Raw genomic sequence first — 57671 nt, 5'->3', positions numbered from 1 at the left:
TTGTGTACAGGCTAAAATTCTTTGCTGAAAGAAAGTGGTAATGTCGTCAATTAAATTGTCGTAGTGCGGATCATACTGCATAGTTCGAGGTAAACCTTGCATATGCATTAAACAAATACCAACACTTTGATCTTGTGCTAATACCGGTAAACAACCTTCATTTTGCAGAGCTCGAACATCATTGATGATACCTGCCCCATAAGTGATGCCCTCAGACATTACCGTGGCTTTGCTGGTATCAATAGAGACAATGATATTAAAACGCGAATTAATGGCTTTTAATACCGGAATAACACGCGCTAACTCATCGTTAACAGAAACTTCTTTAGCGCCTGGGCGCGTTGATTCGCCCCCGATATCAATAATGGTGGCGCCATCGGCTATCATCTGTTCAGCTTGTCTTAATGCAGAGTCAATACGAGCGAATTGTCCGCCATCAGAAAATGAGTCAGGGGTTACATTTAAAATCCCCATCACCTGCGGGGTTTCAAGATTAAGGAAATGTGTACCGCAAGGTAGATTTTTCAACAAAACTAATGCTCTTTGTGATTATTCTGTGTAGAAATTTATTTTATAAAAATCAACTTACTGTTACTAAAGCAAATTAGTTTTTATAAAATAAAGCCTCGTTAATCGAGGCTATATTTAAAGGTTATTACTCAGCAGGAACGTCACTAGGTTTATCTAGATCTGGTGCTACTTCTTTTTTCTCAGCTTTATCTTCTTTAGTATCAGAAGAAGCGTCGTTATCAGCTTTAGGTGGCTTCTTTGAGTCAGAGTGATTATCCCACTCAGCCATTGGTGGACGAACTTCTCTGCGTTCCATCAAGTCATCGATTTGCCTAGCATCAATAGTTTCATAATGCATTAACGCATCTTTCATTGTCTCTAAAATATCACGGTTCTCGTTCAATATTTTTTCTGCACGTTGATAGTTACGGTCAACAAAGGCTTTGATTTCAATATCAATCGCTTGTGCAGTTTCGTCAGACATGTTCAACGATTTAGATGATGAACGACCTAAAAACACTTCACCTTCTTCTTCAGCAAATAACATTGGACCCAATTTTTGTGAGAAACCCCACTGAGTAACCATTTTACGAGCAAGTTGAGTAGCACGTTCAATATCGTTAGATGCACCGGTAGAAACTTTTTCAAAACCGTAAATCATTTCTTCAGCAATACGACCACCGTAAAGTGACGAAATATTACTTTCTAGATGCTGTTTACTATGACTAAACCTGTCTTGTTCTGGTAAATACATAGTGACACCTAAAGCGCGGCCACGAGGAATAATACTCACCTTGTAAACGGGGTCATGATCTGGCACTAAACGACCAACAATCGCGTGCCCTGCTTCATGATAAGCTGTCATGGCTTTTTCTTCTTCGCTCATAACCATCGAACGACGTTCAGCACCCATTAATATTTTGTCTTTCGCTTTTTCAAATTCATCCATCGATACAGTGCGGCGAGCCGAACGTGCAGCGAATAATGCGGCTTCATTAACTAAGTTAGCTAAATCTGCACCTGACATACCCGGTGTACCACGTGCAATAACTGATGCTTTAACATCGTCACCCAATGGTACTTTGCGCATATGCACTTTAAGAATTTGTTCGCGACCACGAATATCAGGTAGACCAACCGTTACTTGGCGGTCAAAACGACCAGGACGAAGTAGTGCTGGATCTAAAACGTCGGGACGGTTAGTTGCGGCAATAACAATAACGCCTTCATTACCTTCAAAACCATCCATTTCAACCAACATTTGGTTAAGTGTTTGTTCACGTTCGTCGTGTCCGCCACCCATACCTGCGCCACGTTGGCGACCTACCGCATCGATTTCATCGATGAAGATGATACAAGGGGCTGATTTTTTAGCTTGCTCAAACATGTCACGCACACGAGATGCGCCAACACCAACAAACATTTCAACAAAGTCAGAACCTGAGATAGTGAAAAATGGTACTTTAGCTTCACCAGCAATAGCTTTTGCCAGTAAGGTTTTACCAGTACCCGGCTGTCCTACTAATAAGACACCTGAAGGAATACGGCCACCAAGCTTCTGGAATTTAGTCGGCTCTTTTAAATAATCAACAAGCTCAGATACTTCTTCTTTTGCTTCATCGCAACCAGCGACATCGGCAAAAGTTGTTTTTATCTGATCTTCACTTAAAAGTTTCGCTTTAGATTTACCAAAAGACATCGCCCCTTTTCCGCCACCGCCTTGCATCTGACGCATGAAGAATATCCACACACCTATCAGCAAAATCATTGGGAACCAAGAGATAAAAATAGTAGTTAGAAAGCTAGTTTCTTCTGGTAGTTCACCAGAAGCATTAACGCCTTGTTTAACTAAGTCGTTAATTAAATCACGATCGAAACCACCAGGAATAACAGTAACAAAGGCTTCACCACTACGTTTTGTGCCTTTGATAACACCATTACGATCAACATTTGCGTCACGAATCTGTCCTTGACGAACATCTTTAATGAAACGAGTGTAATCAACTTGTTGTTCAGTATTGGTGCTTGGAGTGAACCCTTGGAATACCGACATTAAAACAACCGCTATTACCAACCATAAAATAAGATTTTTTGCCATATCGCTCAACTTAATGACCTCTTGTACTTGAATGAACTTTTACTTAACCGTCAACTAGCACAGATAAACGGCTAGTTCTGAAATCAACCTAAACCTTTAAGCTGATGTGTCGTAATTTACTATAATTTAACGCTCGGAGCTATTTAAATCCGGTAGCAACCAAATATACTTCGCGTGACCGTGCACGTGACGAATCTGGTTTACGGCTTTTTACTGTTTTGAATGCTCCTCTTAAGTCTTGCATAAACTGCTCAAATCCTGCCCCTTGGAAGACTTTAACAACAAATGCGCCATTTTTCTTTAATACCTGATTACACATGTCTAATGCTAACTCAACAAGATACATACTTCTTGCGGCATCGGCACCATCATTACCGGTAAAATTAGCGGCCATGTCAGACATAACAACATCAATATCTTTACCGCCAATACGGGTTAGCAATGCATTAAGTACCGGTTCTTCTCTAAAGTCGCCTTGTAAAAAGTCAACACCAGCAATAGGGTCCATTGCCAGGATGTCACAAGCAATAATTTGCCCACTAGCTCCAACAGCTTTAACCCCATACTCTGACCAACCTCCCGGTGCAGCACCTAAGTCGACTACTTTCATGCCTTTTTTAATTAGCTTATCTTTAGCGTTTATTTCTTCAATTTTAAAATATGCTCTAGAACGAACACCCAGTTTCTGAGCTTTTTTTACATACTCATCATCAAAGTGTTCTTGCATCCAACGGGTACTACTATTGCTTAATTTTTTTTTACTCATTAATTTAACTTAATTAATTTGTTAATAATGCAAAACGATTTAACGTTTTATTAGTATTACAGAGTAGATGGAGGTAAAATAGTATTAATTCAAGCTAACTTGTAACGAAAATTGTTAATGAGCCTAAATAAAAAACAAATACAGTATTTAAAAGGTCTTGCACACCCATTGAAACCAGTGGTTTTATTGGGTAACAACGGCTTAACAGAGGCAGTAGTTGCCGAAATTGATTATTCATTAAATCATCATGAATTAATCAAAATTAAAATCCCAACTGATGATCGTGACAGTAAAGCATTAATTGTTGAAGCTATTTGCCGTGAAACAGCGTCAATAAAAGTTCAAGTAATTGGTAAAACATTAATTATTTACCGTCAGTCACCAGAAAAGAAAATAAGAATTCCAAAAATTTAATTTTTTTACATTCTTATCTAAAAGAGCTTCGGCTCTTTTTTTATGTCTAAAATTTATGACACCCCCGACTGACATTTAAATGTTACATTATTGACACCTACATTAGAACAATCTAATATAATTATTAACAGAAAAATAATAATGACACTTTTTAGTCATTAAATATTAAGGCCTATTTAAATGTTAAAAACGATACCAACACTGATAGCTGAAATTAGAAAAAATATTCAAACTACATCGGCTCAAGCTGCTTATCTATTTGCACAAACAGAAAAAAGCTTATTTATTGATGTGCGTGAAGCACAAGAAGTCGCATCAAGCCCAGTGGTGAACTCAGTTAATATTCCACGTGGTGTTTTAGAGATGAATATTGCTAACTGCACTTCGGATGAAAACCAGCGCATATATCTTCATTGTGCAACCGGTGGTCGTGCAAGTCTTGCTGCTGAACAATTAATCCGTTTAGGTTATAAAAATGTTTGGGCTATTATATGTCAGCATAATGATGTTTGTTCTGCACAAGAAAAAAATTAGCCACACAGCAATAATCATAATTTTTACCCGTAAGTAAAATTGAAAAGGCTAGATAACTTGGTTATCTAGCCTTTTTTGTGTTCTTAAATGATAACTATATCGTCAATTTTGATTTATTTAATGCCAAAATTTGCTCACCAATACCTGTAACATTCAACAAGTCTTCGACCGAGATAAACTTACCATTTTCATTTCGATATTTGACAATGGCTGCAGCTTTTTTCATGCCTATGCCTTTTAATAAAGATAAGGTCTTAATATCAGCATGGTTTATGTCAATACGCTCGTCAACTTGGTTAACATTGGCATTGGGATCATTACCACCCGCACTTTCAGCAAAGCTTAATGAAGCAAAAGTAAAGGTTAGGCAAACAAGTAAAATTTTTGAAAACTTAATCATGATTATATCCTTTTATTGTAAATTCCATTACGTCTCATCAAACAACAAATTGTTAATTTATTATTAATGGGACGTTAATAGGTTTAGGATAAAATCTTAACATTGTCAATTTACAGCGCTTATTAATATTATTTTGATTGACGTTAATTAAGCGATAAATTAATCGATTGCAAAACTTGCTGCGGGTTTTCAGCTTGAGTAATAGGTCTGCCAATCACTAAATAATCGACGCCAACAGCTATGGCCTGCTCTGGTGTCATGATGCGTTTTTGATCATCACTGGCAGCACCCACGGGTCTAATACCTGGCGTGATAAGTTTAAAGTCTTTACCTAAGGATTTTTTCAGGCTTTGCGCTTCCTGTGCTGAACAAACAACACCATCGAGGCCAGCTTCTTTGGTTAACCTTGCTAGTAACATCACCTGCTCGGCAGGCGTTCGAGTAATACCTAAGCCCAGTAAATCGTCTTCACTCATACTGGTTAAAACAGTAACGGCAATAAGTAACGGGGCTTTATCTCCATACTTTTCTAATGCTTGTTTAGCCTTAACCATCATCTCACGCCCCCCACTCGCATGGACATTAACCATCCATACCCCCATTTCTGCAGCAGCGCTTACCGCTTTTGCTACGGTATTGGGAATATCATGAAACTTTAAATCTAAAAAAACATCAAAACCACGACGGGTTAACTCTTTAACAAATTCAGGCCCAAAATGAGTAAACATCTCTTTGCCCACTTTTAAGCGACAATCCTTTGGTTGAATCTTGTCAACAAATGCAAGTGCATCTGCTTTTTTATCAAAATCTAGGGCAACAACTACTTTTGCATCATTCATGCTAAATCCTCAATCCTCAATTCTTAATTCTTAATTCTTTGATAATATTCTCATTCGACGTTCTATGATTCTAAAGCAAAGAAAAAGCACGCTGCGAGTCTAGTCAGTGAGTACTTTAGCTACAGCTATTGAAATTTAGAACAAAGAAGTTGGATATTATTCGCCTTCTAGGCCACGCACTGGTTTCAATTGTTCCCAATCATGGCATGAAGGACACGCCCAATAATGCTTACTGCTATTAAAGCCACAGGTTCGACAACTGTACCTTGGTTTTAAATTTAAATAAGCGCCAATCAACTCTTTGATCATATCTAAATTTTCGGTGTTGTCATGCTCAGTAGAGTTAACCATTTGCATCTTAATAAAATGCTTAAATCCTTTAATGGTCGGACGCTTTTTCAAGGCAAGTAGAATAAACTCTTTCGCTTTTTCGTTGCCATATTTAGCTTCAAGATGACTTAAATATTTTATTAGCGCGCTCGAACCACCGGTTTCATCGTAAACTTTTCTAATAAATTTAAAGTACTCATCGTCAGCATCTAACTGATGATAACAATTTTGCATTTCATCAATAACGTCAGGGAAGAATTCTTTATCTTGCTGATAGATATCTTGATAGCATCGGCAAGCTTCATTGTACTGCTGATGCTTTTCATAAATTTGAGCTAATAACCAATTAGCACGACAAGAATTAGCATCATAAATTAATGCCAACTCTAATAACTCGATGACTTCAATAAAGTTATCTTCTGCCAAGGCTGTTGTCGCTAATTCACAATAAAAATTAGCTAAGTTATGAAGAAGTTTTTTATCTTTAGTTTTAACAATGGCCTTTTTATGACTGATGCCTTTCGACCAATCTTTAGTAGACTGGTAAATTCGCATTAAATAATCAAGGGATTTTAAGCCATAGTGTTTTGATTTAAGGAGTTTTTCAAACATGGTTTCAGCGCGATCGTATAAGCCGGCACTGAAAAAATCTTTACCTAGCTCATAAGCGGCTTGTTGCTTGTCTTTGGCCGGTAAATGTTTTTGTCTGACTAAGTGCTCATGCACTTTTAAAGCGCGGTCGAGCTCACCACGGCGACGAAATAAATTGGCCATGGCAAAATGTGCTTCTACGGTATCGTCTTCAACTTTAAGCGCTTCGAGTAAATAGTCGATAGCTTTATCTTGTTGATTTGATAACAGGTAGTTTAAACCTGTTGAATATTTTATCGATAAAGCTTGTTTAGCTGAATGATCATTTTGCTTAACACTATTACGGCCCATGAACCAGCCATAGCCCATTGCAACAGGGAGTAATAAGAACAATAGTTCTAACATATAATTTACACTGATTCTTTAGAGGATGACTTTTTAGGTTTTATCATTCGAACAAACTTCCATAATAGGCAGAAGAGTAAGCCGAGTAGAAAGCCTAAAGTGGTAAATAAACTTACCGCCGCGGCAACTGATAATTCGGTTCGGGCGATGAGATAATTCAACGTTAAGGTCTGCTCATTTTGACTACCAAAAATAAAAGCGATGACTAATAAGCTAAAAAGTAAAAACGCTGTAATATAAATACGCAAAATAAGTTACCTATGATGAAAATTAAGTTAAAAAAAACGGCATACCATTATAGCATGCCGTTTTATTGATAATTTATCAATTACGCTATTGAAAGATTTACTCTTTCACGTAACTCTTTTCCAGGTTTAAAATGAGGAACGTATTTACCTGCCAACTCAACGGATTCGCCAGTTTTAGGGTTACGTCCAACACGAGGAGCACGAAAATGTAATGAAAAACTACCAAAACCACGAATTTCAATACGCTCACCTTTTGATAAGGTTTGTGCCATCATTTCTAAGATTTCTTTAATAGATTGTTCAACATCTCTCGCTGATAAATGACTTAATTTATCGGCTAATCTTTCAATAAGTTCAGATTTGGTCATTTGACCTCCTGTGTTCACTAGTTTGAAGTTAATAGTACCTTCTCGCCAATGGATTTTAAACGAAGAGAAGTGTTATATTTCAAACACTTCTCACCTTCAAGTGTCTAAATTAGTTTTTAGCGTTTTTAAACGCTGCAGCCATTGCACTTAAACCAGTTTCTTCAACTTGGTTTAGGTTATCCATAGCTTCACGTTCTTCTGCTTGGTCTTTAGCTTTGATTGATAAGCTAATAGCACGGTTCTTACGATCCACACCCATAAACTTAGTTTCAACACTATCACCAACAGATAATTCAGTTGACGCATCTTCGATACGCTCACTAGAAATATCAGATACGCGTAGGTATCCTTCAACGCCTTCGGCTAATTCAATTTTAGCGCCTTTAGCATCTACTTCGATAACCTTACCTGTAACAATAGCACCTTTCTTAGTATCTGCAAGGTACTGATTAAACGGATCATCTTCAGTTTGCTTAACACCTAAAGAAATACGTTCGCGCTCAGGGTCAACTTGTAATACTACAGCTGATATTTCATCACCTTTCTTGTATTCACGAACAGCTTCTTCGCCGCCAGCCCATGAAATATCAGATAAGTGAACAAGACCATCAATGCCGCCGTCAAGACCAATAAAGATACCAAAGTCAGTAATTGACTTGATCTTACCAGATACTTTGTCGCCTTTGTTGAAGTTCTTAGCGAACTCTTCCCAAGGGTTAGCAATACACTGTTTAAGGCCTAAAGAAATACGACGACGTTCTTCGTCAATTTCTAATACCATAACTTCAACCGTGTCACCTAAGTTAACAACTTTAGATGGGTGGATGTTTTTGTTAGTCCAATCCATTTCAGAAACGTGAACTAAACCTTCAACGCCTTCTTGGATTTCAACAAAACAACCGTAGTCAGTTAAGTTAGTTACACGACCAGTAAGTTTAGCGCCTTCAGGGTAACGCTTAGCAATTGCTACCCATGGATCTTCACCTAACTGCTTCATGCCTAGAGATACACGAGTGCGCTCACGGTCAAATTTCAATACTTTAACTTGTATTTCGTCACCAACATTTACGATTTCACTTGGGTGCTTAACACGCTTCCAAGCCATATCTGTAATGTGTAGTAAGCCGTCAATGCCGCCTAAGTCTACGAATGCGCCGTAGTCAGTAAGGTTCTTAACGATACCTTTAACTTCTAGGCCTTCTGCTAATGACTCTAACAATGCATCACGTTCTACGCTGCTTTCAGATTCGATAACGGCACGACGAGAAACAACAACGTTATTACGCTTTTGATCAAGCTTAATAACTTTAAATTCTAATTCTTTGCCTTCAAGGTGAGTTGTATCGCGAATTGGGCGAACATCTACTAATGAACCCGGTAAGAAAGCACGAATATCGCTAACTTCAACCGTGAAACCACCTTTAACTTTACCGTTGATAACACCGATAACAGTTTCTTTTTCTTCATATGCTTTTTCAAGCACTTGCCACGCTTCATGACGTTTAGCGTCATCACGTGAAAGAATAGTTTCACCAAAACCGTCATCTGTAGCTTTAAGAGATACGTCAACTTCATCGCCAACGCTTACATCAACTTCACCAGCGTTGTTTTTAAACTGGTTGATGTCAATAACACTTTCAGATTTAAGGCCAGCATCAACGATAACATTGTCTTTAGTAATAGCGACAATCGTACCTTTGATAATTGAACCAGGGCGTGTTTCGATTTCTTTTAAACTTTCTTCAAATAGTTGTGCGAAATTTTCAGTCATAACTTGCATATAAACTCAGTTATTAATCCAGTCAACATCAATGTTTCATGGGGTTATTAAATAGTGCCCAGTGCATCCATACAGTAGGCTATAGGTTGATTTTTGAAGCTATATAGCTTCGTTTACGCTAATTTGCCATTGGCAAACGTTAAAATTTTAGCAACCACTTCATCAATAGAAAGGTCAGTAGAATCAACAATTAACGCACCTTCTGCTGGGATAAGTGGAGCGACCGTACGGGTCTGATCTCGCTCATCTCGCTGACGTATGTCATCCAAAAGGCGCCCGATTTTAACATCAAAACCTTTCTCTTTCAACTGATTAAATCGACGTTGTGCACGTTCTTCTGCAGAAGCGGTTAAAAATACTTTAACCGGCGCGTTGCTAAAAACGATTGTGCCCATGTCTCTGCCATCAGCGACAAGCCCTGGAGCGACTTTAAAAGCACGTTGGCGACGTAAAAGCGCTTCACGCACTCGAGGGAAAGCGGCTATTTTAGAAGCAATAGCACCAACTTCTTCGGTGCGTATGCTATTACTAACATCTTCGCCTTCTAAAATAACTTTTCCTTCACCTTGACTGGTTATTTCAAATTGCACGTCTAAATGAGCAGCAATGGGGATCAAGGATTCTTCATCTTCGATAGTTAAATGATGATGCAGTGTTGCCACTGCAAGCACACGATAAATAGCTCCGCTGTCAAGTAAGTGCCAGCCAAGTTGCTCTGCAACTAAACGTGCGGCTGTGCCCTTACCTGCTCCACTAGGTCCATCTATAGTTATTACCGGTATTTGTTCAATCATATTTTTATCTACACTAAAGCCAGTTAAATTAAGTCAGAAACCTAATTTAGCTTTGATTGAGTGTTAGTCCCACTTGGTTTGCTAAGGTGACAAAATTAGGGAACGAAGTCGCTACGTTGTCACACTCTAAAATTTGAATTTCGCCAGTAGCTCTTAATGAACTAATCGCAAAAGACATGGCAATACGGTGGTCATCATGACTATGAATAGTCCCTGATGTTAATTGCCCACCAACAATATCTATACCGTCGTCAAAAACGGTACAATTAATATCTAATTCTTTTAAGCCATCAGCCATTGCTTGAATACGATCGCTTTCTTTCACTCTTAATTCTTCTGCGCCACGTAAACGTGTTGTTCCTTTAGCACAAGCCGCAGCAATAAATATCGCTGGAAACTCATCAATGGCAAGCGGTACATCGCGTTCGTTAATATCAATACCTTTCAATGGTGATGACTTAACCACAACATCGGCAACGGGCTCTCCACCCGCCATGCGTTCGTTGATGATGCTTAAATCGCCATTCATCTGCTGTAAAATATTAATAGCGCCAATACGCGTCGGGTTCATACCGACATTACGAATAGTCAGCTGACCTTCTTTAGCAATCAAACCCGCAACCATAAAAAATGTTGCTGATGAAATATCGCCCGGTACTTGAATATCGCAAGCCGTTAATTGATGGCCGCCTTCAATAGAAACCTTTTTACCCTTTGAGGTATCTTCAACCTTCACCGGATAACCAAAAGCGGTCAACATGCGTTCAGTGTGATCGCGTGTAATACCGGGTTCGGTTACCGAGGTAACGCCGTCGGCATAAATGCCGGCAAGTAACACACAAGACTTCACTTGTGCACTGGCCATTGGTAAGTCGTAATGAATCGCGGTTAAGGTTTGACCTTCATCAATACCTTGTGAAATAACTGGTGGTGTACCGTTTTCGGCCGCGGAGATATTTGCCCCCATTAATTTTAATGGCTCGACAACACGTGCCATAGGACGTTTATTTAAAGAACTGTCACCAGCCATTTGCCAAGCAAAATTTTGTCCGGCGAGTAATCCCGACATTAATCGGATAGTTGTCCCTGAATTACCAATATTTAAAGCTTCTTGAGGCGCAGTTAAACCACGCAAACCTTTACCATGTATAACAACATTTTGTTGCTCGTCAGGACCTTCTATTTTTATGCCCATCGCTTTAAACGCATTCATTGTCGCTAAACAATCATCTCCCGGTAAAAAACCAGAAACATGCGTGGTGCCCTCGGCTAAAGAGCCAAACATAATAGAGCGATGCGAACATGACTTGTCACCCGGTACAATGATATCTCCGGATACTTTTCCGGCAAGGCCTGTGGTGATAGTTAATGTTTTATTTACTTGAGACATTTTTTTTCCATTAAATTAATATTGTTTTATGGTAATTTCCAATCACTATTACTAAATATAATTATTCATGTTGATTGTCGCACTATAAACAAGCGATGAAACAAACATAAAGTGATTGCTTTACCTGTTATGACTTGCTGTTTTTAGCGGAAAATTCTTTCATAAAAGCAACTAATGCCGTTATACCCGCTAACGGCATCGCATTATAAATGCTAGCACGCATACCACCGACCATGCGATGACCCTGCAAAGCCATTAGACCTTGTGCCTCAGCTTGTTTTAAAAACTCATCATTGAAGCTATCATCGGTTAACCAAAAGGGCACATTCATTAGACTACGATACTTTGCTTCTATATGATTTTTATAAAACGCGCTTTCATCAATATAACCATATAAAAGTTCAGCTTTTTGTTTGTTTATCTTTGAGATTTCTTTAACACCGCCGCGCTCTTTTAACCATTCAAACACTAAGCCGGCTAAGTACCACGCATAAGTTGGTGGCGTATTATACATTGAATCACTCTTAGCTAAAACCTGATAATTCATAATTGCTGGAGTTGTTAATTGAGCATTACCTAATAAATCATTGCGAACAATAACGATGGTTAGGCCCGATGGGCCAATATTCTTTTGTGCTCCCGCATAAATAAGTCCAAATTTTGCCACATCTATTTCGCGAGACAAAATAGTCGATGACATATCAGCAACCAGCGGTACCCCATGAGTTTCTGGGATATCAAAAATTTCAATACCATCGACTGTTTCATTAGGACAATAATGAACAAAAGCAGCATTTGGGTTCAAGCGCCATTCTTCACTAGGTAATACCTGTATTTGACCGTTAACTTTATCTGTAACATCAATAGCGTTAACTTGACCATAGTGTTCAGCTTCTATTGCTGCTAATTTCGACCAAGAGCCAGAAATAATATAATCAGCTGATTTACCCGCAGGTAAAAAGTTAAGTGGTACAGCAGAAAATTGACCACGGCCGCCGCCATGGCAAAACAAAACACTGTAATTTTCTGGTATTGCCATTAAATCGCGTAAATCAGCTTCGGCTTTTGCCGCTACTACCAAAAATTCTTTACTGCGATGGCTTAATTCCATCACTGAACTACCCGTATCTTGCCAGTTAACAAATTCAGCTTGTGCTTTTTTCATTACCTCGACAGGTAACATCGCAGGACCGGCACAAAAGTTAAATACTTGAGACATATAACACAACACCTTCTATAAAGTTTTAAATACGTTTGTCGATGCACTTGGTCAAACTGTTTTAATTATTTTTATTGGTAACATCAATTTGGTCAGCATTCTCTTTAGTAAAATAAGAACGCTCATCAAATGGAAATAGACTTATGTGTTTGCTTAATAACGTTCTTCCTGAACATCGTCACTCTTTCACAGCCATGTGAACGTGACATACCGTTCTTCCTGAACATAAAAAGGGCGGTGATTAGCCGCCCTTTAAACTTAGTTTACTAGCGGTAACTATTCGTTATCACTGTCAATGAGTTGTTCTTCATCACTGTCATCTTCTGGCGGTACCTCGGTTGAAGTACTATCAGCTGTTGTTCCTTCTATTTCTGCTGATGCATCGGTTAACTGTTCAGCAGCGCCCTCTTCACCTTCAGGAATATCCTCTTCAGCTATTTCATCAATGCGTTGCAATGCTACAACATGTTCACCTTCAACGGTTCTAATAATACGAACACCTTGAGTATTACGGCCAATAACACTGACTTCATTAACACGGGTACGAACTAGAGTACCGTTGTCAGTGATAATCATTATTTCATCTAAATCTTCAACCTGTACAGCGCCAACTACTGGGCCATTTCGGTCACTGACTTTGATAGAAACAACGCCTTTAGTTGCACGACTCTTCGCTGGGTATTCAGTTAACGCAGTACGTTTACCAAAGCCATTTTCGGTTATCGTTAATATTGGCCCGTCATTAACTGGCACAATCAGTGATACAACTTTTTGATCACCTTCTAACTTAATACCACGAACACCAGTACCCGTTCGGCCGATAGGTTTTAATGCCCAACGTTCTTCACCTGTTTCAGCGTCTAACTTGATTGCACCGGTTTCACTGTCACGAAGTTTTTCGTTAAAACGAACAACTTTACCCGCATCCGAGAACAACATAATATCATTGTAACCGTCAGTAATAGCAACACCAATTAAGGTGTCATCATCGCGTAAGTTAAGGGCAATAATACCGTTAGCACGTTGGTTTTTATAAGCGGTAAGTGCTGTTTTCTTGACAGTACCTGAAGCCGTAGCCATGATAATAAACTTGTCTTCTGCGTATTCACGAACCGGTAAGATTGCGGTAATACGTTCACCGGTATCAAGTGGTAAAATATTAACAATAGGTCGACCACGCGCAGTACGACTCGCTAATGGTAACTGGAATACTTTCAACCAGTAGAGTTTTCCGCGATCTGAAAAACACAAAATAGTATCGTGGGTATTAGCAATTAATAACCGTTCGATGAAATCTTCTTCTTTCATCTTAGTTGCTGCTTTACCTTTACCGCCACGACGCTGTGCTTGATAGTCGCTTAACACTTGATATTTAACATAACCTTCATGCGATAACGTAACCACAACATCTTCTTCTGTGATCAAGTCTTCCATCGATAAATCATGCGAAGCATTGGTAATTTCAGTACGACGTTCATCACCAAAATCATCACGGATAGTTTCTAATTCTTCACGAATAATTTCCATTAAACGTTCAGGCGAACCTAAAATATGTAATAACTCAGCAATAATATCGAGTAATGCTTTGTATTCAGATAAGATTTTTTCGTGTTCTAAGCCAGTCAATTTGTGCAAACGAAGATCTAATATCGCTTGTGCTTGTTGCATGGTTAAAAAGTATTGACCGTCTTGGATGCCGAAGCCTTCTTCAACCCATTCAGGACGTGCCGCATCATCACCAGCAGCACTGAGCATTTCAGCAACATTACCCAAGTCCCAACCACGGGCCAGCAATTTATCTTTTGCTTCGCTTGGCGTTGGTGAGTTTTTAATTAACTCGATAATCGGGTCAATATTCGCTAAAGCAATCGATAAACCTTCAAGTAAATGCGCGCGTTCACGCGCTTTACGTAATTCAAAGATAGTACGACGAGTGACGACTTCACGGCGATGAAGAATAAACTCTTCAAGCATTTCTTTGATATTGAATAACTTAGGTTGACCGTTTGTTAGCGCCACCATATTCAAACCAAAAGAAACCTGCATTTGGGTAAGTTTGTACAAGTTATTTAAAACAACTTCACCCACTTCACCGCGTTTGATTTCAATAACCATACGCATACCGTCTTTATCAGACTCATCGCGTAGTGCGGAGATACCTTCAAGGCGTTTTTCTTTTACCAGCTCGGCCATTTTTTCAATAAGACGCGCTTTGTTCACTTGATAAGGCAGTTCATGAACAACAATGGTTTCTTTACCGGTTGTTTCATGCACTTCGATATCAGCACGGGCGCGAATTTTAATTTTGCCACGACCCGTACGGTAAGCTTCTTCAATACCGGCACGGCCACTGATAATGCCGGCTGTCGGAAAATCAGGACCCGGTATATGTTCCAAAATTTCTTCGAAGGTCAAATCACTATTTTCAATCAGTGCTAAACAACCGTTTATCACTTCTGTTAAATTGTGAGGTGGTATATTGGTTGCCATACCCACCGCGATACCTGATGTACCATTCACTAATAAATTAGGAATACGCGTTGGCATAACAACGGGTATATGTTCAGTACCGTCATAGTTAGGTACAAAATCTACCGTTTCTTTATCAAGATCGGCCAAAATAGAATGTGCTATTTTTGACATTCTGATTTCGGTATAACGCATTGCTGCTGCAGAATCACCGTCCACTGAACCAAAGTTACCTTGGCCATCTACTAGCATGTAGCGCAATGAAAATGGTTGCGCCATACGTACTATTGTATCGTAGACAGCAGTGTCACCATGTGGGTGGTATTTACCTATTACATCACCAACAACACGTGCTGATTTTTTGTAAGGTTTATTGAAGTCGTTACCGAGTACATTCATCGCGAATAATACGCGACGATGAACAGGTTTTAAGCCGTCTCGTACATCTGGTAATGCACGACCTACAATTACGCTCATGGCGTAATCTAGATAAGAATTTTTTAGCTCATCTTCAATATTGACGGGTACAACATTGTTTGACAAATCGGTCATAAGTCGATGGTATCCCTTAACTTAGCAAGAATTTTGAAAGTTTTTTCGAAATTATAATTATTAATTAACACAGCATACTAGCATAGTTTTAATGAGATGCCATACCGCTTTATCATCTAAGAAGTAGTTAAAATGGTAGTGTAGAAAGGTCATAAATAGCCAAGTGGTTATTTATTGTTCACCATTTTAACTGCACAGATATTATTGCGCTTTTTGTTGTTCAAAAACACGGCGCTTTGCAACGGCTTTTTCGGTAATGGATTTATCCAAAATTTTACCAAGACCGAGTAAAAAGTAAATTTCAGCGATAACAAATAATGGCCCAATGAATAATTGATTAATATCATCGAGAAAAGCGGGTTTGGCTTTTTCATAATAGTGACCAATAAATTGGATAATCCAACCAATAACGAAAACACTGATGGCGATTATAATATGGTGTTCCATGTTAACAACTTCATGAACACTCCACATTAACGGCCCGAACAAAATAAACGCGAATAGTGCCAGCGGCACTGATAACAATAAGTAATAAAACAGTACAGTAACCGACAATATAGCCGCTAAAGTAAAGTTGACTTGTTCAACGCCCAAGTAATTATTAATAAATAACGCATCTATTTCAAAGGACACACTGGCCAGCAATAAGGCAATAGACCAAATAATCATTGGCACACCGATAAAGTGGCTATTAATATTTTTTCTATTTAAATGGACACTTTTATAAGTGGATAGTTGTTCTACTACAGATTTCATCATGACCTCTTAGAATTTATCTCATCGTACTTGTTAAGCAATAATTTATCGCTATAGCTGCTCAACATCAAGATGCAATTGCATCGTATTTTACGTCAAGTCGCTATATTGTTCTATGTATTCAGTAGCCAATAACAAAAACCCTGCCGAAGCAGGGTTTTATTTATCAACATAAAGTGAACGGGTTGCCCCTTTCTTTAGGTTATTTGGGCGTAGCTTGTAGATTTAAGGTTACGCCTGAAGCTGCTGAGTAGCCATAGATGTCAACATACCATACGCCTGTAGCTGGGTCGGTAAAGTTACACGTTTCATTGTTGCCATTTTTATAAGGACGACAATCATAAGCAGACGTTGTTGACTGTTTACCCTGGGTTACATATAAATCTGCATCACCAGAACCGCCAGAAAGTGTTACCGTTAAATCCGCATAACCATCGGCTAAGTCAAGGGTATAACGCTTCCATGATCTTCTGGCAACACTAACGTTATCCACTGTGGTATCAATCGGATTAACCGTTATGCCACCACCCGTAGAAGGTTCAGTATAACTACCTGTTAAACTAACACCGGAAAAATCACTATAGGCTTTAACTCTCACGTAGTAAGTGCCGCCTTCTTGCGTACTTGCACATGATTCAACATTACCTGATTTATAAGGACGACAATCGTAAACACTGTCGGTTGGCTCAGCGCCAAACTTCACATATAAATCGGCATCACCGCTACCACCTGTCATAGTAAAATTAATCTCTGTTGCGCCAGCAGGTACTTCCATAGTAAAGACTAAATCATTACCCGTTGCAGCTGTTAGCTCAGTTTTAACCTGACCATTTTCAAGGACAGTATCAGGTGTTGTACCGCCACCGCCGCCAGTGTCACCACCAGAGCCATCACAACCATTAGTGGTAATGTAATCAATCGCATCTTTAGTTTGAGCTAAACCGTAACCAAATTTAACATCGCGACCTGCCGCACCTAGATCTTGTGCACTGCTATTTAATACGTTACGAATTTCAACGTTAGTACAGCTCGGGTGATGACTCCACACCAAGGCAGCAACACCAGCAACATGAGGAGATGCCATTGAAGTACCGCTCATTTTACCGTAATTACCCGCGCCAATATTTATACTGGCGCTTAAGCCAGTATTATTTTTCATCGCGGCGCCATCTGTATCAGATACAGTAACACTTGGGATAGAAGTTGCGTTTGCGTCACCTAACGTGCCGCCAAAGCTTCCCGGTGCATTGTTATAAAGAATTGCGCCTACGCCTCCGCTGTCTTGACAAGCTTTAACTTTATCGTAAAACGAAATATTGCCACGTTGAATTAAACAAACACTACCCGCGGCGCCTGTATCTATGGATTCGCCCGTAGCAAAGTCATAGAGAGCACCCGTTGCTTGACCTTGGTTTTCCATCGCATTAGCGGTATAAGCCACATTAGCGACAGATACTTCAACCACTGAACCTAAACCTTCAGGGTAAGTAGAATAAACATCAACACCAGGGCCAGATATTTCTACCTGACTATTTTTTTGTGAAAAATCAGCTAAGGCTTTATTACTGTCAACTGCTGCAACTGACATCACTGCATCGTAAGAAGCCGGAAAGCTTTCGACATCGGTCGTTGCACTAGCAACACCATCATTACCGGCAGCAGCTATAAGTAAAACGCCTGCATCGTAGGCCGCTTGAATACCATTTTGTTCGCTGGTACTTGAACCCGTACCACCTAAACTCATGTTAATAACATCTGCACCGTTACTGACACAATCGTTAATAGCACTGACGAGTGTTGAGGAATATCCCCAGCCAGCTGCATTAAATACTTTTATGATGTGCAGGTTAGGATCAGTACCAATAACACCACGAACGCCAATACCATTATTAAGCGCGGCAATCGTTCCAGCTACGTGAGTACCATGTGGACCACCTTGATCGAACCAGTTGCCAGTACCACTATTGTTTGTTCCCGTTATTGTGCCACCTTGTGCTCCCATATCTTCATGTGGAAGGTCTAAACCTGAATCAATGATACATATTTTTTTACCACCAGCGTTCGCTGAAGCAATCATATCATCGACTTGATCGGCTTGAACCATGCCAATACCATAAGGAACCGTTTGTGCCATAAAGCGACGTGGTAGATCTTCTTCTACATATTCAACATTGTCATCCATCGCTAAATTCATCGCCTCTGATGAAGAAAGCTCAGCACTGATCATATTGATATCTGGGAATTCGGCTTTAACTTTAACACCCAATTTTTTTAATTTTTGCTTAACAGCGGCAAGACGAACGAAAGCGTTTTGGCTACCGATGAAACTGACGGCTTGATCACTGACTGCTTGATTACTCGCGGCTTGATTACTGGTTGCTTGGTTACTAGCTGTTTGCTTGTATTTGATAATAAAGCGTTTGGGTAAAGGTGAACTCGCCACTTCAGATAATACATTATCTGCGTTTTGCATGCCAAGCGGTTGTGCAGCGTAAAGTGCTGTCGATATTGATACCGACAATATGCTAGCAGTGGTCAATATTAATGATTTTTTTGTTATCTTATTCGACATCTATATTCCTACCTATTAAGTTAATTATAATTATTATTATTTTGCTGGGGGAATTTCAAATGAGAGTTATTCATCATTATCGAAGCAGCAATAACCATAACATTAAGGTTTTATATATTACAAGGATGTTATTTAAATGTTAAATATAAAAGACAAAAATAAAAGCGCGAATGGCTTATAAAACAATAACGTACGATAATAAATTTTATTTACTTTGCTTAACTTCAGTGAGAAATTGGTAAATCAAGGGGGGGGGTTAGCTGATAAAATCAGCAATGAGTCAGGTAATAGTTATTGAAAAAAATCTGAATATGCCCTGTTTTTTTCAATGTAGGGTTATTTGTAACAGCATATAACTTAACCGCTTTTGACTAGGATAACAAACTCAACGTTCAGTACTAGGCGAAGCATTTACTTTAGTTTAGAATTACTGACAATAATTGATTAAAATAATGAAAATGTAATGTCGACAACGAACAAGGCTAAAGCTGTTAACGTAAATGAAGAAGAAATCGCGAAATTTGAAAAAGTTGCCAGCCAGTGGTGGGACCTTGATGGTGATTTCAAACCATTACATCAAATAAACCCTATTCGCCGACAGTTTATTTGTCAGCATGTCGGCGACATTTTTGGTAAAAAAATTATTGATGTCGGTTGTGGTGGCGGTATTTTAGCGGAGAGTTTAGCCAAACTTGGCGGCGATGTTACCGGCATTGATCTTGGCGAAGAGCCATTGAATGTAGCGAGATTGCATGCGTTGGAGAGTGGTTTAACGGTTGATTATCAAAAAATTCCCGCCGAAGACAAAGCTAGCCTACAACCCGAAACATTTGACCTAGTCACTTGTATGGAAATGCTTGAACATGTCCCCGACCCCGCTTCAATTATAGAAGCTTGCGCTCAACTGGTAAAACCCGGTGGTTATGTTTTCTTTTCAACTTTAAACAAATCGATAAAGTCATATTTATTGGCTATTGTGGCCGCCGAAAAAGTCCTTAAAATAGTCCCAGATGGTACACACGACCATAACAGCTTTATTCGCCCGTCGACCTTAATTGGCTGGGCTGAATCATTTGATCTCAAATGCATTGACGCCGCTGGTATTCATTACAATCCATTAACAGAGAATCATAAACTTATCTCTTCACTTGATGTGAATTATATTCTTTGTTGTCAAAAAATTTAAATAAGGTCAGTACATTGATAAATAATAAAATTTCAGGGGTCTTATTTGATCTTGACGGCACCTTATTAGATACCGCCAATGATTTAGGTGCAGCACTTAACTACGTTTTACGAAAATATAACTTAGCGGAAGTGGCGCGTGAAACTTACCGTCCAATAGCATCTGATGGAGCATTAGGGCTATTAACGCTGGGTTTTGCCGATACTTTAAAAGCGTATGATTACGAACAGTTACGCGCAGAGTTTCTCGCTTATTACCAAGAAAATATTGCGGTACATACCTGTCTTTATCCTGGCGTAGCTCAATTGCTCTTGACCTTGGATGAACAGAATATTCCTTGGGGCATTGTAACGAATAAACCAGAAGGTTTAACACGACAATTATTACCTCATTATGCTGAGTTCGAAAAATGTTTATCACTGGTTGGTGGTGATACTTTCGCCAACCGAAAACCACACCCAGAGCCTATCCTCAAAGCTTGTGAAGAAATATCAATTCCAAGTGAGCAGTGTTTGTATGTCGGAGACGCTTTACGTGATATTGCAGCCGGCAATAGTGCCAAGGCAAGCACTGTTGTCGCAAAGTGGGGCTATATATTAGCCGGTGAAGATTGTAAAAGCTGGCAAGCTGACTATCACGCTGAAACACCATTAGAGGTTTTATCTTTCATCAGGTAGTGGTCTTTTTCAAAAAAATTACCGTTTGCAGCCCTAACTACGGCTAGGTTGTTACCAAGCGATAAAGCGCTAGGCGATTAACGTTGCCTTTATCAATAAGAGTCATCGCGTGTTAACTTTTAACACGCGATTAGCTCTATTTATATTACAATGCTTGCGTTAATATTTCACGGCTTATTGCTAAAGTAATATCACTGTTTTCGCCCAGTGCTGTCATGCCATGTTGCTCTAATCGTGCGACAAGGGAATCAATATCAGCACTACCAAGATCAACGTGAGATAAGCGCGTTGGTACCTGCATTGTTTGAAAAAACTCTTCTGTTAGACGAATAGCTTGGTCGATACGAGCATTATCATCACCTTCAGTTATCTGCCAAACACGTGTTGCATATTGCAGTAGTTTTTCACGTTTTTGCTCACGACGTACTTTCATCACGGCAGGTAAAACAATCGATAAGGTGCGAGCGTGGTCAATACCAAAGGCACCTGTTAATTCATGGCCTATCATATGTGTTGACCAATCTTGTGGTACACCAGCGCCAATAAGGCCGTTTAGTGCCATAGTCGCCGACCACATAATATTTGCTCTAACATCTAAGTCATCTTTAGTTGCTGGGGCTAAGGCTTTGGGTCCTTCTTCAATTAAAGTTTGTAATAAACCTTCACTGAACCTGTCTTGTACTTTGCCATTAACGCTGTAAGTTAAATACTGTTCAATGGTATGAATAAAAGCATCAACAACACCATTACCAATTTGACGGTCTGATAATGAGAAGGTCACACTTGGGTCTAACACCGCAAATAATGGACGCACTAAAGGGCTAGAAAACGGCAGTTTATTACCGTCTCGTGTTACCACAGAATTACCATTACTTTCTGAGCCTGTGGCCGGCAAGGTTAATACCGCGCCAATCGGTAATGCTTGAGTGAACGCTTGCTGTTTAGCAAGAATATCCCAAGGGTCATCACCTTCAAATAATGCCGCTGCGGCAATAAATTTCGCGCCATCGACAACAGAGCCACCACCAACGGCAAGTAAATAATCAATCTTTTCAGCTTTAATGATCGTTTGCGCTTTCATTAAAGTGTCGTAAGTTGGATTGGGTTCAATGCCCGAAAATTCAAAGTAAGTATGTTCTTTAAGCGCATCAATAACTTGCTGATAAACACCATTACCTTTGATTGAACCACCACCGTAAACAACCAGTACTCTTGCATCTACTGGTATTTCTTTTGAAATGGTTTGAATTTCTCCCGGGCCAAAATTAATTTTAGTTGGGTTTTGAAAATTAAAATTTAACATTTATATGTCCTTAAAGGTAAAGCGTTAAATCGATTAGCTAAACAGGTTAGCTAATCGAATTGTCTGTTCTAAGTACCTATGCTGAAAGGTGAGTTAATAATTTTTCAGCGGCTAATGCCGAACTAGCAGGGTTTTGACCAGTAATAATAAGACCATCTTGGACTGCAAATGCATGCCAATCTTGAGCCTTTTGGTATTCGCCACCACGTTTGATCAGTTCATCTTCTACTAAAAATGGCACAACTTCTGTTAATTGCACAGCTTCTTCTTCACTGTTAGTAAAACCGGTTACGGCTTTGCCTTTAACAGCAAATTCACCAGATGGTTGTTTAACATTTAACAAAGCCGCACTCGCATGACAAACTGTTGCAACAGCTTTTCCGGCGTTTAGAAAGTTTTCAATTAAGGTAATTGAGTCAGTATTGTCGGTAAGGTCCCATAATGGGCCGTGACCACCAGGATAAAATACTGCATCAAAATCAGCTTCATTAACAGTAGCTAATATTAGTGTATTAGCGATTTTAGCTTGTGCTTCGCTGTCTGCATCGTAACGGTCTGTCGCAGCTGTTTGAAAGTCTTCAAGTGTGCTGGTTGGGTCTATTGGTGCTTGTCCACCTTTAGGTGTTGCTAAAGTAACTTCGACACCCGCATCGATAAAGGCATAATAAGGGGCGGCAAATTCTTCAACCCAAAAACCGGTCTTTTGGCCGGTGTTACCAAGCTCATCATGTGAAGTAAGTACCATTAATATTTGTTTAGTCATTATCATTCATCCATTTGGTTATATAAGTGAGTTTAGGTGTTTGTTTATTCTATGGTGCTAGTATATGCCTAAGAAAGAACATGAACAATGCAGATAAAACTGACATCATTGTATCAATAATTGATACAATGATTAACAAAGTAAATTATTAGCGGGTTATTACCTCAATAGGTGCTGTTATGGATATCTCATTTGAACAACTCAAAAGTATGGTTGTTTTCGCTCAAGTCATTGAACAAGGTAGCTTAAGTGCAGCCGCTAAACATTTAGGGCTCTCTAGAGCAGTAGTAAGCTACCATTTGAAGAAGCTTGAAGCGCAGCTCGAAGTAAAGTTACTTAATCGTTCAACACGTGCTATTAATCTTACCGAAGCCGGTCAAGCCTATTATGAACGCTGTCGAATTATTGCTGAGCAAGCCAGTGCCGCTAATCAGCAAATTGAAAATTTCAAAAATGAACCTATTGGCTTACTGAAAATAACCTGCCCGGTAAATGTTGGCTTACAGACGGTTGTGCCCGCGCTCAACGAATTTAAAAAGATCTACCCCAAAATAGCACTCGATGTCATGTTAACTGACGAGGTGGTTAATATCATGAAAGAGGGTATCGATTTAGCGATTCGCGGTGCCCCCTTACCTGACTCTGGTTTACAAGCCACTAAACTGGCGACCTTACAAACATGCCTGTGTGGCGCACCTGAATATTTTCTGCAATTTGGTCGCCCGACTAAACCGGCTGATTTAAGCGATCACCAATGGGTTATCTATAAATTAACCTCAGGGGTGTTAACCCTGACTAAGGGCAGTCGATCGTTCAGTGTCACCACAAAAGGTAGTATTAGTACCAATAACGCGGCTGCACGTACCGCCTTTGTTGAGGCAGGACATGGTCTGGGCCGTATTCCTATTTACGATGCTTGGCCAAAAATAAAAGCAGGTACCTTAGAAACAGTGCTAGATGATTATACCTTTAGCGATATTAATGTCTTTGGGGTTTTCCCGCCAGGTACGGCCAATTCTAAAAAGCTACGCTTATTACTTAACTTTTTGAAAGAGTATTTCACCAGCCAAAGTATAATAAAAAAACAATAACCCAGTTTATTAGCTAATATATTGCTTAACGAACTTAGCGTTATTAATACCTAGGCATGACTGGTGAATAAAGTTTAGACAAGTTGTCATATTTCCGCTAAAGCAAACAGTCATATCAGCATTATCGTTCAATTAGTGCTCGCCCTGCTCAAAAAAAAGCAAGATGTTGTTTTTATTAGAAATTAAATTTTAGCTAACAAAAACAGCCGATAAACAGGTAATTTTATTTTAAAATAAATTATCCGCTAAAATTAGTTAAAATAAACGTTGCGTTTTTGTAATATCAAAAATAAAAAGCACTACTAAGTTAGTCGTTACTAACTGAACTTTTACTCTAAAGAAAGTTATTAAAAACTGTGTAGTTTATCACTTGCAAAAACAACCAAACCTCATTATCTTGTGATCAGTTTTTAGAAAACCCCTACATATAGTGTATTTGTTGTTCAGACGATTTTTTGTGCTGTTCTAAGTTTTAGGGGAGATATAATACTGATAAGTGTTCACTTAACGTGTTTTTAATGAACAACGTTAGGTAAATAAAGCGACCAGCATAATTAATAAATGACAGGCTTTTCATGACTAATAATCTTTTTGTAAGTAAGCGTAATGGCAAAAAAGAACTCATCGATTTAGAAAAAATTCATAAAGTTATCACTTGGGCTGCAAAAGACCTTGATAACGTTTCGGTGTCACAAGTTGAGTTGAAATCTCATATTCAATTCTACGACGGGATCAAGACTGCTGATATTCATGAAACTATCATTAAAGCTGCCGCTGACCTTATTTCAGAAGAGACACCTGATTATCAGTATTTATCAGCACGCTTAGCTATTTTTCACTTACGTAAAAAAGCCTACGGCCAATTTGAGCCACCTAAACTATTTTCTCACGTTGTTAGTATGGTAGAAAATGGTAAATACGATGAGCACCTTTTAGCTGATTATAGCGAAGCCGAGTTTGAACAAATGGAAAAATTCCTTGTTCACTCTCGCGATTTAGACTTTAGTTACGCCGCAGTAAAACAATTAGAAGGTAAATACCTTGTTCAAAATCGGGTAACGGGTGAGATTTACGAAAGTGCTCAGTTTTTATATATTTTAGTCGCCGCTTGTTTATTTGCTAAATACCCTGTTGAAACGCGCTTAAAATATGTTGAAGGTTTTTATAACGCTATTTCAACCTTCAAAATATCGTTACCTACACCGATTATGGCAGGGGTACGTACACCTACTCGTCAGTTTTCATCGTGTGTATTAATTGAATGTGGTGACAGCTTAGATTCAATAAACGCCGCTTCTAGCTCTATTGTTAAATATGTTTCACAACGAGCAGGTATTGGCATCAATGCTGGCCGTATTCGCGCTTTAGGTAGTTCAATACGTAATGGTGAAGCCTTTCATACCGGTTGTATTCCGTTTTTTAAGCATTTTCAAACGGCTGTTAAAAGTTGTTCACAAGGTGGTGTTCGAGGCGGCGCAGCGACATTATTCTATCCACTTTGGCATTTAGAAGTTGAAAGCTTACTGGTCCTTAAAAATAACCGAGGCGTTGAAGAAAACCGTGTCCGTCATTTAGATTACGGTGTGCAATTCAATAAGCTTATGTACACACGTTTAATTAAAGGCGAGTCTATTACTCTCTTTAGTCCAAGCGATGTACCTGGCCTTTACGATGCATTTTTTGAAGACCAAGAGAAATTTGAAGCTTTGTATGTGAAATATGAAGCTGATGACTCAATTCGTAAAAAATGTATTAAAGCTATTGAGTTATTTACTTTATTTGCTCAAGAGCGTGCCAGCACAGGTCGAATTTATTTACAAAATGTCGATCACTGTAATACACATAGCCCATTTGATCCTCAACAAGCACCGATACGCCAAAGTAATTTGTGTTTAGAGATTGCGCTACCGACCCAGCCAATGAATGATATTAATGATCCAAATGGCGAAATAGCCCTTTGTACCTTGTCAGCCTTTAACTTAGGCGCAATAGAAAGCTTAGATGAATTAGAAGGTTTATCAGATCTTGCTGTTCGAGCGCTTGATAGTTTACTCGATTACCAAAACTACCCAATGCCAGCGGCTTATAATGCCACTATAGGCAGAAGAACATTGGGTATAGGCGTAATAAACTACGCTTATTACTTAGCTAAAAACGGCGTATATTATTCAAACGGAAGTGCCAATAATTTAACTCACCGTACTTTTGAAGCCATTCAATTTAATTTATTAAAAGCATCAAATGAATTAGCAAAAGAAAAAGGCGCTTGTCCGAAATTTAATGAGACACGTTTATCGCAAGGTATTTTACCGATTGATACTTATAAAAAGACCATTGACGACATTACCGGCGAACCCCTGCATCTTGACTGGGAAGGTTTGCGCGAAAGTATTAAGAAGCATGGCGTAAGAAATTCAACGGTTTCAGCGTTAATGCCATCTGAAACTTCATCACAAATTTCAAATGCCACCAATGGAATTGAACCACCACGAGGTTTAATCAGTATAAAGGCTAGTAAAGATGGTGTTTTAAAGCAGGTTGTCCCTGAGTATCAAAGATTAAAGGATAACTACGAGTTACTTTGGAATATTCCAAATAATGAAGGCTACTTGCAACTAGTGGGTATCATGCAGAAGTTTATCGACCAAACGATTTCTGCAAATACTAACTACGATCCTGCCCGCTTTGACGGCGGAAAAGTACCCGTAAAGCAAATTTTGAAAGATATTTTAACCGCTTATAAATTAGGCGTTAAAACCATGTATTACCATAACACCCGTGATGGTGCGTCTGAGAATATGCTCGGATTAGAAGAAGAAGACTGTGAAGGCGGCGCATGTAAAATTTAATTGTGCGCACAAACAAAGCTTCATTGTTTTTTTAGCAATGGAGCTTCTAGCATACCGGTCATAAATATAATTTTAAAAAAATTTCGATAACAGGCACTGACCATCATGCGTGTTATCAAGGAGAAATAGATGTCCTACACCACGTTTAATCAAGTTCCTAATAATGCGTTACTCGAGCCAATGTTTCTAGGTAACAGTGTCAATGTCTCGCGATATGATCAACAACGTTTTATTGCTTTTGAAAAACTCATTGAAAAACAGTTATCGTTTTTCTGGCGTCCTGAAGAAGTTGATGTCTCTAAAGATAGATCTGACTGGCAGAGTTTAACGCCTTCAGAAAAACATATCTTTATTTCCAACCTAAAATATCAAACCTTACTTGATTCGATGGCGGCTCGCTCGGTAAATGCTGTGTTTTTACCTCTTGTTTCATTGCCAGAAGTAGAAACATGGGTCGAGACATGGGCTTTTAGTGAAACCATTCATTCTCGCTCTTACACGCATATTTTGAGAAATTTGTTTTCAGATCCGAGTGAGATTTTTGATGATATCGTAGTTAATCCAGCTATTTTAAAACGCGCCTCAAGTATCGCTAAATACTTTGATTCTGTGATCATCACCACACAACTGCTTCAGTCTCAGGGAGAAGGCTCATACGAAGTAGACGGCGAGATGATTGAAGTATCAACACGCAAGCTCAAAGAACGTTTATATCTTGCTGTTTGTTCAGTTAACGCCTTAGAAGCTATTCGATTTTATGTCAGCTTTGCCTGTTCATTTGCTTTTGCCGAGCGTGAATTATTAGAAGGTAATGCTAAGATTATTAAGCTTATTGCCCGTGATGAAGCTTTGCATTTAACCGGTACTCAACATATTTTAAATAACTGGTTATCTGGCAGAGATGATCCTGAAATGAAAATCATTGCTCAAGAAATGAAAGAGCAAGGCTTACAGATATTTCTTGATGTTGTTGAACAAGAAAAAGAATGGGCCCAGTACCTATTCAAAGACGGCTCTATGATTGGCTTAAATGCGGCAATATTAAATCAATATATTGAGTACATCAGTAATCAACGCTTAACCGCTATTGGTTTTGATGCCCCCTTTGATATAAAAAGTAATCCTCTGCCATGGATGAATGCTTACTTAGTATCAGACAATGTTCAAGTCGCGCCACAAGAAACTGAAATATCAAGTTACTTAGTTGGTCAAGTTGACTCCTCTGTATCAAGTGATGACTTTGATGGCTTCGACCTTTAATGGTTTTAACCTTTAAATAAAGAACCTATTATCATGCTTTCTTATCACATCATTAGCACATTTTGCCAGTAAGCCTTTTTAAATGAAAAGTGCTAATGATATGGCTATTCGCCAGCAAAAATTGCCTGAGGATAATCAACCTCACCGTATTTGTGTTGATAATAAGACCATTACTTTTCAAGCCAATGATAAAAACTTGCTTGACTGTTTAGAGAAGGCTAATGTAGAAGTGCATTATCATTGTCGTGATGGTTTTTGTGGGGCGTGTCGAGTCACCTTAGTTGAGGGTGAAATTTACTACCCTCAAGGAGAGCCCCTGGCTTTTATTGGCGATGGTGAAATACTCTCTTGCTGTTGTGTACCTAGGAGTGACATTACACTTATTGTTGAGTGACTTGCTGTTAAGATTCTTACTGGCTTTTAAACATCCCTAAATAGCGCAGATTAGATTTTGAGCGACAAATACACCGGTCTCTCAACACCAATAACACTTATAATTGTGCGCTTAATCTAACTTCAATACCGCCTAAAACCTTAACTAACTCCGCAGCAACCGGTTGATACAATTGCTGATAGCGCGCTTTGTCTTCAAGACTTACTGCATCATCTAATGCTTTGGTCAATTCAAACAGCTGCATGGCACCGACAGAGCAAGAAACGCCCTTTAAGGTATGTACTAAGTGCTTACAGGCCGGTTGATCATCACTACTGATCGCTTGTTGAATCTTTTCGCTGTCTTTTGAATGGTCTTCATAAAACATCACCAATATTTCAGCGAAAAGGTCTTCATCGCCGAGCACATTACCGATACCAATATCAGCATCAATACCTGGGTATTCATCTTCACTGATTTCGGGTGATTCATCGACAATATCATCAGCGATAACAGCATTAATTTCTTGATAAAGTTTCACTTGATTTCGACCACTATGCTTTGCTTGATATAGGCTAAGATCCGCCTCTTTTAACAAGCCCTCTAAGCTCATCTCATCGCCCCTGCCCAATGACAAACCGATACTTACCGTCACAGATACCTTTGCATCTTTGCTATCATCAACCTGTATTTCACTACGTGCGACTCTCTCTCTTAAGCGTTCACAGGCAATAAGGGCATTTTCTGCTGAGGTATTTGCCATACATATCGCAAATTCTTCACCACCAACGCGACCAATAATATCATTATCTCGAAAACAGTCACAGATGATATCAGCAAATTCAACTAAGACTTTATCTCCGGCATCATGGCCATAATTATCGTTAACGGCTTTAAAAAAATCTATATCGAGCATCGCCACAGCAAGCGGATGATTGCTGCGCTTTGCTTGGCTAATCGCTTTACTGGCTAAGTCTTCAAAAGCGCCTCTATTACGAATACCAGTTAAAAAATCTGTTTTAGCCAGAGACTCTAGCTCTAAAGTTTTTTCTAAAAGCCGCAGAGAGGTTCGTATTCTCGCCAACAATACTTTTGGGATATAAGGTTTAGTGACGTAATCATCCGCGCCAAATTCTAAAGCAGCAACGATTTGATCTTCATCATCTGAAGCCGACAACATAATCACCGGCGTATTGAAAATAATAGGATGAGCTTTTAATTTGTGCAGCATCTCTAAACCTGAAATACCTGGCATATACATATCTAATAAAATGAGATCTATCGATTGCTCTTCTAAAACTTCTAAGGCTTGTTCGCCTGATTCTGCGGTAAACACCTGATAACCTTCTTCGCCTAAATCAAACTCTAACAGCATGAGCGTATCTTTAGCGTCATCCACAGCAAGAATGTTATATTTTTTCTTAGTATCCATCGCTTATCATCCTTACAGGCTCATTGATCATATTTTAGTAGTTAAAAATTTTTGTAACGTGTCAATTAACAAGTCATATTCCCTTGTTAAATCATTTTGTAACGACAACATCTCGCCGCTACTTTCTATTCTAGCCGATTGTTCAATATGGCGTGTTAATTTTCCAAGATTAATCCCGCCCAAGTTTTTGGAGGAACCGGTAATCTTGTGTGCTAATGCAATAATATCATTAAACAACTCATTTTCCATCGCTGAAATCAACTCATTTTTAAGGGCGGGCATATCCTCAATAAATAAAGTGATGAGTTGTTTACTTAACTTGTCATTATTTCTAATGCGCTTTAAAAAACCAGCTTTATCCCAAATGATATCTTCATTTGTCTTTGAACGGCTATCCTCGGCAGTATCGCCAGTGTCACTCTCAGTAACAAGCTCTGTAATCGCTACAATGTTATCATCAGAATCGGCTGCGAAAGTATCTATCCCGACCCAAGTCGATATCTTTTTAAGTAAAATATCAGTATCTACTGGTTTGCTCGCATAATCACTCATACCTGCCGCTAAACATTTTTCTTTATCACCTTTCATTGCATTGGCCGTCATCGCAATAATAGGAATATTACGATGAACAACACCAGCCTCTCCTGCTCGTATTGCTCTTGTCGCGTCGTAGCCATCCATTTCAGGCATTTGACAGTCCATAATAATAATTTGATAAGGAGCATCTTCTGGTGAGATATTCAAAGCAGCCAGGGCTTCGATCCCATTGCCAGCAACATCTGCTGATAAGCCGATATTAGCAAGTACACCTAGAATAACAACTTGGTTAATACGGTTGTCTTCGACCAATAAAATACGGGTATTTTTGGCAATTACCCGATTAGCGCTCGGATGTTTTAATTTATGCACATTATGTTGGGTAACAAAGGGTTTATTCAAATTCAAAGATCCCTCGTCGTCTAAGACAATGGTTAACGTATCAAATAAATCTGCGGTTGTTGCTGGCTTTGGAAAGTACGCCGAAAAACCAAGTTGTTCAAAAAAGTTAGTATCTCCACTATCACTCATTGATGTCATCATAATAAGTTTAGTTTGTTGAGTATGTCGATGCACCTTTAAGCGTTTACCTAAAGTAACACCGTCCATGCCAGGCATTTGCATATCAAGTATTGCCGCATCAAAAAAGCCTGCAGGGTGATTAACAACCTGCTCAAGAGCAGTAAAACCATCTTGCGCTTCGGTAACCTCTGCGCCCCAAATAGCTAACTGCCCTTTTAGCACGGCTAAATTTGTTGCATTATCATCAACGATGAGTATTTGCTTCCCTTTAATGTCGACCTGAGGCATTACCTTTTGAGAATTTTCACTTTCGTTAAGTAGTATGGTAAAGGTAAACGCACTGCCCTGACCTTCGGTACTTGTTACTGTGATATCCCCTGACATAAGTTGGGCTAATTGTTTAACAATGGCCAGTCCTAATCCCGTCCCCCCATATTTACGTGTCGTAGAAGCATCTACTTGCGTGAAAGAGTCAAACAAGGCGGTCATTTTACTTTCGGGAATACCAATCCCGGTATCTGAAATAGTGCATATTAATTGCAGCTGATGTTGATGTTTTTTAATCGACGCCTTGATAAGGACTTCACCAGACTCGGTAAATTTTATTGAATTACTGACTAAATTTGACAGTATTTGTCGTAAACGACTAGGATCGCCTCTCACTAATGATTGCTCTACACCACAAACATCCAGTATCAGTTCCAAGCCTTTTTCTTGCGCTTTTATCGCCATCGACTCAGCAAAGTCGCCAAGTTGGCTACGAATATCAAAATCAAGTATTTCGAGCTCCAGTTTTCCAGCTTCTATTTTTGAAAAGTCCAAAATATCATTAATTAAGGATAATAAAGATTGCGCGCTTGAACTGGCTAGTTGTAAATGATGTGCTTGTTGTTTATCGATGTTACCTTGTTGAAGTAAACCTAACATCCCTAAAACGCCATTCATCGGGGTACGTATCTCATGACTCATACTGGCAAGAAACTGCGAACGCAACAGCAGAGCCTGCTCAGCCATATCTAAAGCGTTTTGCTTTAAAGTACGTAAGTTTCGTTGCTCGGTTATGTCACGATGGGTTCCCACCACTCTGAAATTATTTTGGTTTTTATCACTAACGACTTGGGTGTGTGTTTCAATATATCGAGTAGTTAGATCGGGCAAAGTAATTCTATACTCAAAGTTGAGTGCAATACCCTTCTTAACTTCACGGATAAACTGTTCTTCAACAAATTTAAGGTCGTCAATGTGTATGGCTGCTCGCCAAATTTTTTCTGTCGGTACTGTTGAGTCTTTATCACAGCCAAATAACTCGTACATTCGGCTGTCCCAGTGGCTTACCCCGCTTTGAATATCATAATCCCAGACACCTATTTTGGGCGCTGATAAAGCAAAATTTAAACGCCATGCCATATCTTCGGCTTTTTCAACACTACGTACTCTTTCTGCTGCTAATAACTTATTTTCAGTGATATCACGTATCAGTCCTGTAAAAACAACATCACCAGAGACATTTACTTTGCTGACACTTAAATGCATAAAGAACTTTTCGCCATTTTTTCTCATCGCAGTCAGTTCAAGTGCTCGGCCTTTAACGTCACTTGAACTACGTTGTAAAAACTTTTGAAATTCATCCGCTTGGTTAATAGTATTATCTATCGGTACCAAAAATAATGCGTTCTTTCCAATAACTTCACTGGTTTGATAACCAAATATTTTTTCCGCAGCATGATTAAAAGCGATAATATAGCCTTTGTCGTCAATATTTATAACACCATCCGCGATTGAATTTAAAATAGAATAAAGCTTGGCTAAAGCATCTTCTGCACGCATTGTTTCACTTTTTTGCACAATCGATTTTTGTTCTATTTGCATTAATAAATTTTGAAAGCTTCTCGCTAAAGCACCAATTTCATCATTTTCTTGCACCGGTAACTGACCAATTACGCCCTGTTCTTCATATTGAGCGACACTGTTAGTCATCAACAACAGAGCACGTGTTATCCGCTTTGATGCCATAACACACAAAACCAAACTTAACACGGCGAGTATAAAACTAAAGAATATTGCTCGCGTTCTCATTCGCTCTAATGATTGCAAATAAATATTACTTTTGTTTTCAATAACCAAATGCAAAGGGTTTAATTGGCCAAATCCGGTAAACTGCACAGTAGAGTAATAGGCTAATTTATTGTCAACCTCTATCTCTTTATCCTGCAAAAATTCATCAATAGTGGCTGTTGAGGAAAAAAGAGCGCTCAGCGACGGAAATTTTTCAATAATATTGATATTATTTTTATCAATTTTTTGATCAACTGGAAAATAAATAAAATCTCCCGCTGAATTAGCAAGGTAAAAAGTAACCTTTTCTAAGGCATTTTCCTTAAGCCGCTCAATAAATAATGAAAAATCAACTTCTATGGTTATTGAGCCAAAAAGTTCGTTATCGGCAGTGTAAATAGGAGTACCAATAAACAAAGAACTTTGTAACGGCCTGCCCTGAATACCTTTTTGATAAGATATTTCTGAAAAGTATACCTCTCCTTGTTCTACTAACAAGGCCGCCTTTAATGAATCTAGCGTTATATTCTGACTTGATTGCTCAAAGGGGATAACCTTCACTTGCTCGTTTTTATTGTCGACACTGATTATACTGCGAACATTATTCTCTGTTGCTAGGTAACTTATATTTTTATAAATGGGTTTATTCTTGATAAATTCTTTGAATATCCCCTGTAATTTTTGCCGCCATAATAGGTTCTGTTCATCATCAGACTTGCTTGATTCAATAATACCCTGTATTGACGCGGTCTTACTGAGGAAGATTGAGTCGTTAGCACTTTCTCGATAAAAATAGGCAATTAATGGTCTTACAATTTTACTTTTAATGTTGAGCTCATCAAAAGCTTGCTCTTTCACTAACTGCTGACTTTCAATATAAAATACCGTACCGACCGCAAAAGCAATAAGGAGTGATAAAGAAAAACCGGCAAATGGAATTTTAAATGCTAATGAGCTAAAGACTTTTCCGATAGAGAAGTTTTTTTTGTCTTTAGCGAATAGCTGCTCAGTATGATGATGTGCTTTACTATCGCCATTATTATGTAAATGATTATTTTTGATAAGTGCTACTTCTCTTTATGGTGAATCAATTCATGCCTGATAAAAATATTGCCTGAAGCAATGTTTTTTTTGAGAAAATGCTAAATATTCAAGTGACTATCAAATAACATACTAGAACCAAAGCCTATATGCAATTGTGATACAGCAACGACAATAAGAATAATGAGTAAACCATAGGTTATTACTGAAGATTTATGAAAAATATCGCTAATAAAAAACTAACCGGCAAGTAAGCAGCTAAACGTCATCGCATATATTTAAGCTCAAATTTAATTGTTTTCAATTAAAAAATTCGCTAATTCTTTTGAGTTAAAAGGTTTTCGTAAGACCGGGTAATTCCATTGTTTATCTTCCTCGGCAATATAACCACTGATTGAGAAAATACGAATATCGGGGAACTTTGCTTTCACCAACTCTGCCGCCTCTCGACCTGAAATGTCGGGTAAAATCATATCTGTAATAAAAATATCAAAAGGTTGCTCAGTCGCTAAGATGTTAATTAAATCAACTTTATTGTCAGTATGTTGAGTTTTAACGCCTTCATTTTCTAAATACAAAGAGACAAATTCAGCAATACTTATCTCATCATCCAAAATAAGTACGCGCTTTCCTTTCATATTTAATTGGCTTTTAGTCGCTATAGGAGCTTTTATTGGTGGATTTTTTAAAACCCGGCACTTGAAGACCAAAGTGAAGTGCGCGCCACCTAAACTGCCATGCCCTTCAACTTGTATATGACCATTATGTTTATATATCGTGCTATAAACATTCGCTAAACCAATACCGTTACCTTTATTAACTGATTTACTGCTATAAAAGGGATCAAACACTTTAGTCAAATTACTTTGCTCAATACCTACACCGCTATCTTTTACATGAATTTCTAAATTTTGCTCCTTATTAAGGTTAGCAGATATTTCTATCTGTCCAATCAAGCCTCTTTCGCGGATCGCATCTTGAGAATTTAACACTAAGTTGAGCAATATATTAATAAATTCACCTTGAGGAAACTTTATTTCACAGCATACTTCATTGGTGTTGATGCGAAAATCTATGGTCGAAAGTAACAATTGTTTAAAAAGGTATTGGTTATCAATAATATCTTGTATCGGGTCAAAGCGGACCATTTTAATGGTGGGTTTACGGGTAAAAGCTAATAAACGTTCGGTAACACTTTTACCTTTATCGATCGCATTTTTGACTCGCTCAATATAGGTTGAAATATCTCGTTCACCTTGGGCGAATTTAATCTCTAACATTTCGGTCGCCCCTAACGCAACGCCTAGTACATTATTGATGTCATGTGAAACATTACCAAAAGTATTACCCAGTAAAGCGAGTCGATTACTGATCAGTTGTTGTTGGTCTTTACGAAATTGCTCGGTAACGTTTTCGACAATCCAAATAAAGATGCCTTCATCAGCTTCATACGTTACCGATAAATCAAAAACACTATTGTATTGATCAAAACTAATATGCGTTTCTTTAAGTTGACCACACGCTTTCGCTTTACGTTTAAAAGCAAGATAGTCGGTAATACTGAAATTAATATAATTAAAAAGCACTGAACTACTATCGGCAGTGTTTGGTGTTAAATCTTGATAAACAACATTATCTTTGTCATCAATAAAAAAAACCGGCACCTTTATCGTGTAATTGACCATGGCGAGTAATTTTAATTTTTCAAAAATAGTTTCAGATTGAGTAATATCTTTAAATACGCCAAAAATACCAACAACGTCACCCGCTGTATTCAGTTCGACCTCACCAACACACTCCACCTTGATTTTTTTGCCCTGTTGATTTTTTATCGCACTTTTAAAGTAGAAGCCTTGTTTATTGGCAATCGCATTATCTACATAATTTCGTACCTTAGCCTGCTCTTCTACAAGATAAAAATCTAAGGCCGTATTTACCTTTGGTCGATAATTGGTAGGGTCTACACCATGAATTTTATAAAGCTCTGTTGACCAATACAAGGTATTCTCAATACAATCTAGTCGCCAATGTCCTGATTTATTTAAACTTTCAGCTAACAATAGGTAGTTATTTCTTTCTTTTAGCTTTTCAACTAATTGGTGTTGCGCGGTAATATCTTTTACCGAGCCAAACATTTTATAGGCGAGTTCACCCTTATATTCCATAATTTTACCAAAAACAGTTAACCACTTTGTTGCGCCTTGCTCTGTAGTGATTGACAGCGTTAGATCTATACAGGGTATTTCTCCGAGACAATGTGCTTTAGCTTGACGGTTAAGACTGGCTAAATCTTCTTGTTTTAACGATTTTTCACAAAAAGAAAGCGGCCCTAAAAATGATTCTGCATGGTAGCCCAGCATAGCCATAACTTGTGCGGAATAAAGTAGGGTTCCTTCCATGATATTCCATTCCCAAAAAGCTTCTTCTATGCTGTTTAATATTTTATGGGTATGCTTTGATAATGTTAAAGATTCTATGTTATGTGGCAGGTACGCTTGCTCATTAATGGTCTTATCGTCGTTACTAATCTTTAAAAGTGAATCCATAAGATAGGCGATATAACCGTCTGCAACTTCGCTTATTTTTATCGTACAATTGAGCAGCTCTTTTGATTTACTCAATAAAACAACATTTCTGACGCCCGACATAACATCTGAACCACGTTGGTAGTTATCACGAAATTTCACATGCGCATCAGTAAATTTATCGGGCAAGAGTATTTCTATGGGTTGCCCTTTAATTTCCGCTAAGCAATAACCAGAAAACCTTTCTGCCCAACCATTACAACCAGTAATAATACCTTGATGATCTAGTTGAATAACCGAAAAAGGAATACTATTAATCGGTACCATTAAATCGTCAGAGTCAGCGTTCAAAAGAGTTCATCCTCATCATCAAAAACAACAGTTTCTTCTGCTTGTTGCTGATTAAGGACTTCAAGTTCATCGACACTGGCTAAGGCACCATCAAGTAAGTCGGTAACTTCTAGAAAATTGATATCATCTTGTGAATGTTTTTTTAAGGCACCATGAACCAAGTTAGTTAAATATTGCTCTTGTTCATCTGACATTTCTAAGACATGGAAGCTCATACCGATGTTGGTGACAATTTCATTCATCACTTCTTGTTGATGGTGCTTAGAGATAGCAATCATATTCTTGGTGGTAGAAACAGCTTGCTGAATTTTACTTTGTACCTGTACCAAGGAGTTTTTGTAGGTAATAAAAGCAATACGGGCGCCAATACATTCAATCACAGAAGCTAAAGCATCAATATATATATCGGTGTCAATCGCGCCATCCTCTAGATTCAAAATAAGGATTGAGCACAATGGATGATTAAAAATAGTTCTAGAGCTAAAGCGGTATAACCTAGGTTTTACTTTTAATAGCTTCATGACATCAATTTCGACAGGAGAACAAAAACCGTTTTTAGAACTAAAGAACAACGGCTTTTCGTTAATAGGATAAAAAGCAATACAGCCGTGTAAATTCATTGTGTAAAGAAACGAAAATACTTCATCTCTAATTTTCTCTAAGGTAAAACAATGATTAAGCCGAGAGGTTAGCTGCATACAGCTACCATATTTAGAGGCTTGTGCCATAGAAACATTGATCACTCGGTCTTTTGAACTGATTTCTGTTTCAAAGCTGTGAATCTTATCTTGGTAAGAAATAAGCTTTTTAAGTTTTTTATCCAATGCTAATAAAGAAATAGGTTTTGCAAGAAAATCATCTGCGCCACATTCTAAACCTTTAAGTACGGCATCTTCGGTTGCGAGGCCAGAATACAAGACAAAAGAAGTTGCAACGGTATGTTGTTCAACGTTACGTTTTATCCATTGCGAACCTTTATCTGCACCAATATTTTCATCAACTAAGGCTATGTCAAAAAGTTCATTATCACTGACTAACCTATCCGCGTCGTTAAGATTAGTCGCGCACTTCACGTCAAAACCATCGGCTAATGCTTCATGAAGCAGTTCAAGATAATCTTGGTCATCATCAATAATTAACAAACGGGGTTTAGGCATAATAATTCCTTTTTTTATGAGATTTCAACCTTAATTAAGGCAGTTGTTAAGCATTTTCTTGAAAGACACTAGAGCGATTACGCCCTTGCTTTTTTGCTTGATACAAAGCGATATCCGCTTGTTTTATTAGTTCACTTGCATTGGCGACCTGATCAGCTGCGGTTGTTGTAGCAATACCAATACTGACCGTCACATAAGGAAATACCGATGAATATTCATGTTTTATTTTTTGACTTAATAACGCCAAACTTAACTCTTTTGCTTTAAATCTAGCGCCCTCAACTGGCGTAAAAGGCAACACAACAATAAACTCTTCACCTCCATAGCGAGCTAATGAGTCCGTGGCTCGATTAAGGGTTTCATTAAACGTATTGGCAACCTGCACTAAAAATTTATCGCCTTGTGGGTGGCCATAGTTGTCGTTATAAGGTTTAAAAAAATCAATATCTATCATCAATATTGATAATTCTCCTACTTGGCGCTCATTACTTTGCCAAGCGCTAGCGAGCACTTCCTCTAACCCTCTTCGGTTAAGTATATGCGTTAGCGGGTCGATACTACTGAGTATTTCTAGTTGTTTATTTGCGCGTTCAAGTGCACCTTTCATTTTGGCAATACGTTCCATCGCTCTTAATTTTGCGCTTAAAATCACTTGTTTTATTGGTTTTGTTAAATAATCATCGGCACCGGCATCGATACCTTTGGTTAAATACTCTTCACTGTCGTTAGAGCTAAGAAAGATAATAGGAAACCATTGCGGATATTCCTTTCTCATCATTTTTGTTAAGGCAAAACCATCTACTTCTGGCATTTCTATATCCATGAGCACCAAATCTATGCTTTCTTTATTTAATGCCGCCATTGCCTGTACATGACCATTTGCGGCTACGGCAATATGACCACTGTCAATGATCATTGCACTAACGACTTCTCTGATAAACTTATTATCATCCACAACTAAAATGTTCACATTAATGCCTTATACATTGGTAATAAATTAAAATATTGATGTTCTTACGATGCCCATACATAAGATGCTTCGACCACTTTACCATTATCTTGAAAATCTAAGCTGTCACACAGCTGCTCAACTAACTCTATACCACGACCGCTTAGCTCTAGTTTATTTGTTGGCTTATTTACTCTTTTCTCGTAGTATTTTTTTATATCAAATCCTTGACCACTATCTTGTATTTTAATCATCACTCGTCCACCTTTTAATAGTGGGTAATGACTTATTTGTAAGTCAATAAAGCCATGTTCTAAATTTCCCAAGCGCAGTTCTCGTTCTTTATAATATTGAGAAAAACCGTCCGCATTCGCTTTTAAGTTTGAGCTTAACCCTAGGACACCATGGTCGAGAGCATTGACAAATAATTCGGTGAGTATGCTGTATAAACTTTGCCAATGATCGGCATGACCCTCTATTTCATTGATTTGGTTCATTGCCATAGGGATTGGATTTATAGAGGCTAAACGCTTACCACTTAGTGTTAACTGCCAATGCCAGGCGGGATCTTTTGAAATATAAATATCGTCGAGCTGATCAGCTGAAATATTAGTTATGCCCTGACTGGCAACCAGAATGTGTTCCCAACCACCGCAAGGAATATCAATTAAGGAAATGTCATCTTCTTGTGGCATAGCTTGGCAAAAATCATTAACCGCCTTAAGCACACTTTCACTGACCGTATGATTAATAACACCATGGATCGCCGCCTGCTCGAATCGGTCAAAATCAAACATTTCACCTTGTTCATTTCTCGCTTCAACAATACCATCGCTGATCAAAACCATACGGTCGCTTTCTTCAATACCATATATGGTTAACTTGCTATCAGGTAACAGCTTAGGAAGTACACCTATCGGTGGATGGCTTGATGATATCTGATGTTTTATTTTTCCTTGCTCTGAAAATAAATAAGCGTCAGGTAAACCGGCATTAAAAACATAAACAGATTTATCGTGACTAGAAATACTGGCAAAACCTGCAGCTAAAAACAAATCGGCAGGTAGCAGGTTATAAAGTTTCTGGTTAATTTGGTTAATAATTTCAAATAATGAAAAACCTTTTTTGGTCATTGCGCGAAATGTTTCAGCTAAGGGAATAGCACCAATAGATGAGCGTAAGCCGTGACCAGTAAAATCACCTAGCATGACATTAACATCGCCATTAGGCGATAAAGCGGTAAGTTGAATATCACCACTAAATAATGCTGCCGGTCGCTTAATAATACCAATGCGGTCAAGCGAAAAATTTCTTGCTTCAATAACACCCGACATTAATTGCTCAGCAAGCTCAGCGTCTTTTTGTTGCTCTTGTTGCAAGATTTTAACTTGGCCGTATAAATCACTAATTCGTTGAATTGATTTTATTTTAGCTTTAAAAACTTCGGGAGAAAATGGCCGGACAAGAATGCCATCACCACCGGCATCGACACACTCAATAAAGGCTTTATCCGTGTCCATGCTGGTAATAAAAATCAGTGGGCACAGGCTATTATCTTGCGATAAACTTTTAATTTTTCTTGCTGCTTCATAGCCGTTCATAATGGGCATATTTATGTCCATTAATACTAAGTCAGGCTTGTATTTAACATACATTGCCACGCCACGTGCGCCATCATTAGCCGTAAAAACCCGATAACCTTGCTCTTTTAATAAGACACTTAACACCTTGCACTGCATGGCAGAGTCATCGACAACTAGTGCTAATTTAACATCATTTTTTTCAGCTAACACCACTGTAACCTATAATTCTATTGTTAATAGACGATGAAATTGTGCGATTTCTAAAATTTTATTGACTGACTCACTTGGCTTACTAATCACCACTTTTCCTGAATAATTTTCTGCATGGTCTTTCAGTAATAAGATCATACCTAAAGCAGAGCTATCCATATAGGTGGTTTTTGATAAGCATATTGTAAACATCGAATTTTTTTCTTTACAATTAATATAAGCATCTCGAAAGTGTTGATGTAAAGAAAAATCAAATCTGCCATCAATACTAATTTCTATATTTTTTTTATCTTCAGATACTTGCTTTATAACATTCATAATCGTTCCTAGTATTTAAAAATCAAAACAACTCAATATCACCTTCATCCATAGATGATTGAGAAACGCTGCGCTGCTCATTTTGATAGTGAGATTGGTCAATCAGCCGCTGGCATTGATGTTGTAAGGTTTGTAACTCTTGGTTAGTATTACTATTATCTGATTCAAATTCCATTAAAATTTGATTCAGTGCTGTAATAGTTTCAGTATTATTTTTAAGTGTTGAAAGTGCTTGCCGCGTTAAGTCTTCAAACTGTAATGCCCGTATCCCCATTGCCACTGTTTCAGCAATTTTTGGCGATAAACCAGCGAGTTCTTCAACAATGACATTAGTTTGTAAATTAGACTCACCGACATGTTCAACCATAACACTGACTCTACTTTTAGCTTCCAGTGTGGCGGTCATATCGGCTGAAGCCATTGTCTGTACAGAGCTCCTTAGCTTATTAATAATATTTTGTGCTGAAGATATTTCTTCTCTAATATTATTATTAAGTTCAGTGGAATTAACTGATAATGCCCTGACTTCATTGGCCACTACGGCAAAGCCTCTTCCTGCATCTCCGGCTCTCGCTGCTTCTATGGCAGCATTAAGTGCTAATAAATTAGTTTGACTGGCTAAACTTTCAACTTGTCCCAATAAGTTGAAAATACCGTCGAGCTGTTTACTCATTTCATCGGTAAATGACATTGCCTCTAAACTTTGTTTACTGGTGGTAATAATCACCTGTACAAAGTCATCTAAAGTCTCACTCGAGTCATGAACAAAAGATTCGATGGTGGTACCTTCTTCATCGACAGCACCTCGATGATTACCAATAGCCGTATTGAGCATGACTTGTTGTTCATCACTTAAGCTTTTTAAATATTTAAAACTATCTGCAATACCTGTTGTAGCCTCTTGTATTAAGGTACTCGCTCGATCAACTTCGGTATCAACTATGGTCATTTGCTGGCTAAGTAAACTAGCGATTTTTGTCAGGGTTATTTTAATTTCTTGTTCGTTGCTATTTTCATTTCGTACCTTACTATTTTTAGTATCATTTGCCATTAATGTTATCAAAGAAGCGTTATGATTTTGATATAACATAGTCAAGACAATCGACAGGAGTAACGCCAGCGTAATTGATAAATAACTCATTTGAAAAAATAAAAGATCAATCAGTATTACGCCAACAATAACAAGTCCAGACCTTAATAGTAGTATCGGCTTATTTTTCATAAAGAGCCTCTTTAATCGCCTTTCTATCAAGTGCAGCATGACCTAAAACTTCCTTAGATATATTGACTAATGAGCACTCTTTTACCTGAGCATTTAACGCATGAGCACTGCCTGGCATCCCCCAAATTAAACTACTCGCCTTATCTTGGATAATCGTCATCGCACCGGCATTTTTTAAATTTAATAAACCTTTTGCGCCATCTTTGCCCATACCCGTTAATAATATCGCTTGGACATTGTTAGCTACTGGGATTAATGAGTTAAATAAAACATCAACCGCAGGCTTATGCCGGTTGACATCAGGTGAGTCTTCTAAGAGACAAAAAAGTGCTCCCCCTTTACTTTCTACTTTAAGATGAAGATTACCTGGTGCAATATAAACATTACCGTCTTTAATTTTTTGCCCATGTCTAGCTTCTTGCACATGAACAGCACAGCATTCATCCATTCGTTGTGCATATCTTGCACTGAATGTTTTCGGAATATGTAAAGTAATAATCACGGGGGGAGAATTACTTGGCAAGGTAGTAAGAATAGCTTTTATGGCTTCAGTGCCTCCTGTTGATGCACCGATAGCCACTAAATGATTTGAGCGTTGACAACCTTTAAAGGGTAAAAGGCTAACCGCTGAGGGTTTTGTTAGCGCGCTGTTAAGTTGGTAATTTTTATTATCCACTGTTGCAGAAAATTTTATTTTTCTTAACAAGGTTTCTTTGAAGCTAGATTTATTGGCAATCAAGGCTTCAAAACTAGGTTTTGCAATAAAATCAATAGCCCCTATTTCCAAAGCTTGTAGCGTTATATCAGCTCCTTTAGTGGTTAATGTTGATAACATCACCACTGGCATAGGGTGTAGTCGCATTAAATTTTTTAAAAAGGTAATACCGTCCATCTTTGGCATTTCGATATCTAAAGTGAGTACATCAGGGTTTAGTTTTTTAATTTGCTCGCGCGCAACAATCGGATCTTTAGCTTCGCCAACGACTTCAATTTCAGGGTCATATTTTAAAACCTCATGAACAACCGCTCGAATAACGGAAGAATCATCGATAATCAACACTTTAATTGGTTTCATATAACTAACATCCTAAACGCCATAGTTATGGCTAATAACACTAAAATAATTCTACATCACCTTCAACAGGGGCTTGGTCAATACGATTTCATTGGTTGCTTATAACTAATATCCTAAACGCCATAGTTATGGCTAATAAAACTAAAATAATTCTACATCACCTTCAACAGGGGCTTGGTCAATACGATTTCAATAATCGACGCTTTCATTGGCTGCTTATAACTAATATCCTAAACGCCATAGTTATGGCTAATAAAACTAAAGTAATTCTACATCACCTTCAACGGCAGCTTGGTCAATACGATTTCAATAATCGACGCTTTCATTGGTTGCTTATAACTAATATCCTAAACGCCATAGTTATGGCTAATAACACTAAAATAATTCTACATCACCTTCAACAGGGGCTTGGTCAATACGATTTCAATAATCGACGCTTTCATTGGTTGCTTATAACTAACATCCTAAACGCCATAGTTATGGCTAATAACACTAAAATAATTCTACATCACCTTCAACAGGGGCTTGGTCAATACGATTTCTGTACGCACTTTCTCGACGCGCAATAGTATCGTTATGTAAATTATCAATAGTCTTGACAAAAGCTCGGCCACTGATTGGTTCAAACAAAACTTTGCGAGGGAAAAAAGAACCTAAGTCTGAACCTTCGACGGGGATCCCCTCGTCAGCAAGATATTTCATCACAAAGCTAATATTTCTCTCGCCAATATCAGACATGTGTTTTAAGACTTTACCACCACCAAACACCTTAGCGCGTAAATTTACTTTTCGACCGCCATTTTTTAAAATCATATTAATGAGATGTTCCATAGCAAAGTTGCCATAACGTGTCGCATCAGATGCCATGCCTCGTTGCCCCCAATCGACCTCATGCGCTTCTTTATCGGTTAGCGGTAACATAAAATGATTCATACCACCTATGCCACTATGCTCATCCCAAATACAGGCTGAAATACAAGATCCTAGTGTAGTCGCTATAGCAACATTATCGCGGGTCATATAAAACTCACCAGGGAGAATTTTAGCGATCACTTGTGCTCTTTTTGTGTCCCAATAATGGTTTATATGGGCAAATTCAGGTAAACATTGCTTTAAGCATTGCTCAACATAAATATTATCCTGTCGATTTAAAACCATAATTATTTATTCACTTATTATAGAACGGCTAAAATGCTTTTCTAAAGATGGTACGCCCAACACTTTCAAAATATTGTTGATATTGACCTAAATTTTCACTGTGCCCGAGAATAAGTAAACCGCCCGGTGCTAACATTTCATAATAACGAGCAAATAATTCTTGCTGAGTTTTTTTATCAAAATATATAATCACGTTTCGGCAAAAAATAATGTCAAACGGCCCTTTCATTGGCCAGTCATGTAATAAATTCAATTTTTTAAAGGTAATAAGTGCTTGTAACTGTTTATCTACTTTTACTTTACTGGCGTTAATACCAATACCTTTGGTAAAATATTTTTCTTTCAATTTCCTCGGCACATCTTCTATACGGCGTTCATCATAAGTCCCTTTTTTCCCCGCAGCTAAGACGTTACTATCAATATCTGTCGCGAGTATTTTTACATCCCATTGGCTTAATTGGCTTTTCATGGCTTCAAGTACAGTAATAGCAATGCTGTAAGGCTCTTCTCCGGTAGAGCTTGCAGAGGACCAAATTCGTAAGCGTTTATGATGCGACAAACGATTACCGAGTAACGTAGGTAATTCATGTTCCGTCATGTAATCAAAGTGATGTTGCTCACGAAAAAAACTGGTTAAGTTCGTGGTAATCGCATTAATAAAGTAATCTTGCTCTTTTTCAGCATCTGCCTTTAATAAGTCACAATAAGCCGTAAATGAGGCAAGTTTACGTTCACGAATAATACGAGTAAGCCGACGATATACCATCTCTTTTTTGCTGGCATTGAGCACAATGCCAGCCGTGTCATAAACAAATTGACAAAGAAAGTTAAAGTTATCGCTACTTAATTGAAACGCTTTATCACGCTCTGTCATTTATAATACGTCCTAAAACTCTTCCCATTCTTGATCAGATTCAGTTTTGCTTCGAGTCACCCTTGCTCTTGGCGCTGGCCTGGTTGGTTGTCTACTCGCCGCTCTTGTTGGTTGTCTACTGGCAGGCTGTCTACTCGCTGGTTGTCTACTTGCCGGTCTTCTACTTGTTTGTGGTGAGCGACGAACGGGTGTGTGAATCTCTTGTTCATCATCTTCGCCATTATTAAAGAAGGCAACTTGATCAAGCAGCGCTTGCGACTGTTCTTCCATTGACTTACTCGACGCCGCTGCTTCTTCGACTAATGCGGCATTTTGTTGAGTCATTTCGTCCATTTGACTAACTGCGGCACTAACTTCGCCAATACCTGCCGATTGCTCTTTACCGGCACTGTCAATATCACTGATCATTTTACTGACTTCTTCAATAGCATGAACCAGCTCAGTAAAGGTTTGACCGGTTTCATCAACTAATTTAGTTCCTTGACCTACCGCTTCAACGCTGTCATTTATTAAGCCTTTAATTTCTTTAGCGGCACCGGCTGAACGTTGAGCTAAGTTACGAACTTCTGCAGCAACAACGGCAAAACCTCGGCCTTGCTCACCCGCTCTTGCCGCTTCAACTGCAGCATTTAATGCTAGTAGGTTAGTTTGAAAGGCAATTTCATCAATAACACTAATAATATCGGCAATCTTTTTACTCGACTTATTAATGTCACTCATCGCCGTAATAGCATTTTTAACAACCGCACCACCATTGCTCGCTTTGTCCATAACCGAAGCTGACAACTTGCTCGCTTCTGATGCATTTTCTGCGTTTTGCTGGACGGTACTGGTGAGCTCCTCCATAGCAGACGCTGTTTCTTCAAGACTAGAGGCTTGTGATTCTGTTCTGTGGCTCAGTTCATTATTTCCTTCAGCAAGTTCTCGTGCTGAATCAAAAACATTGGTTGATGCACTGCGAATATCACCAACCATATTACTTAATACATCGATAAATTCATTAATAGAAGTGCCAATAATACTAAATTCACCCACCAATTCTGTTTCAATGTATTGCGTTAAGTCACCTTCGGATAGGGTCATTAACGTTTCTTTAATTTGGGCAATCGCTAGTTTTCTTTCGGTGATATCTGCCGCATATTTAACCACTTTCATGGTTTTTCCGTTTAAGTCTAAAATAGGGTTGTAAGAGGCTTGGATCCAAACTTCTTTCCCCCCCTTGCCAATACGTAAATATTCGCCAGTGTCGAATTCGCCCCGATTCAGCTTTTGCCAAAACTGCTGATATTCTATACTAGATTTGTGGCCAGGCTCGACAAATAAGCTATGGTGTTGACCCTTTATTTCGCTAAGCGTATAACCTAATGCCGATAAAAAGTTGTCATTGGCGGTAATAATGGTGCCGTCCATATTAAACTCAATCACCGCTTGTGATTTACTTATCGCTGCAATTTGCCCAGAAAAGTCGGCATATACTAATTTTTGTGCAGTAACATCTGCGGCAAACTTCACTACTTTAAAAGGTTTACCATTTAAGTCTAAAATAGGATTGTATGAGGCTTGTATCCAAATTTCTCTACCACCCTTGCCTAAACGTTTATATTCTTTAGATTCATACTCACCACGATTTAAGCTTTCCCAAAACAGTCTATATTCGACACTCGCTTTAAGCTCTGGCTCGACAAACATACTGTGATGCTGGCCTTGCACTTCTTCTAAGCTATAACCTAAGGTTGATAAAAAGTTGTCATTGGCGGTAATAATAGTACCGTCCATATTAAATTCTATCACCGCTTGTGCTTTACTTATCGCTGCAATCTGCCCAGAGAAGTCGGCGTTTACTAATTTTTGTTGACTGACGTCAGTGGCAAATTTAACCACTTTGAAAGGTTTACCATTTAAGTCTAAAATAGGATTGTAAGAGGCTTGTATCCAAACTTCTTTACCGCCTTTGCCGAAGCGTTTATATTCTTTAGATTCATACTCACCACGACTTAAGCTGGCCCAAAACTCCCGATATTCTGAGCTTATTTTAAAGTCTGCTTCGACAAACATACTATGGTGCTGGCCTTGCACTTCTTCTAAGCTATAACCTAACGTCGATAGGAAGTTTTCGTTGGCGGTAATAATAGTACCGTCCATATTAAATTCTATCACCGCTTGTGCTTTACTGATCGCTTCAATCTGACCTAAAAAATTGGCATTGACTAATTTTTCTTGGGTAACATCAGTAGCAAACTTTACCACTTTGTAAGGCACGCCTGTTGAATCAAGCATAGGATTGTAAGAGGCTTGGATCCAAACTTCTTTACCACCTTTACCTATGCGTTTATATTCTTTTGATTCAAATTCACCACGATTTAAGCTTGCCCAAAATTCTCGATATTCTGAGCTTATTTTAAAGTCTGCTTCGACAAACATACTATGATGCTGGCCTTGCACTTCTTCTAAGCTATAACCTAACGTCGATAGGAAGTTTTCGTTGGCGGTAATAATCGTCCCGTCCATATTAAACTCAATAACCGCTTGAACTCTATTAAGCGCTTCTATTTGAGCTAACATATCTGCAAATTGCAATTCTTTAGCTTGTGCAACTGAAATTTCGGTATCTTTACCCATGGTATTATTATTCCCTATCGATTGAATGTTATCTTTTATTTTCATAGGATTAAGCACTAACTCAATAATAATGCTCCCTACTAAACGTTTAATTATTGAGATCCACGCTCTTTTAAGCGTAATTTTTAACTCTTTATCTAATATCAGTATTAATGCTTGTAACAAGGCATTTTCAACATCTTCTTGGTGATTTTTTACACCATTGCTACTTATTGATACGTTAACTTTTTTGTCAGTCAATTTAATTGGCTGTAATAAACTTATTTCCCGGGTCAATACATCAATAAAATACTTGTTAGTGCGATTATTATCTACTTTGACATCTTTTAATAATGCCACTAGTTCGGGTCTTAATATAAATAACTCTTGATAAAACAAATCGCCAACATTGGGCGAAAGTGTCACGACCTTTTGCCAACTTTGCTGGACTAAACTAATCTGTTTACCTGTCATTATTTTAATGCTCTATTTATCGTCAACGTCGCTTATTTAATAACGATCAACATGTAGCGCGGCTTTCTACACTATATAATGGGTCTTTAGCTAACCAACTCATATTGCTCGAACCAATTAACAATAACGGCGAACTTTGTACCCAGTTTTCTACGTTGGATAGTTCGTCCTGATCTAATAGACTATTATTGCTGAGAACTTTTCACCCGGCTTTCTACGTCGTAGAGTTCGTCCTGATCTAATAGACTATTACTATCGAGTAAAATAATCAGCTTATCGTCAATTGACGCTAGGCCTTGTAAAAAACAACGGTCAATTTTATTGCCAAAAGTAGGAGGTGTCCTTATTGATTTTTTATCAAATTTATACACTTCAGATACTGCGTCAACCACAATACCGACCACCATAGTTTTATCGCTTTTTTGATTGTTTTTCTTTCGTAAAATAATGGTCACTGTTTGCTCATTATAAGCCAACGGCTGCTGACCAAAACGTTGGCGTAAATCGATTATTGGTACAATAATGCCACGTAAATTAATTACCCCTTTTATATAGTCTGGCTTGTTGGGTAACTCAGTAACTGAACTCCACACGCGTATTTCTTGTACACATAAAATATCAACACCATATTCTTCGCCATTTAACATAAAGGTGAGATATTCTTGCTCTTGTTCCATGGTATCTTCCTTTATTTATATTAACTGATGTTTTTCAATTTCTTGTAAGACTTTAACGTTAAGTAAAGTGACAACATTTTCGCCAACATTGACTAAACCTTGCAGATAATTTTGTGGTACACAACCACCAAAAGCGGGAGCAGATTTTATATCACTTGCTTCTACATTCAGCACATCTGAAACGGCGTCAACAACAAACCCTATGGTACGGGTTTTATTTTCTGTTTCTACCGTCAACACAATCACCACAGTTGTTTCACAATAAATAGCACTACCGATATTAAATTTCATTCGCAGATCAACTATTGGGACAATAATGCCACGCATGTTGATCACCCCTTTAATATAGCAAGGTGAATTAGGAATACGGGTTGGGTTTCCCCAGCTACGAATTTCTTCAACACATAAAATATCAACCGCGTATTGTTCATCCGCTAATAAAAAAGTCAGGTACTGATCGCCACTGGTGATAAAGTCAATGCCCTCTAAGGAGAACTCTCCCTCAACGGGCACATCTTCTGCTAACATTTGAATATCCATTAAGCGTTAACTCCTGCCGATATTGACCGGGTAATTTGGGATTGAACACTCGACTGATGTTGTTGATTAATTTGTGCTTTTGTTAGCGCCATTTCAATAATACCTGCCACATCAAGAATCATAGCAACAGAGCCGTCCCCGAGAATAGTTGCACCAGATACACCTTGAACTTGTTGATAATTGTCATTTAAGCTTTTAATAACAACTTGCTGCTGGGCAAGTAAATCATCAACCATTAAACCAATTTTTTGTCCGTCTGCTTCAACAACCACTAATAAACAACTTTCAATATGTTCAAATTCACAAGGAATATTAAACAGCTGATAAATTGGGATAACCGGTACATTATCTTCTCTAAGTCGGTACAGTAGCATGTCACCTGACACACGATTAATCAGCTCTTTTTGTGGTTGTAAAGATTCAACAATAGTGATTAATGGAATAATATAAACTTCCTTACCAACTCGAACTAACTGACCATCAAGTATCGCTAAAGTAAGGGGTAAATTGACCCGAAAGGTACTGCCCTTTCCTTGTTCAGATTCAACTTGTATTCGTCCACCTAGTGATTGAATATTCTTTTTCACTACATCCATACCAACACCGCGACCAGAAATATCACTGACCTCTTTAGCGGTAGAAAATCCAGGTTCAAAAAGTAAATCAAAAACTTGGCTATCGGTTAAGGTGGTTTTTTCATCGACGAGGCCTTTTTCAAGTGCCTTATTAAAAACAGCTTGGCGGTCAATACCACCACCATCATCGCTAATTTCAATAACAATACTGCCACCTTGATGATAGGCATCAAGCACAATCGTACCCTTTTCAGGCTTACCATGAGCAAGTCTAACTTGTGCAGGCTCAATACCATGATCGACAGCATTACGCACTAAGTGTACCAGCGGGTCACCAATTTGTTCCATCACGGTTTTATCTAGCTCTGTTTGCTCACCTTTAAGAATAAGCTCAATTTCTTTTCCTGTTTTTTTAGACAGATCATGAACTAATCTTGGAAAGCGATTAAAAGCAAAGCTAATAGGTAACATGCGAATACGCATAACACTTTCTTGTAATTCTTTGGTATTTTGTAGTAACTGCTCTAAACCAGCATTTAGGCGCTCAACTTTTGATAAGTCAAAATCACTGCCTAACTCAGATAGCATAGATTGAGTAATGACCAATTCACCAACCAAGTTAATTAAACTGTCAACTTTATCGACACCTACTCGAATAGAGCCTAGATCATTTTTGGACTTACTTACGGGTTTATCTGTGTTGTTTTTTGGCGTAGGTTCAGCGAAATGAGCTTCAATTGGCGGTGTAAGATCAGCCTGTTCATTTTGGCTTGATCCCTCAAGGGTATTTACCACAGTCACTGCTTCAGTCACTGCTTCTAAAGGCTGGTCTTGTACTTCTTTTGTAATAATCAATTCACATTCGTCTTCAACCCATTCGAATACTTCTCTTATATCCGCTTCACTGGCGTTTGAATGCAGTGTTAACTGCCAGCTTAAGTACAGCTCTTCTGCATCGATATCATTTAATGTCGGGAGTTCTTTAGTATTAGCTTCTAAAGAAACTTTCCCTAAATCGGCTAAAGCATTAAAGAGCAGTAGTGGGTCATTCCCCGTTTGAACTAAGTGATGTTCTGGTATAAATTTTATCTGCCACCTTGCAATATCACTACTATTATCAGTAGGTGCATCATCAGCATTTATAGTTAGTGCTTCACTCATCACACTACCACTGGCGGCTAATGCTTCCTCTAATCGTTTTGAGTTTTCAGCTATTTTTTCACTATCACACTCGCGTTCATCTCTTATTGCTTCAATTAACAAGCGCATACAGTCAACAGACTCTAGTAATAATTCAACATCATCCGCTTCAATATTACGTCTGCCATCACGCATTTCATCAAGAAGTGTCTCGACCAAATGAGTAAATTCTGTAACATGATTAAAACCAAAAGTACCGGCGCCACCTTTAATGGAATGGGCAGCACGAAATATTGAATTAATCGTTTCATCATCACCTTGCTCTAGATTTAACAAGCTCGATTCCATTAATTCGAGCCCCTCGAAGCTTTCTTCTAAAAAGCTTGGAATAAACTGCGTGAGATCTACGCTCATAATAGCTACCTAACAACCCGTTTAATGGTTGCTAATAATTTTTCAGGGTTAAAAGGTTTAACTAACCAGCCAGTGGCGCCGGCAGCTTTGCCACGCATTTTCATATCACCAGAACTTTCAGTCGTTAACATCAAAATAGGGGTAAACTTAAAGGCGGGTAACTTACGTAACTCTTCACATAAAGCAATACCATCCATATTGGGCATATTTACATCAGAGATCACTAAATCAAAAGCCCCAGCCTGAGCTTTACTCAAACCTTCTTGTCCGTCTTTTGCTTCAACGGTTTCATAACCGGCACTTTTTAATGTAAAACTAACCATATCGCGAATAGAGTTAGAGTCATCAACAACCAAAATCTTGGTCATAGGTATTTCCTTTTCAAGGTAAATATAAACGGCAAAAGCTTAATAATATTTAGATGATATTTCACTAAATAACTGATACTAAGCATTTAGATATTGATTTAAAATGGCTTCGTTAAGCCCTAATTGCTTAACACTTTCTTGAATAACACAGGAGGTAGAATTCCAGTTAAGTACTTTATTTTGAGCAGCGATAAAAGTGACTGCCGCTAATAACAATTGCACACCTACGGTATCTATATGGGTAACAGCACTGTCATCAAAAGTTATCACATCATTTGTAGCAATTTCTTCGAGTAGCTGCATTTTACAGTCATCAACTTGAGCAATAGTTAACAGAGCCGGTAGTTTGAACATTTAATCCCTTATAAATTCGTATAAAAATAGAAAACTTAGCAATAAAGATAAGCTAAAAAAAATTAACTGCAAGTTTATTTTAATAGAAATTCACCATTTTTTAGGTATTTAGCATAAAATCATAGTTTATTTTAAATAATACCTATAAATAAAGTAAGGTTTTTTAATGAATATATTGCTTTCCCTGTTTACAATTATTATGGTTAAAAAAAGGATATGTTTTGAGAGCCTCAATGCCAGAAGATAATCAAAAAGTACCCAGCCAAATATTTCGCTGGTTTGAAAAAATGAAAAATAACTACGAACAGAGTGTTCAAAGTGTACTAGAGCGGTTCGAAGTATATAGTCACAGCCAACAATTAAGAATTGATCAAGCGAATCAATCAAACATTGATAACTTAAAGCAGTCTCATCAAAAACATCTCGACCAACAAAATGCCCACATCAAACAGTTAACTGAAGATGCAAGCTATTACAAAAAGCAAATCAGCAAACAGCAACAAACGATAGAGCAACTTAATGGGCGCTATGATGCAGTAATGAGCTGTTTGCTAACAGAAAAAAGAAAAGACATAGACATTAAAGATATTTTTTCTAACGATGAGTTTGAGGAAGAAAAAAGCAACGAACTGATTGAAGACTTATACCTAGAAACCAACAATAATGAAGCTGTTAATAGCCCATTTGAACATAGCCAGCAAAATAATTTAAATAATGAGCCAGACCTAACATCTTCAGCCTTAACAGAGTGTGATGATGACTTGTTCAATAGCGCTATCTTAAAAAGACAGTCTGGCGATATAGAACAAGCTTTTCAATTATTTGAACAAGCAGCAAAGCTCGGTCATGCAAAAGCCATGGGCGCTATGGGTCGTGCTTTTTTCTTAGGAGAAGGCACAGAAGAAGATCATTCAGCAGGACTTGCTTGGCTTATTCATGCAGCAAATCAAGCACTACCGCAAGCCGTTACTCGTGTGAAGTATTTTCAAGATAACGACCCTGAACTTTATCAACAGGCAATGACCCTATCGAAAGACCCTATCTTCCTTAAATATTAATGGCTGGGTATTTGGCTTTGATAAGATTTTTAAATAGCCCGTCAACAATGTATATTGTATAAAATAAATAATCCATGTCATAATACCGCACAATATACATTACTTTCAGGACGCTAAATGACACAGACAATGACTATAGGTGTAGGAGGCTCTAACGCAGTAGCCGAGCTAGCCAAACTTACCAATATGACCGGCGATGTTGAGCCTATTTCTTCAAACGAGTTTACGTTACGTATCGCTAAAGCTCAGCAATTAATGAAAGACAATAATATTGAGGCAACTTACTTAGATGCTGGCACTAACCTCTATTATTTTACCGGTACAAAATGGTACGCCAGTGAACGTATGGTCGGGGCAATTATTCCACAGCAAGGCGATATTCAATATATTACCCCCGACTTTGAAGTAAATACCTTACGTCAATATATGACCATTGAAGGGAAAGTTAATGGTTGGCAAGAACATGAAAACCCTTATCAATTATTCATTGAAACCTTAACCAACATGGGGATTGACTCAGGCACTATTGCGCTTGACGAATCAACCGCATTTTTCATTGCTGACGGTATAAAACAATGTGCCGACACGAGCAAAAAAGATTATCAACTGATCAATGCAAAAGCAATTACAGCCGGTTGTCGTAGTCAAAAATCCTTGGCCGAGATTGCTTTGCTGCAACAAGCTAAAAATATGACCATGGCAGTGCATAAAGCCGTTGCAAGAATATTATATCAGGGCATCAGTACGCAAGAAGTTACTGACTTCATCCATCAAGCCCATATTAAAGTCGGCGCCGCCGCTGGCTCTTACTTTTGTATTGTGCTATTTGGTGTAGATTCATCTTATCCACATGGGGTAAAGACACCAAAAACCTTAGACATTAACGATATAGTACTTATTGATACCGGTTGCCAAGTAGCAGGATATAATTCAGATATTACTAGAACCTATGTGTTTGGTGAAGCTAACCCACGTCAGCGTCAAATGTGGCTGATTGAAAAAAATGCCCAAGAAAGTGCATTTAATGCAGCAAGACTCGGCGTACCTTGTGGGGATGTTGATATCGCTGCTCGTGATTATTTAGCAAGCCAATCCATGGGACCTGATTATCAAACACCGGGCTGTCCACACAGAACTGGTCATGGCATAGGTTTAGACATTCATGAATGGCCTTATTTAGTGCGTAGTGATAAAACACCACTTGCAGTGGGTATGTGTTTCTCTAATGAGCCGATGTTGGTGGTACCGAACGAATTTGGTGTTCGCTTAGAAGATCACTTTTATATGAGTGAACACGGCGCAAAATGGTTTACTGAACCATCTTATTCTATAGATGACCCGTTCGGACTAAGTAATAACTAGCTTGTTTTTATTAAAAAAATCAATACGTTCAGTTAATGATTTGTAACGTTTTCGCTGGTATTTAACGTTTTTAGCTCGCATTAGCCAAATAATTGTTTGGCTAATGCTTAAGCATTGAGTAGAATTAACTTACGTATAAGCGAAGGTTGATTGGAAATTTAATACTATGCATGCTCTGTTTGAATATCTGCCCCTCGTTGTTTTCTTTATTGTCTATAAATTTGTTGATATATATTGGGCAACCGGCGCTCTAATTATCCTTGGCGCCGCACAAATAATTTACTACCTAATCAAAAAAGAGCCGATACCTAAACGTACCTTGATATTTTTTGTACTTATTGCCGTGTTTGGTGGGCTAACAATATTTTTACACTATGATACTTTTCTAAAATGGAAAGTCACCATCATCAATTTATTCTTTGCGATCGCCCTGATAGTCAGTGATAAAATATTTAATAAAAACATCATCAAAGATTTCCTTGGTGAATCATTAACTTTGCCTGAGAACATTTGGAGTAAACTTAATTTGGCTTGGGCGCTATTTTTCGCATTATGCGCCGTGTTAAATTTATACGTCGCTTTTAATTTTGACCAAGACACTTGGGTAAACTTTAAAGTATTCGGTTTAACCGGCTTAATGTTTGTTTTTTCAATCGGCTCAATTTTATCATTATCAAAACACTTTCCCGATGATGAAGACGAGAGTGACAAATCAATTGAAGAAAAAAAGTAATCACTTAACGTAAATATAACCCTCAAATTTATGGAAATACCATGTTTTATCTTATTTATTCAGAAGACGTAGAAAATAGCTTAGCTTTAAGAATGTCGGTACGTGAGCAACACTTAGCACGGTTACGAGAATTACAAGACCAAGGACGATTATTAGTTGCTGGCCCTTGCCCTGCTATCGATAATGAAAATCCTGGTGAAGCCGGTTTTACTGGCTCGCTGATTATTGCTGAATTTAATAATTTAAGCCAAGCACAAGTATGGGCAGATAAAGACCCCTATATTAGCGCGGGTGTTTATAAAAAAGTTACCGTAAAACCTTATAAAAAAGTACTACCTGCATAAAGTTGAGCTATCATTACTTTATCTATAACCCGATGATTAACGATAAACTTATAAATATAATGAAAAGTATCATGAGCAAAATGTCTTTCTACAGTTTAGCCTTAGCGCTATGTTTTTTATCCAATGTTAGCTACGCAAAAAAATCGATTGATGAATGCGAACTAACCCAAAAAACAACCTCTGGCTTATCCGGCTGCTTAGATATAGTTAAACAAGCAGTAGATAGAGAGTTACAAACCTGGATAAACAATCAAGTGTTCATTCTTGAAGAGTTTGCCTCAGTAACAGGAAGAAAATCTGCATTAAACATGTTCAAACGCTCACAACGTAATTTTATTACCTTTAGAGAAAATGATTGTCGATGGCAGTACCTTGCTATTTCACCGGGAACTGGTGCCGCTTCGGCCTACAAGAAGTGCTATATTTTAGTCAGTAAAAGCCGTATCAAAGAATTAGAATCAATTAATCCCTAGCGCTATCATTTCAGCTGAGTGCATTGCTATATTAACAATGACTTGGCTGAAATTTACTCAGCAATCGATATATCAAACTCTGGCATCGCCTGAACGACTTTTTTTACCGTACAAGTCTTAGCGGTGGCAATTAATGCTTTTTTATATTTTTCTGGAAAGTCATCAGGTAATTCAACACGAATAGAAAATTTCTTTTGGTATTTATCCTCACCAATATTGCTATCATCTTGCAAAACCTTAATACCGTTAGTATTGATATCACGCTGTTGGCAAAACTTACGAATATAAAATGCAGCACATAAAGGCATACTGGCAAGGAAATAATCTAAAGGTTCAGGGTAACTTGCCTTACCTCCAGCGGTAATGGCTTGATCGCTAATAATTTCATGTTCACCAAAACTTGCTTTTAGTTGCTGACCTTCAAGCATACTCACTTCAATTTTCATCATTTATTCCTTAGATAATATCTCAACTAACCAACTAAGACGATTAGCCACTAAAAATTTTTGTCATTAATAATCGATAAATTAATATATAAATAGCAGCTGCAATAGCACTGAGAGACAAGGCTATTGCAGCAAATAAATCGGGTGCTTTCATTAAACTACTCATTAACGACTCTTGATAATAAAAAAACCATTGGTGATCATCAGGAAATACCACCGTATGAAGATAGTAAAATATTTCGGTAAAACCAAACAATGCCAAGACAGTCAATAATACAACTGTGGGAATAATCACCGCCATATAGCGCTCTTTTTTACTTGGCTTTGGCTGTTTAAAACGGTAGACACCGCCAATCGTAATAAGTAATAGCAAGGTGTTAATCACAGATACTGTGCGTAATTGGTTAACTAAAACACTAACATCTTGTAAATGCACAACTTCAGGTTTGGTTAGTAACGCGCGATGCTGGTTATCATTATTAAGATAACTTAACCTCGCTAAACCTTTGCCATTGTTATGAATTTCATCAACAATTTCGCTGAAGCTTAATAAATGTTGCTCACGGCTT

49 protein-coding genes (2 of these 49 cut by a window edge) are annotated in these 57671 nt (G+C 38.2%); 13 read left to right on the top strand and 36 right to left on the bottom strand.

Annotated elements, in window-relative coordinates; translation table 11 throughout:
* The 3 genes from folP to rlmE all read right to left on the bottom strand — a co-directional run.
* On the bottom strand, positions 1-474 hold the 5' portion of the coding sequence (folP, locus tag ESZ26_RS10930) for a dihydropteroate synthase (protein WP_146799678.1). The gene continues 309 nt to the left of window position 1, outside the view; 474 of the gene's 783 nt are visible here — the first part of the coding sequence; the start codon lies at positions 472-474; its stop codon lies off the left edge, out of view.
* Positions 475-655: 181 nt separating this feature from the next.
* Positions 656-2617: an ATP-dependent zinc metalloprotease FtsH gene (gene ftsH, locus ESZ26_RS10925; protein WP_146799655.1), complete on the bottom strand. Its 1962-nt coding sequence runs from the start codon at positions 2615-2617 to the stop codon at positions 656-658.
* 130 nt (positions 2618-2747) lie between these two features.
* Positions 2748-3374 (bottom strand): 23S rRNA (uridine(2552)-2'-O)-methyltransferase RlmE, encoded by a 627-nt coding sequence (rlmE, locus tag ESZ26_RS10920; protein ID WP_146799654.1) that lies wholly within the window; start codon positions 3372-3374, stop codon positions 2748-2750.
* Between the two features lie 117 nt (positions 3375-3491).
* Between rlmE and yhbY the strand changes: the two genes are divergently transcribed.
* Together yhbY and ESZ26_RS10910 are read left to right on the top strand one after the other, a co-directional pair.
* Entirely contained in the window at positions 3492-3788 is a 297-nt protein-coding gene (gene yhbY / locus ESZ26_RS10915; protein WP_070373826.1) for a ribosome assembly RNA-binding protein YhbY, read from the top strand.
* A gap of 180 nt (positions 3789-3968) precedes the next feature.
* Positions 3969-4322: a rhodanese-like domain-containing protein gene (locus tag ESZ26_RS10910; RefSeq protein ID WP_146799653.1), complete on the top strand. Its 354-nt coding sequence runs from the start codon at positions 3969-3971 to the stop codon at positions 4320-4322.
* A gap of 94 nt (positions 4323-4416) precedes the next feature.
* Here ESZ26_RS10910 and ESZ26_RS10905 read toward each other — a convergent pair whose 3' ends face one another.
* From ESZ26_RS10905 to ESZ26_RS10850, 12 genes are all read right to left on the bottom strand, one after another.
* Positions 4417-4722, bottom strand: a complete 306-nt coding sequence (locus tag ESZ26_RS10905; protein WP_146799652.1) for a ComEA family DNA-binding protein — start codon at positions 4720-4722, stop codon at positions 4417-4419.
* Between the two features lie 143 nt (positions 4723-4865).
* Complete coding sequence (pyrF, locus tag ESZ26_RS10900; protein ID WP_146799651.1) at positions 4866-5561, bottom strand: orotidine-5'-phosphate decarboxylase; 696 nt, start codon at positions 5559-5561, stop codon at positions 4866-4868.
* A gap of 156 nt (positions 5562-5717) precedes the next feature.
* Positions 5718-6887, bottom strand: a complete 1170-nt coding sequence (gene lapB / locus ESZ26_RS10895) for a lipopolysaccharide assembly protein LapB (RefSeq protein ID WP_146799650.1) — start codon at positions 6885-6887, stop codon at positions 5718-5720.
* A gap of 5 nt (positions 6888-6892) precedes the next feature.
* A complete protein-coding gene (locus tag ESZ26_RS10890; RefSeq protein WP_146799649.1) occupies positions 6893-7135 on the bottom strand; it encodes a lipopolysaccharide assembly protein LapA domain-containing protein in 243 nt (80 codons plus the stop codon).
* Positions 7136-7215: 80 nt separating this feature from the next.
* Entirely contained in the window at positions 7216-7503 is a 288-nt protein-coding gene (gene ihfB, locus ESZ26_RS10885; RefSeq protein ID WP_070373831.1) for an integration host factor subunit beta, read from the bottom strand.
* Between the two features lie 109 nt (positions 7504-7612).
* Positions 7613-9274, bottom strand: coding sequence for a 30S ribosomal protein S1 (rpsA, locus tag ESZ26_RS10880; RefSeq protein ID WP_070376968.1), 1662 nt, complete (start codon positions 9272-9274; stop codon positions 7613-7615).
* Positions 9275-9396: 122 nt separating this feature from the next.
* Positions 9397-10077, bottom strand: a complete 681-nt coding sequence (gene cmk, locus ESZ26_RS10875) for a (d)CMP kinase (RefSeq protein WP_146799648.1) — start codon at positions 10075-10077, stop codon at positions 9397-9399.
* A 46-nt stretch (positions 10078-10123) separates the two neighbouring features.
* Positions 10124-11467, bottom strand: a complete 1344-nt coding sequence (gene aroA, locus ESZ26_RS10870) for a 3-phosphoshikimate 1-carboxyvinyltransferase (RefSeq protein ID WP_146799647.1) — start codon at positions 11465-11467, stop codon at positions 10124-10126.
* A gap of 127 nt (positions 11468-11594) precedes the next feature.
* On the bottom strand, positions 11595-12686 hold the full coding sequence (gene serC, locus ESZ26_RS10865; RefSeq protein ID WP_146799646.1) for a 3-phosphoserine/phosphohydroxythreonine transaminase: 1092 nt from the start codon (positions 12684-12686) through the stop codon (positions 11595-11597).
* 276 nt (positions 12687-12962) lie between these two features.
* A complete protein-coding gene (gene gyrA, locus ESZ26_RS10860) occupies positions 12963-15707 on the bottom strand; it encodes a DNA topoisomerase (ATP-hydrolyzing) subunit A (RefSeq protein ID WP_146799645.1) in 2745 nt (914 codons plus the stop codon).
* Between the two features lie 201 nt (positions 15708-15908).
* A complete protein-coding gene (locus ESZ26_RS10855) occupies positions 15909-16463 on the bottom strand; it encodes an Mpo1 family 2-hydroxy fatty acid dioxygenase (RefSeq protein ID WP_146799644.1) in 555 nt (184 codons plus the stop codon).
* A gap of 202 nt (positions 16464-16665) precedes the next feature.
* Positions 16666-19035 carry a S8 family serine peptidase gene (locus tag ESZ26_RS10850; RefSeq protein WP_146799643.1) on the bottom strand — a complete coding sequence of 790 codons (2370 nt, stop codon included), beginning with the start codon at positions 19033-19035 and terminating at the stop codon, positions 16666-16668.
* A gap of 463 nt (positions 19036-19498) precedes the next feature.
* Here ESZ26_RS10850 and ubiG point away from each other — a divergent pair, with 463 nt between their 5' ends.
* Positions 19499-20221: a bifunctional 2-polyprenyl-6-hydroxyphenol methylase/3-demethylubiquinol 3-O-methyltransferase UbiG gene (gene ubiG, locus ESZ26_RS10845; protein WP_146799642.1), complete on the top strand. Its 723-nt coding sequence runs from the start codon at positions 19499-19501 to the stop codon at positions 20219-20221.
* Positions 20222-20235: 14 nt separating this feature from the next.
* On the top strand, positions 20236-20898 hold the full coding sequence (locus tag ESZ26_RS10840; RefSeq protein ID WP_223271617.1) for an HAD family hydrolase: 663 nt from the start codon (positions 20236-20238) through the stop codon (positions 20896-20898).
* A gap of 145 nt (positions 20899-21043) precedes the next feature.
* Here ESZ26_RS10840 and ESZ26_RS10835 read toward each other — a convergent pair whose 3' ends face one another.
* Together ESZ26_RS10835 and ESZ26_RS10830 are read right to left on the bottom strand one after the other, a co-directional pair.
* Positions 21044-22201 (bottom strand): iron-containing alcohol dehydrogenase, encoded by a 1158-nt coding sequence (locus ESZ26_RS10835; protein ID WP_146799641.1) that lies wholly within the window; start codon positions 22199-22201, stop codon positions 21044-21046.
* Between the two features lie 76 nt (positions 22202-22277).
* A complete protein-coding gene (locus ESZ26_RS10830; RefSeq protein WP_146799640.1) occupies positions 22278-22964 on the bottom strand; it encodes a type 1 glutamine amidotransferase domain-containing protein in 687 nt (228 codons plus the stop codon).
* Positions 22965-23143: 179 nt separating this feature from the next.
* Between ESZ26_RS10830 and ESZ26_RS10825 the strand changes: the two genes are divergently transcribed.
* The 4 genes from ESZ26_RS10825 (at position 23144) to yfaE (ending at position 28558) form a co-directional block, all read left to right on the top strand.
* A complete protein-coding gene (locus tag ESZ26_RS10825) occupies positions 23144-24055 on the top strand; it encodes a LysR family transcriptional regulator (protein WP_146799639.1) in 912 nt (303 codons plus the stop codon).
* 575 nt (positions 24056-24630) lie between these two features.
* Entirely contained in the window at positions 24631-26904 is a 2274-nt protein-coding gene (gene nrdA, locus ESZ26_RS10820) for a class 1a ribonucleoside-diphosphate reductase subunit alpha (RefSeq protein WP_146799638.1), read from the top strand.
* A 129-nt stretch (positions 26905-27033) separates the two neighbouring features.
* Positions 27034-28164 carry a class Ia ribonucleoside-diphosphate reductase subunit beta gene (gene nrdB, locus ESZ26_RS10815; protein WP_146799637.1) on the top strand — a complete coding sequence of 377 codons (1131 nt, stop codon included), beginning with the start codon at positions 27034-27036 and terminating at the stop codon, positions 28162-28164.
* A 100-nt stretch (positions 28165-28264) separates the two neighbouring features.
* Positions 28265-28558, top strand: a complete 294-nt coding sequence (gene yfaE / locus ESZ26_RS10810) for a class I ribonucleotide reductase maintenance protein YfaE (protein WP_146799676.1) — start codon at positions 28265-28267, stop codon at positions 28556-28558.
* A 97-nt stretch (positions 28559-28655) separates the two neighbouring features.
* Here yfaE and ESZ26_RS10805 read toward each other — a convergent pair whose 3' ends face one another.
* From ESZ26_RS10805 to ESZ26_RS10725, 17 genes are all read right to left on the bottom strand, one after another.
* Positions 28656-29969 (bottom strand): diguanylate cyclase, encoded by a 1314-nt coding sequence (locus tag ESZ26_RS10805; RefSeq protein WP_146799636.1) that lies wholly within the window; start codon positions 29967-29969, stop codon positions 28656-28658.
* A gap of 27 nt (positions 29970-29996) precedes the next feature.
* Complete coding sequence (locus tag ESZ26_RS10800) at positions 29997-33941, bottom strand: response regulator (RefSeq protein WP_146799635.1); 3945 nt, start codon at positions 33939-33941, stop codon at positions 29997-29999.
* A 473-nt stretch (positions 33942-34414) separates the two neighbouring features.
* A complete protein-coding gene (locus ESZ26_RS10795) occupies positions 34415-37000 on the bottom strand; it encodes a hybrid sensor histidine kinase/response regulator (protein WP_146799634.1) in 2586 nt (861 codons plus the stop codon).
* Positions 36997-38157, bottom strand: a complete 1161-nt coding sequence (locus ESZ26_RS10790; RefSeq protein WP_146799633.1) for a response regulator — start codon at positions 38155-38157, stop codon at positions 36997-36999. The genes ESZ26_RS10795 and ESZ26_RS10790 overlap by 4 nt, the downstream gene beginning before the upstream one ends.
* A 46-nt stretch (positions 38158-38203) precedes the next feature.
* A complete protein-coding gene (locus tag ESZ26_RS10785) occupies positions 38204-39127 on the bottom strand; it encodes a GGDEF domain-containing protein (protein ID WP_146799632.1) in 924 nt (307 codons plus the stop codon).
* Positions 39128-39171: 44 nt separating this feature from the next.
* A complete protein-coding gene (locus ESZ26_RS10780) occupies positions 39172-40899 on the bottom strand; it encodes an ATP-binding SpoIIE family protein phosphatase (RefSeq protein WP_223271615.1) in 1728 nt (575 codons plus the stop codon).
* A 9-nt stretch (positions 40900-40908) separates the two neighbouring features.
* The gene (locus ESZ26_RS10775; RefSeq protein ID WP_146799631.1) at positions 40909-41217 is read right to left on the bottom strand and encodes an STAS domain-containing protein; all 309 of its coding nucleotides are present in this window, start codon (positions 41215-41217) and stop codon (positions 40909-40911) included.
* 22 nt (positions 41218-41239) lie between these two features.
* Positions 41240-42439: a methyl-accepting chemotaxis protein gene (locus tag ESZ26_RS10770; RefSeq protein WP_170246361.1), complete on the bottom strand. Its 1200-nt coding sequence runs from the start codon at positions 42437-42439 to the stop codon at positions 41240-41242.
* Positions 42429-43514 (bottom strand): protein-glutamate methylesterase/protein-glutamine glutaminase, encoded by a 1086-nt coding sequence (locus tag ESZ26_RS10765; protein WP_146799629.1) that lies wholly within the window; start codon positions 43512-43514, stop codon positions 42429-42431. The genes ESZ26_RS10770 and ESZ26_RS10765 overlap by 11 nt, the downstream gene beginning before the upstream one ends.
* 492 nt (positions 43515-44006) lie before the next feature.
* On the bottom strand, positions 44007-44672 hold the full coding sequence (gene cheD / locus ESZ26_RS10760) for a chemoreceptor glutamine deamidase CheD (RefSeq protein ID WP_146799628.1): 666 nt from the start codon (positions 44670-44672) through the stop codon (positions 44007-44009).
* Positions 44673-44700: 28 nt separating this feature from the next.
* A complete protein-coding gene (locus ESZ26_RS10755; RefSeq protein ID WP_146799627.1) occupies positions 44701-45546 on the bottom strand; it encodes a CheR family methyltransferase in 846 nt (281 codons plus the stop codon).
* A gap of 12 nt (positions 45547-45558) precedes the next feature.
* Positions 45559-48108 (bottom strand): methyl-accepting chemotaxis protein, encoded by a 2550-nt coding sequence (locus ESZ26_RS10750; RefSeq protein WP_455423428.1) that lies wholly within the window; start codon positions 48106-48108, stop codon positions 45559-45561.
* A gap of 695 nt (positions 48109-48803) precedes the next feature.
* Positions 48804-49295: a chemotaxis protein CheW gene (locus tag ESZ26_RS10745; RefSeq protein WP_146799626.1), complete on the bottom strand. Its 492-nt coding sequence runs from the start codon at positions 49293-49295 to the stop codon at positions 48804-48806.
* A gap of 15 nt (positions 49296-49310) precedes the next feature.
* A complete protein-coding gene (locus ESZ26_RS10740; RefSeq protein WP_146799625.1) occupies positions 49311-49835 on the bottom strand; it encodes a chemotaxis protein CheW in 525 nt (174 codons plus the stop codon).
* Positions 49835-51964, bottom strand: a complete 2130-nt coding sequence (locus tag ESZ26_RS10735) for a chemotaxis protein CheA (RefSeq protein ID WP_146799624.1) — start codon at positions 51962-51964, stop codon at positions 49835-49837. Before ESZ26_RS10735 ends, ESZ26_RS10740 begins: the two co-directional genes overlap by 1 nt.
* A gap of 5 nt (positions 51965-51969) precedes the next feature.
* Positions 51970-52332 (bottom strand): response regulator, encoded by a 363-nt coding sequence (locus ESZ26_RS10730; protein ID WP_146799623.1) that lies wholly within the window; start codon positions 52330-52332, stop codon positions 51970-51972.
* 78 nt (positions 52333-52410) lie between these two features.
* Positions 52411-52686, bottom strand: a complete 276-nt coding sequence (locus ESZ26_RS10725; protein WP_146799622.1) for an STAS domain-containing protein — start codon at positions 52684-52686, stop codon at positions 52411-52413.
* A 233-nt stretch (positions 52687-52919) separates the two neighbouring features.
* Here ESZ26_RS10725 and ESZ26_RS10720 point away from each other — a divergent pair, with 233 nt between their 5' ends.
* The 5 genes from ESZ26_RS10720 (at position 52920) to ESZ26_RS10700 (ending at position 56656) form a co-directional block, all read left to right on the top strand.
* Complete coding sequence (locus ESZ26_RS10720; protein ID WP_146799621.1) at positions 52920-53744, top strand: tetratricopeptide repeat protein; 825 nt, start codon at positions 52920-52922, stop codon at positions 53742-53744.
* 129 nt (positions 53745-53873) lie between these two features.
* Positions 53874-55106, top strand: a complete 1233-nt coding sequence (locus ESZ26_RS10715) for a M24 family metallopeptidase (protein ID WP_146799673.1) — start codon at positions 53874-53876, stop codon at positions 55104-55106.
* Between the two features lie 166 nt (positions 55107-55272).
* Positions 55273-55839 (top strand): septation protein A, encoded by a 567-nt coding sequence (locus tag ESZ26_RS10710; protein WP_146799620.1) that lies wholly within the window; start codon positions 55273-55275, stop codon positions 55837-55839.
* Positions 55840-55880: 41 nt separating this feature from the next.
* Entirely contained in the window at positions 55881-56183 is a 303-nt protein-coding gene (locus tag ESZ26_RS10705) for a YciI family protein (RefSeq protein ID WP_146799619.1), read from the top strand.
* 71 nt (positions 56184-56254) lie between these two features.
* Positions 56255-56656: a lysozyme inhibitor LprI family protein gene (locus tag ESZ26_RS10700; RefSeq protein ID WP_146799618.1), complete on the top strand. Its 402-nt coding sequence runs from the start codon at positions 56255-56257 to the stop codon at positions 56654-56656.
* Between the two features lie 53 nt (positions 56657-56709).
* Here ESZ26_RS10700 and ESZ26_RS10695 read toward each other — a convergent pair whose 3' ends face one another.
* Both ESZ26_RS10695 and ESZ26_RS10690 read right to left on the bottom strand, forming a co-directional pair.
* Entirely contained in the window at positions 56710-57102 is a 393-nt protein-coding gene (locus ESZ26_RS10695; protein ID WP_146799672.1) for an OsmC family protein, read from the bottom strand.
* 43 nt (positions 57103-57145) lie between these two features.
* A protein-coding gene (locus tag ESZ26_RS10690; RefSeq protein WP_146799617.1) for a lipoprotein intramolecular transacylase Lit crosses the window boundary here: on the bottom strand, positions 57146-57671 show its 3' portion. Its footprint extends 218 nt past the window's final position; only the last 526 of its 744 coding nucleotides appear in the window; the start codon falls outside the window, past its right edge; it ends in the stop codon at positions 57146-57148.

The sequence above is a fragment of the Colwellia hornerae genome (assembly GCF_007954355.1).
Taxonomy (GTDB): Bacteria; Pseudomonadota; Gammaproteobacteria; order Enterobacterales; family Alteromonadaceae; genus Colwellia_A; species Colwellia_A hornerae.
Note: the sequence above shows the minus strand (reverse complement) of the source record. Positions and strands in the feature narration are given on the sequence as shown.

Bases quoted from the DNA above. Each gene is read 5' to 3' on its own strand.
- rlmE (WP_146799654.1), bottom strand. From the start codon at position 3,374: ATGAGTAAAAAAAAATTAAGCAATAGTAGTACCCGTTGGATGCAAGAA.
- yhbY (WP_070373826.1), top strand. From the start codon at position 3,492: ATGAGCCTAAATAAAAAACAAATACAGTATTTAAAAGGTCTTGCACAC.
- ESZ26_RS10910 (WP_146799653.1), top strand. From the start codon at position 3,969: ATGTTAAAAACGATACCAACACTGATAGCTGAAATTAGAAAAAATATT.
- ESZ26_RS10905 (WP_146799652.1), bottom strand. From the start codon at position 4,722: ATGATTAAGTTTTCAAAAATTTTACTTGTTTGCCTAACCTTTACTTTT.
- pyrF (WP_146799651.1), bottom strand. From the start codon at position 5,561: ATGAATGATGCAAAAGTAGTTGTTGCCCTAGATTTTGATAAAAAAGCA.
- lapB (WP_146799650.1), bottom strand. From the start codon at position 6,887: ATGTTAGAACTATTGTTCTTATTACTCCCTGTTGCAATGGGCTATGGC.
- ihfB (WP_070373831.1), bottom strand. From the start codon at position 7,503: ATGACCAAATCTGAACTTATTGAAAGATTAGCCGATAAATTAAGTCAT.
- rpsA (WP_070376968.1), bottom strand. From the start codon at position 9,274: ATGACTGAAAATTTCGCACAACTATTTGAAGAAAGTTTAAAAGAAATC.
- cmk (WP_146799648.1), bottom strand. From the start codon at position 10,077: ATGATTGAACAAATACCGGTAATAACTATAGATGGACCTAGTGGAGCA.
- aroA (WP_146799647.1), bottom strand. From the start codon at position 11,467: ATGTCTCAAGTAAATAAAACATTAACTATCACCACAGGCCTTGCCGGA.
- serC (WP_146799646.1), bottom strand. From the start codon at position 12,686: ATGTCTCAAGTATTTAACTTTTGTGCCGGTCCTGCGATGTTACCTGTC.
- gyrA (WP_146799645.1), bottom strand. From the start codon at position 15,707: ATGACCGATTTGTCAAACAATGTTGTACCCGTCAATATTGAAGATGAG.
- ESZ26_RS10855 (WP_146799644.1), bottom strand. From the start codon at position 16,463: ATGAAATCTGTAGTAGAACAACTATCCACTTATAAAAGTGTCCATTTA.
- ESZ26_RS10850 (WP_146799643.1), bottom strand. From the start codon at position 19,035: ATGTCGAATAAGATAACAAAAAAATCATTAATATTGACCACTGCTAGC.
- ubiG (WP_146799642.1), top strand. From the start codon at position 19,499: ATGTCGACAACGAACAAGGCTAAAGCTGTTAACGTAAATGAAGAAGAA.
- ESZ26_RS10835 (WP_146799641.1), bottom strand. From the start codon at position 22,201: ATGTTAAATTTTAATTTTCAAAACCCAACTAAAATTAATTTTGGCCCG.
- ESZ26_RS10830 (WP_146799640.1), bottom strand. From the start codon at position 22,964: ATGACTAAACAAATATTAATGGTACTTACTTCACATGATGAGCTTGGT.
- ESZ26_RS10825 (WP_146799639.1), top strand. From the start codon at position 23,144: ATGGATATCTCATTTGAACAACTCAAAAGTATGGTTGTTTTCGCTCAA.
- nrdA (WP_146799638.1), top strand. From the start codon at position 24,631: ATGACTAATAATCTTTTTGTAAGTAAGCGTAATGGCAAAAAAGAACTC.
- nrdB (WP_146799637.1), top strand. From the start codon at position 27,034: ATGTCCTACACCACGTTTAATCAAGTTCCTAATAATGCGTTACTCGAG.
- yfaE (WP_146799676.1), top strand. From the start codon at position 28,265: ATGGCTATTCGCCAGCAAAAATTGCCTGAGGATAATCAACCTCACCGT.
- ESZ26_RS10805 (WP_146799636.1), bottom strand. From the start codon at position 29,969: ATGGATACTAAGAAAAAATATAACATTCTTGCTGTGGATGACGCTAAA.
- ESZ26_RS10790 (WP_146799633.1), bottom strand. From the start codon at position 38,157: ATGCCTAAACCCCGTTTGTTAATTATTGATGATGACCAAGATTATCTT.
- ESZ26_RS10775 (WP_146799631.1), bottom strand. From the start codon at position 41,217: ATGAATGTTATAAAGCAAGTATCTGAAGATAAAAAAAATATAGAAATT.
- ESZ26_RS10770 (WP_170246361.1), bottom strand. From the start codon at position 42,439: ATGAAAAATAAGCCGATACTACTATTAAGGTCTGGACTTGTTATTGTT.
- ESZ26_RS10765 (WP_146799629.1), bottom strand. From the start codon at position 43,514: ATGAAACCAATTAAAGTGTTGATTATCGATGATTCTTCCGTTATTCGA.
- cheD (WP_146799628.1), bottom strand. From the start codon at position 44,672: ATGGTTTTAAATCGACAGGATAATATTTATGTTGAGCAATGCTTAAAG.
- ESZ26_RS10755 (WP_146799627.1), bottom strand. From the start codon at position 45,546: ATGACAGAGCGTGATAAAGCGTTTCAATTAAGTAGCGATAACTTTAAC.
- ESZ26_RS10750 (WP_455423428.1), bottom strand. From the start codon at position 48,108: ATGTTAGCTCAAATAGAAGCGCTTAATAGAGTTCAAGCGGTTATTGAG.
- ESZ26_RS10745 (WP_146799626.1), bottom strand. From the start codon at position 49,295: ATGGAACAAGAGCAAGAATATCTCACCTTTATGTTAAATGGCGAAGAA.
- ESZ26_RS10740 (WP_146799625.1), bottom strand. From the start codon at position 49,835: ATGGATATTCAAATGTTAGCAGAAGATGTGCCCGTTGAGGGAGAGTTC.
- ESZ26_RS10735 (WP_146799624.1), bottom strand. From the start codon at position 51,964: ATGAGCGTAGATCTCACGCAGTTTATTCCAAGCTTTTTAGAAGAAAGC.
- ESZ26_RS10730 (WP_146799623.1), bottom strand. From the start codon at position 52,332: ATGACCAAGATTTTGGTTGTTGATGACTCTAACTCTATTCGCGATATG.
- ESZ26_RS10725 (WP_146799622.1), bottom strand. From the start codon at position 52,686: ATGTTCAAACTACCGGCTCTGTTAACTATTGCTCAAGTTGATGACTGT.
- ESZ26_RS10720 (WP_146799621.1), top strand. From the start codon at position 52,920: ATGCCAGAAGATAATCAAAAAGTACCCAGCCAAATATTTCGCTGGTTT.
- ESZ26_RS10715 (WP_146799673.1), top strand. From the start codon at position 53,874: ATGACTATAGGTGTAGGAGGCTCTAACGCAGTAGCCGAGCTAGCCAAA.
- ESZ26_RS10710 (WP_146799620.1), top strand. From the start codon at position 55,273: ATGCATGCTCTGTTTGAATATCTGCCCCTCGTTGTTTTCTTTATTGTC.
- ESZ26_RS10705 (WP_146799619.1), top strand. From the start codon at position 55,881: ATGTTTTATCTTATTTATTCAGAAGACGTAGAAAATAGCTTAGCTTTA.
- ESZ26_RS10700 (WP_146799618.1), top strand. From the start codon at position 56,255: ATGAGCAAAATGTCTTTCTACAGTTTAGCCTTAGCGCTATGTTTTTTA.
- ESZ26_RS10695 (WP_146799672.1), bottom strand. From the start codon at position 57,102: ATGAAAATTGAAGTGAGTATGCTTGAAGGTCAGCAACTAAAAGCAAGT.